General features: G+C 66.6%; 57 protein-coding genes and 1 riboswitch. Of the genes, 30 read left to right on the top strand and 27 right to left on the bottom strand.

The window, feature by feature from the left end; genetic code table 11:
- Positions 1-22: 22 nt before the first annotated feature.
- Entirely contained in the window at positions 23-535 is a 513-nt protein-coding gene (locus tag ACWEO2_RS32220) for a hypothetical protein (protein ID WP_452408785.1), read from the top strand.
- 1 nt (position 536) lies between these two features.
- Positions 537-1,691, top strand: coding sequence for an MAB_1171c family putative transporter (locus ACWEO2_RS32215; RefSeq protein WP_452408784.1), 1,155 nt, complete (start codon positions 537-539; stop codon positions 1,689-1,691).
- 220 nt (positions 1,692-1,911) lie between these two features.
- Here ACWEO2_RS32215 and ACWEO2_RS32210 read toward each other — a convergent pair whose 3' ends face one another.
- Both ACWEO2_RS32210 and ACWEO2_RS32205 read right to left on the bottom strand, forming a co-directional pair.
- Positions 1,912-3,129 (bottom strand): FAD-dependent monooxygenase, encoded by a 1,218-nt coding sequence (locus tag ACWEO2_RS32210; protein ID WP_452408783.1) that lies wholly within the window; start codon positions 3,127-3,129, stop codon positions 1,912-1,914.
- A gap of 329 nt (positions 3,130-3,458) precedes the next feature.
- Positions 3,459-4,388: an alpha/beta fold hydrolase gene (locus ACWEO2_RS32205; protein WP_452408782.1), complete on the bottom strand. Its 930-nt coding sequence runs from the start codon at positions 4,386-4,388 to the stop codon at positions 3,459-3,461.
- Between the two features lie 128 nt (positions 4,389-4,516).
- Here ACWEO2_RS32205 and ACWEO2_RS32200 point away from each other — a divergent pair, with 128 nt between their 5' ends.
- Positions 4,517-5,329 carry a helix-turn-helix domain-containing protein gene (locus ACWEO2_RS32200; protein ID WP_452408781.1) on the top strand — a complete coding sequence of 271 codons (813 nt, stop codon included), beginning with the start codon at positions 4,517-4,519 and terminating at the stop codon, positions 5,327-5,329.
- A 25-nt stretch (positions 5,330-5,354) separates the two neighbouring features.
- On the opposite strand, the gene ychF is transcribed toward ACWEO2_RS32200, so the two are convergent.
- From ychF to ACWEO2_RS32185, 3 genes are all read right to left on the bottom strand, one after another.
- Positions 5,355-6,434 carry a redox-regulated ATPase YchF gene (ychF, locus tag ACWEO2_RS32195; RefSeq protein ID WP_452408780.1) on the bottom strand — a complete coding sequence of 360 codons (1,080 nt, stop codon included), beginning with the start codon at positions 6,432-6,434 and terminating at the stop codon, positions 5,355-5,357.
- A gap of 134 nt (positions 6,435-6,568) precedes the next feature.
- Positions 6,569-7,492 carry a quinone oxidoreductase family protein gene (locus ACWEO2_RS32190; protein ID WP_452408779.1) on the bottom strand — a complete coding sequence of 308 codons (924 nt, stop codon included), beginning with the start codon at positions 7,490-7,492 and terminating at the stop codon, positions 6,569-6,571.
- Between the two features lie 147 nt (positions 7,493-7,639).
- Positions 7,640-8,251, bottom strand: coding sequence for a TetR/AcrR family transcriptional regulator (locus tag ACWEO2_RS32185; protein WP_452408778.1), 612 nt, complete (start codon positions 8,249-8,251; stop codon positions 7,640-7,642).
- 79 nt (positions 8,252-8,330) lie between these two features.
- Here ACWEO2_RS32185 and ACWEO2_RS32180 point away from each other — a divergent pair, with 79 nt between their 5' ends.
- Genes ACWEO2_RS32180 through ACWEO2_RS32170 form a run of 3 tightly spaced genes read left to right on the top strand, consistent with a single transcriptional unit; the run spans position 8,331 to position 10,271 of the window.
- Entirely contained in the window at positions 8,331-8,963 is a 633-nt protein-coding gene (locus tag ACWEO2_RS32180; protein ID WP_452408777.1) for an NAD(P)-dependent oxidoreductase, read from the top strand.
- A gap of 41 nt (positions 8,964-9,004) precedes the next feature.
- Positions 9,005-9,841 carry a helix-turn-helix domain-containing protein gene (locus ACWEO2_RS32175; protein WP_452408776.1) on the top strand — a complete coding sequence of 279 codons (837 nt, stop codon included), beginning with the start codon at positions 9,005-9,007 and terminating at the stop codon, positions 9,839-9,841.
- A gap of 10 nt (positions 9,842-9,851) precedes the next feature.
- Positions 9,852-10,271, top strand: a complete 420-nt coding sequence (locus tag ACWEO2_RS32170; RefSeq protein WP_452408775.1) for a VOC family protein — start codon at positions 9,852-9,854, stop codon at positions 10,269-10,271.
- A 54-nt stretch (positions 10,272-10,325) separates the two neighbouring features.
- On the opposite strand, the gene ACWEO2_RS32165 is transcribed toward ACWEO2_RS32170, so the two are convergent.
- The 3 genes from ACWEO2_RS32165 to ACWEO2_RS32155 all read right to left on the bottom strand — a co-directional run bounded on the left by ACWEO2_RS32165 (position 10,326) and on the right by ACWEO2_RS32155 (position 13,512).
- On the bottom strand, positions 10,326-11,255 hold the full coding sequence (locus tag ACWEO2_RS32165) for a carbohydrate ABC transporter permease (protein ID WP_452408774.1): 930 nt from the start codon (positions 11,253-11,255) through the stop codon (positions 10,326-10,328).
- Positions 11,252-12,130 carry a carbohydrate ABC transporter permease gene (locus ACWEO2_RS32160; RefSeq protein WP_452408841.1) on the bottom strand — a complete coding sequence of 293 codons (879 nt, stop codon included), beginning with the start codon at positions 12,128-12,130 and terminating at the stop codon, positions 11,252-11,254. The genes ACWEO2_RS32165 and ACWEO2_RS32160 overlap by 4 nt, the downstream gene beginning before the upstream one ends.
- Before the next feature lie 89 nt (positions 12,131-12,219).
- Positions 12,220-13,512, bottom strand: coding sequence for an ABC transporter substrate-binding protein (locus ACWEO2_RS32155; RefSeq protein ID WP_452408773.1), 1,293 nt, complete (start codon positions 13,510-13,512; stop codon positions 12,220-12,222).
- Positions 13,513-13,715: 203 nt separating this feature from the next.
- Between ACWEO2_RS32155 and ACWEO2_RS32150 the strand changes: the two genes are divergently transcribed.
- Together ACWEO2_RS32150 and ACWEO2_RS32145 are read left to right on the top strand one after the other, a co-directional pair.
- Complete coding sequence (locus ACWEO2_RS32150; RefSeq protein WP_452408772.1) at positions 13,716-16,037, top strand: carbon starvation CstA family protein; 2,322 nt, start codon at positions 13,716-13,718, stop codon at positions 16,035-16,037.
- A complete protein-coding gene (locus ACWEO2_RS32145; protein WP_452408771.1) occupies positions 15,941-16,297 on the top strand; it encodes a YbdD/YjiX family protein in 357 nt (118 codons plus the stop codon). Before ACWEO2_RS32150 ends, ACWEO2_RS32145 begins: the two co-directional genes overlap by 97 nt.
- A 23-nt stretch (positions 16,298-16,320) precedes the next feature.
- On the opposite strand, the gene ACWEO2_RS32140 is transcribed toward ACWEO2_RS32145, so the two are convergent.
- The 4 genes from ACWEO2_RS32140 to ACWEO2_RS32125 form a co-directional block, all read right to left on the bottom strand.
- Positions 16,321-16,818: a methylated-DNA--[protein]-cysteine S-methyltransferase gene (locus tag ACWEO2_RS32140; RefSeq protein ID WP_452408840.1), complete on the bottom strand. Its 498-nt coding sequence runs from the start codon at positions 16,816-16,818 to the stop codon at positions 16,321-16,323.
- A gap of 23 nt (positions 16,819-16,841) precedes the next feature.
- Entirely contained in the window at positions 16,842-18,470 is a 1,629-nt protein-coding gene (locus tag ACWEO2_RS32135; RefSeq protein WP_452408839.1) for a DNA-3-methyladenine glycosylase 2 family protein, read from the bottom strand.
- 93 nt (positions 18,471-18,563) lie between these two features.
- Positions 18,564-21,653 (bottom strand): AAA family ATPase, encoded by a 3,090-nt coding sequence (locus ACWEO2_RS32130; protein ID WP_452408770.1) that lies wholly within the window; start codon positions 21,651-21,653, stop codon positions 18,564-18,566.
- Positions 21,654-21,681: 28 nt separating this feature from the next.
- The gene (locus ACWEO2_RS32125; RefSeq protein WP_452408769.1) at positions 21,682-22,863 is read right to left on the bottom strand and encodes an exonuclease SbcCD subunit D; all 1,182 of its coding nucleotides are present in this window, start codon (positions 22,861-22,863) and stop codon (positions 21,682-21,684) included.
- 498 nt (positions 22,864-23,361) lie between these two features.
- Between ACWEO2_RS32125 and ACWEO2_RS32120 the strand changes: the two genes are divergently transcribed.
- Both ACWEO2_RS32120 and ACWEO2_RS32115 read left to right on the top strand, forming a co-directional pair.
- Positions 23,362-24,528: a DNA recombination protein RmuC gene (locus ACWEO2_RS32120; RefSeq protein WP_452408768.1), complete on the top strand. Its 1,167-nt coding sequence runs from the start codon at positions 23,362-23,364 to the stop codon at positions 24,526-24,528.
- A gap of 49 nt (positions 24,529-24,577) precedes the next feature.
- On the top strand, positions 24,578-25,522 hold the full coding sequence (locus tag ACWEO2_RS32115) for a DUF6542 domain-containing protein (protein WP_452408767.1): 945 nt from the start codon (positions 24,578-24,580) through the stop codon (positions 25,520-25,522).
- Positions 25,523-25,543: 21 nt separating this feature from the next.
- Here ACWEO2_RS32115 and ACWEO2_RS32110 read toward each other — a convergent pair whose 3' ends face one another.
- Positions 25,544-26,554, bottom strand: coding sequence for a 4-hydroxy-3-methylbut-2-enyl diphosphate reductase (locus ACWEO2_RS32110; protein ID WP_452408766.1), 1,011 nt, complete (start codon positions 26,552-26,554; stop codon positions 25,544-25,546).
- A gap of 142 nt (positions 26,555-26,696) precedes the next feature.
- Between ACWEO2_RS32110 and ACWEO2_RS32105 the strand changes: the two genes are divergently transcribed.
- From ACWEO2_RS32105 to ACWEO2_RS32090, 4 genes are all read left to right on the top strand, one after another.
- A complete protein-coding gene (locus tag ACWEO2_RS32105; protein WP_452408765.1) occupies positions 26,697-27,356 on the top strand; it encodes a lipid droplet-associated protein in 660 nt (219 codons plus the stop codon).
- 106 nt (positions 27,357-27,462) lie between these two features.
- Positions 27,463-28,764 (top strand): exodeoxyribonuclease VII large subunit, encoded by a 1,302-nt coding sequence (gene xseA, locus ACWEO2_RS32100; RefSeq protein WP_452408764.1) that lies wholly within the window; start codon positions 27,463-27,465, stop codon positions 28,762-28,764.
- Positions 28,765-28,766: 2 nt separating this feature from the next.
- Positions 28,767-29,009 (top strand): exodeoxyribonuclease VII small subunit, encoded by a 243-nt coding sequence (locus ACWEO2_RS32095; RefSeq protein ID WP_354961314.1) that lies wholly within the window; start codon positions 28,767-28,769, stop codon positions 29,007-29,009.
- On the top strand, positions 29,006-29,350 hold the full coding sequence (locus ACWEO2_RS32090) for a VOC family protein (RefSeq protein ID WP_354961315.1): 345 nt from the start codon (positions 29,006-29,008) through the stop codon (positions 29,348-29,350). The genes ACWEO2_RS32095 and ACWEO2_RS32090 overlap by 4 nt, the downstream gene beginning before the upstream one ends.
- Before the next feature lie 8 nt (positions 29,351-29,358).
- Here ACWEO2_RS32090 and ACWEO2_RS32085 read toward each other — a convergent pair whose 3' ends face one another.
- A complete protein-coding gene (locus ACWEO2_RS32085; RefSeq protein WP_355176785.1) occupies positions 29,359-29,925 on the bottom strand; it encodes a DUF4245 domain-containing protein in 567 nt (188 codons plus the stop codon).
- A 202-nt stretch (positions 29,926-30,127) separates the two neighbouring features.
- On the opposite strand from ACWEO2_RS32085, the gene glpX reads away from it, so the two are divergent.
- Together glpX and ACWEO2_RS32075 are read left to right on the top strand one after the other, a co-directional pair.
- Positions 30,128-31,171, top strand: coding sequence for a class II fructose-bisphosphatase (glpX, locus tag ACWEO2_RS32080; RefSeq protein WP_354961317.1), 1,044 nt, complete (start codon positions 30,128-30,130; stop codon positions 31,169-31,171).
- 228 nt (positions 31,172-31,399) lie between these two features.
- The gene (locus tag ACWEO2_RS32075) at positions 31,400-31,534 is read left to right on the top strand and encodes a PNPOx family protein (RefSeq protein WP_354961318.1); all 135 of its coding nucleotides are present in this window, start codon (positions 31,400-31,402) and stop codon (positions 31,532-31,534) included.
- On the opposite strand, the gene ACWEO2_RS32070 is transcribed toward ACWEO2_RS32075, so the two are convergent.
- Positions 31,535-32,491 (bottom strand): alpha/beta fold hydrolase, encoded by a 957-nt coding sequence (locus ACWEO2_RS32070; RefSeq protein ID WP_452408763.1) that lies wholly within the window; start codon positions 32,489-32,491, stop codon positions 31,535-31,537.
- Between the two features lie 129 nt (positions 32,492-32,620).
- Between ACWEO2_RS32070 and ACWEO2_RS32065 the strand changes: the two genes are divergently transcribed.
- Together ACWEO2_RS32065 and ACWEO2_RS32060 are read left to right on the top strand one after the other, a co-directional pair.
- Positions 32,621-32,986: a hypothetical protein gene (locus tag ACWEO2_RS32065; RefSeq protein WP_452408762.1), complete on the top strand. Its 366-nt coding sequence runs from the start codon at positions 32,621-32,623 to the stop codon at positions 32,984-32,986.
- 10 nt (positions 32,987-32,996) lie between these two features.
- On the top strand, positions 32,997-34,403 hold the full coding sequence (locus ACWEO2_RS32060) for a class II fumarate hydratase (protein WP_452408761.1): 1,407 nt from the start codon (positions 32,997-32,999) through the stop codon (positions 34,401-34,403).
- Positions 34,404-34,472: 69 nt separating this feature from the next.
- On the opposite strand, the gene ACWEO2_RS32055 is transcribed toward ACWEO2_RS32060, so the two are convergent.
- The 3 genes from ACWEO2_RS32055 to ACWEO2_RS32045 form a co-directional block, all read right to left on the bottom strand.
- Positions 34,473-35,330: an acyl-ACP desaturase gene (locus tag ACWEO2_RS32055; protein ID WP_452408760.1), complete on the bottom strand. Its 858-nt coding sequence runs from the start codon at positions 35,328-35,330 to the stop codon at positions 34,473-34,475.
- Between the two features lie 146 nt (positions 35,331-35,476).
- The gene (locus ACWEO2_RS32050) at positions 35,477-36,022 is read right to left on the bottom strand and encodes an LGFP repeat-containing protein (RefSeq protein WP_452408759.1); all 546 of its coding nucleotides are present in this window, start codon (positions 36,020-36,022) and stop codon (positions 35,477-35,479) included.
- Positions 36,023-36,224: 202 nt separating this feature from the next.
- A complete protein-coding gene (locus ACWEO2_RS32045; RefSeq protein ID WP_452408838.1) occupies positions 36,225-37,514 on the bottom strand; it encodes a PhoH family protein in 1,290 nt (429 codons plus the stop codon).
- A gap of 401 nt (positions 37,515-37,915) precedes the next feature.
- On the opposite strand from ACWEO2_RS32045, the gene ACWEO2_RS32040 reads away from it, so the two are divergent.
- Positions 37,916-38,188 carry a hypothetical protein gene (locus tag ACWEO2_RS32040; RefSeq protein ID WP_354951591.1) on the top strand — a complete coding sequence of 91 codons (273 nt, stop codon included), beginning with the start codon at positions 37,916-37,918 and terminating at the stop codon, positions 38,186-38,188.
- Between the two features lie 60 nt (positions 38,189-38,248).
- On the opposite strand, the gene ACWEO2_RS32035 is transcribed toward ACWEO2_RS32040, so the two are convergent.
- A complete protein-coding gene (locus tag ACWEO2_RS32035; protein ID WP_354951589.1) occupies positions 38,249-38,668 on the bottom strand; it encodes a limonene-1,2-epoxide hydrolase family protein in 420 nt (139 codons plus the stop codon).
- Positions 38,669-38,717: 49 nt separating this feature from the next.
- Positions 38,718-39,467 (bottom strand): TetR/AcrR family transcriptional regulator, encoded by a 750-nt coding sequence (locus ACWEO2_RS32030; RefSeq protein WP_452408758.1) that lies wholly within the window; start codon positions 39,465-39,467, stop codon positions 38,718-38,720.
- A 112-nt stretch (positions 39,468-39,579) separates the two neighbouring features.
- On the opposite strand from ACWEO2_RS32030, the gene ACWEO2_RS32025 reads away from it, so the two are divergent.
- From ACWEO2_RS32025 to ACWEO2_RS32010, 4 genes are all read left to right on the top strand, one after another.
- On the top strand, positions 39,580-40,773 hold the full coding sequence (locus tag ACWEO2_RS32025) for an FAD-dependent monooxygenase (protein ID WP_452408757.1): 1,194 nt from the start codon (positions 39,580-39,582) through the stop codon (positions 40,771-40,773).
- A 134-nt stretch (positions 40,774-40,907) separates the two neighbouring features.
- Positions 40,908-42,119 carry a hypothetical protein gene (locus tag ACWEO2_RS32020; RefSeq protein ID WP_452408756.1) on the top strand — a complete coding sequence of 404 codons (1,212 nt, stop codon included), beginning with the start codon at positions 40,908-40,910 and terminating at the stop codon, positions 42,117-42,119.
- Positions 42,119-42,856, top strand: coding sequence for an ESX secretion-associated protein EspG (locus ACWEO2_RS32015; RefSeq protein WP_452408755.1), 738 nt, complete (start codon positions 42,119-42,121; stop codon positions 42,854-42,856). Before ACWEO2_RS32020 ends, ACWEO2_RS32015 begins: the two co-directional genes overlap by 1 nt.
- A gap of 82 nt (positions 42,857-42,938) precedes the next feature.
- Positions 42,939-43,376 (top strand): hypothetical protein, encoded by a 438-nt coding sequence (locus ACWEO2_RS32010; protein ID WP_452408754.1) that lies wholly within the window; start codon positions 42,939-42,941, stop codon positions 43,374-43,376.
- Between the two features lie 183 nt (positions 43,377-43,559).
- Here the strand turns inward: ACWEO2_RS32010 and ACWEO2_RS32005 are convergent, their stop codons facing one another.
- The 3 genes from ACWEO2_RS32005 to ACWEO2_RS31995 form a co-directional block, all read right to left on the bottom strand.
- Positions 43,560-43,865, bottom strand: a complete 306-nt coding sequence (locus ACWEO2_RS32005; protein ID WP_452408753.1) for a hypothetical protein — start codon at positions 43,863-43,865, stop codon at positions 43,560-43,562.
- A gap of 192 nt (positions 43,866-44,057) precedes the next feature.
- Complete coding sequence (gene glyA / locus ACWEO2_RS32000; protein ID WP_452408837.1) at positions 44,058-45,353, bottom strand: serine hydroxymethyltransferase; 1,296 nt, start codon at positions 45,351-45,353, stop codon at positions 44,058-44,060.
- 114 nt (positions 45,354-45,467) lie between these two features.
- Positions 45,468-45,552, bottom strand: a riboswitch (ZMP/ZTP riboswitch).
- 49 nt (positions 45,553-45,601) lie between these two features.
- The gene (locus ACWEO2_RS31995) at positions 45,602-46,171 is read right to left on the bottom strand and encodes a TetR/AcrR family transcriptional regulator (protein ID WP_452408752.1); all 570 of its coding nucleotides are present in this window, start codon (positions 46,169-46,171) and stop codon (positions 45,602-45,604) included.
- Positions 46,172-46,341: 170 nt separating this feature from the next.
- On the opposite strand from ACWEO2_RS31995, the gene ACWEO2_RS31990 reads away from it, so the two are divergent.
- Both ACWEO2_RS31990 and ACWEO2_RS31985 read left to right on the top strand, forming a co-directional pair.
- Complete coding sequence (locus ACWEO2_RS31990) at positions 46,342-46,818, top strand: PaaI family thioesterase (RefSeq protein WP_452408751.1); 477 nt, start codon at positions 46,342-46,344, stop codon at positions 46,816-46,818.
- A 33-nt stretch (positions 46,819-46,851) separates the two neighbouring features.
- Positions 46,852-47,301, top strand: a complete 450-nt coding sequence (locus ACWEO2_RS31985; RefSeq protein ID WP_452408750.1) for a nitroreductase family deazaflavin-dependent oxidoreductase — start codon at positions 46,852-46,854, stop codon at positions 47,299-47,301.
- A gap of 27 nt (positions 47,302-47,328) precedes the next feature.
- Here the strand turns inward: ACWEO2_RS31985 and ACWEO2_RS31980 are convergent, their stop codons facing one another.
- Positions 47,329-48,525, bottom strand: coding sequence for a DUF885 domain-containing protein (locus ACWEO2_RS31980; protein ID WP_452408749.1), 1,197 nt, complete (start codon positions 48,523-48,525; stop codon positions 47,329-47,331).
- A gap of 176 nt (positions 48,526-48,701) precedes the next feature.
- Here ACWEO2_RS31980 and coaA point away from each other — a divergent pair, with 176 nt between their 5' ends.
- A complete protein-coding gene (coaA, locus tag ACWEO2_RS31975; protein ID WP_354951569.1) occupies positions 48,702-49,634 on the top strand; it encodes a type I pantothenate kinase in 933 nt (310 codons plus the stop codon).
- 33 nt (positions 49,635-49,667) lie between these two features.
- On the opposite strand, the gene ACWEO2_RS31970 is transcribed toward coaA, so the two are convergent.
- Together ACWEO2_RS31970 and ACWEO2_RS31965 are read right to left on the bottom strand one after the other, a co-directional pair.
- Positions 49,668-50,246, bottom strand: coding sequence for a hypothetical protein (locus ACWEO2_RS31970; RefSeq protein ID WP_452408748.1), 579 nt, complete (start codon positions 50,244-50,246; stop codon positions 49,668-49,670).
- A gap of 85 nt (positions 50,247-50,331) precedes the next feature.
- Positions 50,332-51,120: an isoprenyl transferase gene (locus ACWEO2_RS31965; RefSeq protein WP_354951616.1), complete on the bottom strand. Its 789-nt coding sequence runs from the start codon at positions 51,118-51,120 to the stop codon at positions 50,332-50,334.
- A gap of 286 nt (positions 51,121-51,406) precedes the next feature.
- Here ACWEO2_RS31965 and trhA point away from each other — a divergent pair, with 286 nt between their 5' ends.
- The 3 genes from trhA to ACWEO2_RS31950 all read left to right on the top strand — a co-directional run bounded on the left by trhA (position 51,407) and on the right by ACWEO2_RS31950 (position 54,201).
- Positions 51,407-52,096: a PAQR family membrane homeostasis protein TrhA gene (trhA, locus tag ACWEO2_RS31960; protein WP_452408836.1), complete on the top strand. Its 690-nt coding sequence runs from the start codon at positions 51,407-51,409 to the stop codon at positions 52,094-52,096.
- A gap of 87 nt (positions 52,097-52,183) precedes the next feature.
- Complete coding sequence (locus ACWEO2_RS31955) at positions 52,184-52,615, top strand: MMPL family transporter (protein ID WP_452408747.1); 432 nt, start codon at positions 52,184-52,186, stop codon at positions 52,613-52,615.
- A complete protein-coding gene (locus tag ACWEO2_RS31950; RefSeq protein ID WP_452408746.1) occupies positions 52,612-54,201 on the top strand; it encodes an adenylate/guanylate cyclase domain-containing protein in 1,590 nt (529 codons plus the stop codon). Before ACWEO2_RS31955 ends, ACWEO2_RS31950 begins: the two co-directional genes overlap by 4 nt.
- A 123-nt stretch (positions 54,202-54,324) precedes the next feature.
- Here ACWEO2_RS31950 and ACWEO2_RS31945 read toward each other — a convergent pair whose 3' ends face one another.
- Entirely contained in the window at positions 54,325-54,849 is a 525-nt protein-coding gene (locus tag ACWEO2_RS31945) for an ATPase (protein WP_452408745.1), read from the bottom strand.
- 206 nt (positions 54,850-55,055) lie between these two features.
- Here ACWEO2_RS31945 and ACWEO2_RS31940 point away from each other — a divergent pair, with 206 nt between their 5' ends.
- Positions 55,056-55,400 carry a YrdB family protein gene (locus ACWEO2_RS31940; RefSeq protein ID WP_452408744.1) on the top strand — a complete coding sequence of 115 codons (345 nt, stop codon included), beginning with the start codon at positions 55,056-55,058 and terminating at the stop codon, positions 55,398-55,400.
- The last annotated feature ends 132 nt before the right edge of the window (positions 55,401-55,532 follow it).

The following is a 55,532-nucleotide window of genomic DNA, read 5'->3' as shown; positions in this document are numbered from 1 at the left end:
CGTGATCAACGAGGAAGGTGTAATGGAGGATCTCACCGCGCGATTCCAGGAGCTGGGTCGCCTGGTACCGATCCCCCACCCATGGGACATAACGGAATACATCGCGCGGGTGGCAGAGTTCCGGGGACGGCCGATCATGTTGTGCCCGATCGACGTCGGCGCACTCTTGGCGAACGGATGCGGCACCGGAAGTGGCCTGTGGATTGCCCGGGAAGGCGATGACGTGATCATGTACGGGGCCGACACCGAATGGCATGCCGACCACATCATCGCCCACGAGATCGGTCACATGCTGCTCGGCCACGGCGGGACCGCGAGCGGTCCCGGTGGTGCCGCGGCTGAGCTGTCGTTGCGCGAATTGATGCCCTCGCTGTCGCTGGAAACCATCCGCAGCGTACTGCGCCGCGAAGACTACGGCAGTGAGCGCGAGCAGGCCGCGGAAACCTTCGCCGACCTGCTGCTGGTCGAAGCGATGCTGCCGAAGCGATCGGCGAGTCGGTTCCGCTCGACGTTCTTCCGAAACCGGTATCGATGAGATGACCTCGCCGATCCCGGGTCTGATCAGCTGGCCCGTCCTGACAGGTATGACGTTGGTGCTCGCCGGTCGGTGGTGGCTGTTGCGGGACAGCATCATCGACCGGCTCATCAATATCGGGCTCGCCGCCGGTCTCTTCGAACACCTATTGCGGGAGGCATGGTTCGAACAGTCACTGGCTCGGCTGCTGCCCGGCGCCGACAGCGACGTGGTGAACATCGCCCGACAGCTCTCGCTGGGAGCGACCGTATTGACCATCTCGAATATCTACGGCATTGCCAAGTTGTGGGCAGGCGCCGATCCCGCCCACACGTGGCGCAGGCAGTGGCGCTATTACCTTGTCGCGATCACCGCCATCGCCGTCATCCTGATCGCGGGGACGCCCGCCCGCCACGCCGACCAGTTGATCGACCAAACCCTCGGCTGGCCGGCTGTCGTGGTCTGGGTCGCATTTTCCCTGCCGCTCGGCGCTACTGCCCTGCTCGTCGGCCGGGTAAGTGCACGCGAGATGCGCGCCGACACCACCTGGCAGGAACGTGCACTGTACACAGCAGTCTTGGGCACCGCGGTGGGCCTGGGGATCGTAGCGGTCGTATACCCGCTCGAGACCACCATCAATGTCGTGACGGGCCAGCCGTCATTCGATCCCGAGATGCACTGGAAAGCATGGAGCGGCTTCCTGCTCTCGGCCGTCGGCGCTCCTGCCGTGATCACGGTGCCGCTGATCAGCACCCTGCTCACCCACATCGGATGGGACCGCACCGGCCGATACTGCCGCCGCCTCCGGCCAATGTGGGCCGATCTCACCGCAGCCGTACCCGAAATCGCCCTGGAGATGCGGCGCGTCCACAACGACCGAACAGACCCGGCCATCCGTCTGCATCGCATGACGGTCGAGATCCGCGACAGCCTGCTACATCTCAAGCGCTACAGCGACAGCCCGGACGATCTGGCCGCCGGTGACCCACATATCTATACCCGCCGCATCGCCGAGGCCATAGCAATCAAAGCTGCCGGGCACCCTCCGAGCGCGAGCCGGTTCACGCCCCGGCACCAAGTCCAACCGGGGACACGGGACCTCACCTCGGAGTTGCGCCAGCTACTCGCACTTGCCAAGGCATGGCCACACGTCCGCGGCCTGACAAAGTCGCCATAACGTCGCGCCGTCGACCTCGAACCACCTGAGGTAATGCGGTGGCCGGGTCCAGCGCCTCGACACCCATCGCGAATCGCTACGTGCGCGCCTGGTTGGAATGTCGAGGCGCGCAACCGCTACGTCGAAGCGGAACTCGACCGAATTCCGCAGCGGAACAACCTCTGCGGACCAACCGCCTCAGCCGCCTCTGCCTCCTTGTCGGTCGTGGATCAGTGTCCGGCTAGATCGACAGTCCCGGCGGGGGTGGGTAGTCGTCGACGGTCATGGAGTTGTAGACACTGGCGGTTTTGCTGGTGAGGCGGAGGAAGGTGCGGGCGGCTCCCGCGGGGAGGACGGAGAGCAGGCGGGTGGCGTGAACCAGGCCGCGCACCCCGAGGCGGGAGGTGGGGATAAGGGTTTTCGCCGCGCTCGTCGCCACCTGGCGACTGCCTCGCACATGCGGTGCCATCGCGCGCTCGTAGGCGGGGAAGGCGCGCTCGGGGTCGCCGCCCGCCCGGGCCAGCTCGCCGGCCAGGACATAGGCGCCCACGACGGCGAGCGTGGTGCTACCGCCGACGGCGGGGCCGGGACAGTAGCCCGCGTCGCCGACGAGCGTGACCCTGCCCCGTGACCAGGTGTCCATGTGCAGCTGGGTGATGGAATCGAAGTAGAAGGCCGGGGTGTGGTCGAGCGCGTCCAGCCAGCCCGCCACCTCGGCGTCCACACCGTGGAAAGCGTTGCGCAGCAGATCTTTCTGCCGCGATACATCGTGGTGGTGGAAGTCGAGTTCGCGCTCGGTCCGGAACAGGAACAATGCCCGCGCATCGTCGAGATGGCGTGCGCGGTACATCCCAGCGGTGCGCCCTACGCCCACATGGATGCGGAGTTCACCGTCGACGCCCGCGGTGCCGGGCAGCGACACCACCGCGAGATAGGCCCCGGTGGAAGCACCGAATCGAGCCTCGTCCCCGAAGACGAGGCGGCGCACGTTGGAGTGCAGCCCGTCCGCACCGACGATCAGGTCGAAGCGGCGCGGCGCGGCATTCTCGAACAGCACCTCACCGTCGGGAGAGATCGCGGTGATCGAGTCGCCGAACAGGTACTCGACGTCGTCGCACGCGGCCTCGTAGTAGATCTCGCTCAGATCGTCCCGCATGATCTCGGCGTGCCGATCGGAGGTGGCACCGAAGAGCTTGGCCAGGTCTACCCTGGCAGGCCGCCGCTCCCCTTCCGGGCAGAGCGTCAACCGGCTCGTACCGGTGACCCGCGCCTCGATGCGATCGAGCACGCCCATCTTCTCCGAGATGTCCATCGCGGGCCGGAACAGGTCGACCGCGTGGCCGCCGGTCTTGCGCGGAGCCGGCGCGCGCTCGACAACCGTGACCGAAAAGCCGTGTCTGATAAGCCAGTACGCCAGCACCGGACCGGCGACGCTGGCGCCGGAGATGAGAATCCGCATGAGTTGGCCTTATGTTTGTCGGTGGCCGGGGTTCGATGTCCTGAATTCCCCGGGCGGTGGATTGATTATCGTGTGGTTGCCTTCGTCGAGTGTCGAAAAGGTGCCCGGCGAACAAGTCCGGGTCGGCCCGATCGACCGGTACCGCACCGGCCCGATGCCGGATCGGGTGGCCGGGATCGAAAGTGTCACAACGCATCCGGCCGATGACGGAGTCTGGACACCCTCGATTCCAGCACCTCGGTAGCCGTGGGTCGAAACCGCCGGACGGCAGACGCCGGGCATGACCGGCCCATTGACCCTGGTGCGAGGACAGTCACACGCGGGGTTGTTCAGTAATGCTCGACGAAGTCGCCGATGAGGGTGCCGGTGGCGCCGGGATCCTCGATCATGGGGGTGTGGCCGCAATCGAGGGCCTCGATTCGGACGTTCGGGACTCGGCGGTAGTGCTCGAAGGACGCCGCCGGCCAGCGCTTATCCCGGGAGCCATAGATCACCATGGTCGGCAGGCCGAGGTCCACGAGCTGGTCCGGTTCGGGCAGGTCCCGCAGGTACGCATCCGACGCATTCGAGGTCGCGGTGAGGCTACGGTATGTCATACCTCGGACGTCGGCGACGATCCGCTCGGGAACTGGTACGTCGCGGGTGAAAGCACTGCTCAGGAAGTACCGAATGGCGGCGTCCGGAAGCAGCGGCCACAGCGGCTGCCCTATCGCCGGGTTGAACAGCAGATCGCCGGCCGGGCCGTTATCGGTGAACGCGTCCAGCCGTGAACCGGTATCGATCAGCGCGAGCGCCGTCACCAGATCATGGCGCTGTTCCGCCAACGAGGTCGCCACATAGCCGCCGGTGGAATGTCCGACGACGATCGCGTGGCGCACGCCGAGTCGGTCGAGCACCTCGCCGACCCGGCTCGCCTGCTCGGCCATTCCGTAACCAGTATCCGGTTTGGCCGATTCGCCATGTCCGAGCAGATCGATCCGCACCACGAATCGGTTCTGCAGAGCGGGCATCACCGGATCCCACCATGCGGTCGATCCGGCCAGCCCGTGCAACAGCACCACCGCATCCGCGCTGGGCACCCCGCTCGAGATGACATGGATATCTCCAGCGGGAAGGTGCACCATCTGCTCCTGGGAAACGCCCGGCGCGGCGCTCACGACACCTGCCGCGTTGCCCGCGAACAGGGCGGCCGACACCGCAGCGATCATCAGCCCGCGTCGTCGCCGACCCGGCGTTACGGCGGCGGTGGTGTCATTCATGGGGTCCTCCTTCGGTCGATCCGTGACACCACCACCCTGCTGGGCGACAACGACATACGTCTTGAAGAAATGTCAGCGACAGAGATCGGCATCGACTGCCGATGCCGGACGGCTCATATACTCGCGGTGTGGTTTGGGAGATCACACGACCATCGCGGACACCCGTGCTGCACGGCGTGGACATGGCCGGATTCCGTATTGACGGTGACGGCCCAGTTCAACTGCGCGCCATTCCCCATCCGGCCGTCACGGTAGCTGTCAACATCGGTGACCATGGCTTCGACGTCCGCGACTCGACAGGCCGGACCCACTCGGGCAGCCTGGCCCTCGGTCTGACCAGCAGCGCAGCCCCGGTGCGCGTCCAAACCGTCGAGTGCGTACAGGTCCGCCTGTCACCGGTGGTCGCATCAGCCATCCTCGGATTCCCGCTCGCCGAATTGACCGGGAACATCGTCGCACTCGACGAGCTGTGGGGTCGCGACGCGACGCGCCTGAGTGAGCGCCTGCACGAAACGTGCAGCTGGCGTGAACGATTCGCACTGATCGAGACGACGCTGTCGGCACGGTTGCGCGACGACCGCCGGGCCGACCCGGAGGTCGCGTGGGCATGGCGCCAACTCATCGTCAGCCGAGGCCGATTCCGCGTCGACCGCTTGGCCGCGGAGGTCGGATGGAGCCGCCAACGGCTGTGGTCACGCTTCGGCAAACAGATCGGCCTCACACCCAAGCGCGCCGCCATGCTGGTGCGATTCGACCATGCCGTGCACCGATTGGTCCGGGGACACTCACCCGCGCGGGTGGCGGCCGACAGCGGTTACGCCGACCAGCCCCATCTCCACCGCGACGTACGCGGATTCACCGGTGCCCCCGTCACCTCCGCAGCCAGCGAACCATGGCTCGCAGTCGACGACAAGGCCTGGCCATCGAGCACTGCGGGCTGAACGGCGTTCGACGAACGAATATCGCCTATACGTTGAAGCGGAATTCGACTACGTCGCCATCGGCCATGACGTAGTCCTTGCCTTCCATGCGGACCTTGCCTGCGGCCTTGGCGGCGGACATGGAGCCGGCGGCCATCAGGTCGTCGTACGCCACTACTTCGGCCTTGATGAAGCCGCGTTCGAAGTCGGTGTGGATTACCCCTGCGGCTTTGGGGGCGGTGTCGCCCTGGTGGATTGTCCAGGCGCGGGCCTCTTTTGGACCGGCGGTGAGGTAGGTCTGCAGGCCGAGGGTGTGGAAGCCGGTGCGGGCCAGGGCGTGCAGGCCGGGTTCGGATTGGCCGATGGATTCGAGGAGTTCGAGGGCGGATTCGTCGTCGAGTTCCAGGAGTTCGGCTTCGACCTTGGCGTCGAGGAAGACCGCATCCGCCGGTGCAACTGCGGCTTTCAGTTCGGCGACCTTCGCTTCGTCGGTGAGCACCGATTCGTCGGCATTGAAGACGTAGAGGAACGGCTTGGTGGTGAGCAGCGAAAGTTCCTTCAGCAGTTCGCCGTCCAGCTGGGCGCGCGCGGAGAAGAGGGTCTTGCCGCTGTCGAGGACTTCCTGGGCGGCCTTGGCCGCATCGAGCAGCGGCTTGCGGTCCTTTTTGACCTTGGCTTCCTTTTCCAGGCGCGGGATGGCCTTCTCCAGGGTCTGCATATCGGCGATGATCAGCTCGGTCTCGATCACCTCGATATCGGCGAGCGGGTCGACCCGGCCGTCGACGTGCACCACGTCATCGTCGGCGAAGACCCGAACCACCTGGCAGATGGCGTCGGCTTCGCGGATATTGGCGAGGAATTTATTGCCGAGTCCGGCACCCTCGGAGGCGCCCTTGACGATGCCCGCAATATCGACGAACGACACCACCGCGGGCAGGATGCGCTGGGAGCCGAAGATCTCGGCCAGCTTGTCCAGGCGCGGGTCGGGCAGCGGCACCACCCCGACGTTCGGCTCGATGGTTGCGAACGGGTAGTTCGCCGCCAGCACGTCGTTCTTGGTCAGCGCATTGAACAGCGTCGACTTTCCGACGTTGGGCAGGCCGACGATTCCGAGGGTGAGACTCACGAGGAACAGAGTCTACGCGGCGCACCAGCTCGTCCTGTCCGCAGGCCATCGGCTGCCAGACCGCCGCGTCGGCACGGATAACCCGCTGGCCGTGCGCGCGGCCTCAGCCCCGGCGAGCGCGCGCGGCATCGGCGTCAGGAAATCAGGATGACCTTGCCGAGGTTCGAACGGGACTCGATGACGGCGTGTGCCTCGGCGGCTTCTTCCAACGGGAACTCCGCGTGGACGGCGGGGCGGAGTTGGCCGGAGGCGAAGTATTGCCAGAGTTCTTGGCGCCAGTGTTCGTATAGGTCCGGGGAGTTGCGGGCGATGCGGGCCATTTGGAAGCCGATGACCGATTTGGCGCCGACGAGCAGGTCGTAGGCCTGGATGGTGCCGCCGCCGGAGCTGTAGGCGACGAGGCGGCCGCCGGGGGCCAGGGCCGCGATGGCCGGGGTCAGGAGGTCGCCGCCGACCGCGTCGAGGCCGTAATCGACTGGATCGCCCCAGGATTCGTGATCGTAGGCGACCACTTCGTCGGCGCCCAGGTCGCGCAGGAAGTCGGCCTTGGCGATATCGGAGACCGCGGCGACCACCCGAGCGGCGCCGCGCACGCGCGCCAACTGCAGGGCCAGGTGGCCGACACCGCTGGCGGCGGCGGTGATCAGGGCCGATTCACCGGGCTTCGGGTTCGCGGCATCGAGTGCGCCGAGCGCGACCAAGCCGCTGCGGACCAGTGCGACGGCATCGACGGCCGAAGCGCCGTCCGGGATCGGCGAGGCCATCGCGGCGGAAAGCAGTGCGTAGTCGGCGTAGCCGTGGCCGAAGACCATCCCGGTCACCCGGTAGCCGGGCATGCAGCTGGTCACGCCATCCCCGACCGCGACAACCTCACCGGCGATCTCGCCGCCGAGCGCGATCGGCTCGCGCGGTTCGCGCACCTTGCGGACCACCGGCAGGGTCACACCAACCGCATCGACCCGGACCAGCAGTTCACCCGGGCCGGGCGTCGGCACCTCGGCCGATACGACCTCGAGTACTTCCGGACCCCCGCTGCGCTGGTATTGCACCCGCCGCATCACACCTCCAAAAATCCTTAGGAGCGGTAAAGGTAGCCCGACGCCATGACAACTCCCAGCCGTTACCCATCCGAGTGCGATATCTCACCGCAAGCTCCACTCGCATGAGAGGCGCTGGCGACTGCCCGCTACGACGCGCCAGAGCCGCTACTTTTCCGCGTGGCCTCCGCCGTCGACAGCCGACGACCCGAGCCCGCGAACAAGCGTTAGCGCCAGGCTGTGGGCGACTTCGGATGAGGCAGCCGACGCGTCCGGCCCCTCCTCGTAGAACCGCAGGAATGCCTGATGGAAGCAGGTGCCGTCGAGGAGCGCGGCGGCTGTGTCGACGTCGGCGGCGGCGTCGATGCGTCCGAGTTCCTGTTCGGCCCGCAGGTAGGCCGCGATGCCCGCGATGGCGTGACCCGGCCCCGCGCCGTGCCGCCGCATCGAATCACGGTGCGCCGCCATACGTTTGGGCTGCGCCAGCAAGCCGCCGAGGAGGGGTAGGGACTGCTGGTAGAAGGTGAGCGCGGCGCGGGCGAAGGCGGCGAGATTGGCTTCGACCGTGCCGGTGCCCGGCTCGGGTCGAATGGCCGCGGGACCGGGCATGCGGTACTGAAGGACGTTCAGGATGAGGTCCTCCTTATCGCTGAAGTGCTTGTAGAGCGCGGCTTCGGAGTAGCCAGCGGCCTTGGCGATCTCCTTGGTCGTCGCCTCGACGACGCCGCGATTGCGCATGATCTCCGCGGCGGCGTCGAGGATCTGGTCGCGCGTGCCCACGCAGCCTCCCGGGTTGACAGGTTAGTAAATACTCACCCATCATAGGTTAGTAAATACTCACCAACCAGAAGGACTGGAAATGCAACTCACGATCTTCGGAGCGACCGGCCGCACCGGTGGACATCTTGTTCGCAAGGCGCTCGCGGCAGGACATGAGGTCACCGCGGTTGTTCGAGGTCAGCACGCGCTCGCGGATCATCCACGACTGCGGGTGATCACGGCCGATGTCATGAATCCCAATGACATCGCCACGACGATCCGAGATGCCGACACGGTGCTCGACACCATCGGATCGCGGGAAAAGGGACCGACATCCGTGGCCACCGACTCCGCACTCGCCATTACCGAGGCCATGGCATCGGTGGGTGTGCGGCGGCTGATCCTGATCAGCAATAGCGCGAGAATCGCTGGAACGGGCGATGATTGGTTCACCCGCTTCGTGGTCAAACCGCTCATTCTGCGTCCGCTGCTGCGGCACAGCCTCGACGATATGGCCGGAGCCGAACAGGCGACGCGCGACAGCGCGGTGGATTGGACCATTGTCCGAGCACCGCAGCTCACCGACCGTCCGGCGCAGGGTTCCTACCGAACGGCGATCGAGCGCAATGTGACCTTCGGCATCCGGATCAGCCGCGAAGACCTCGCCGCCTGCCTGCTCGACCTGGCGGCCGATCCGGGATCGATCCACCAGCACATCAACGTCGCCAACTGACTCGCCTTGCGATAGCGGCCGGGCGGCGTAGCGTTCCGGATGTGGAGCCGACCACCGAAGTGGTGACGGCACGTCCGGCACCGGCGCTCGCGGCGTTCATCGATGGGTACGTCGGGTATCGACTGTGCGGGTTCGCGCCCGGACTGCATCGGGGGCTGCCGTCGCGGCATATGACATTCATCGTGTCCATCGGGCCGAGCATCGACGTTGTCGCACAGACCGATTCGCGGCAATCGCCAGCGGACTACCGGTGTGTGCTGAGCGGGTTGCAGGCCAGTTCGGCGGTCATCGCGCACAACGGGTACCAGGAGGGGATCGGGATCGAGCTGACGCCGCTCGGGAGCCGGGCTCTGTTCGGGATGCCCGCAAGTGCGCTGTGGAACACCTCGGTGGAGTGTGCCGAGGTGACGGGGCCGGTCGGGCGTCAGCTGTGGGAGCAACTGCAGGAGCTGAGCACCTGGCCGGATCGCTTCGCCGCCTGCGACCGGATCCTGACCGCACTGGCCTGCCACGACCGCTTGGTGACCCCCGAATTGACCTGGGCCTGGCAGACTTTGGTCGACACCGATGGTGCGGCGCAGATCGGTGCGCTCGCCGCGGAAATCGGCTGGAGCCGCCAGCATCTGACCCGCCGCTTCGGCGCGGAATTCGGCCTCAGCCCGAAGCTCGCCGCCCGGATCGCCCGATTCGAACGAGCCCGGCGAATGATCGGACACACGCCGTCCTACGTCACGATCGCCCAGGTTGCCGCGACCTGCGGATACTACGACCAGGCCCACCTGAATCGCGATTTCGCCGAACTGGCCGGCTGTAGCCCTACCATATGGCTGGCGGAGGAGATTCCATCCGTCCAAGACCCGGCGGGGTCCGGCGGGTGAGGCTGGATCCATGACGACACCAACGCATTCCGCCGCGACCCGCACCGCCGTCTGGCCGTGCCTCAATTTCACCGACGCACGCGCGGCAGTTGCCTTTCTGACCAGCACATTCGGCTTCGAAGAGACTGCGCTCTACGCCAGGGAGGACGATCCGTCGTTCATCGAGCACGGTCAGCTGCGCTGGCCGCTCGGCGGCGGCATCATGTTCAGTTCCATCGGCAAGGGCGATAACCCGTTCTGTGCGCGGGGGCCGGGAACCGACTCGATCTATCTCGTCTGCGAGGACCCTGACGCCCTGCACGACCACGCCGTCGCCGCGGGTGCAGAGGTAGTGCGCGGACTGCGCGATGAGGACTACGGTTCGCGCGGCTTCACCGTTCGCGATCCAGAGGGCAATCTCTGGAGCTTCGGCACCTACTGGGGCGAGTAGGCGCGCCTCGGCGTTCGGTCGCGGAGGGGCGATGGGCCGCGGCCGACGTGACCGTCAACGACCGCCGAGACCGGACGCCGCGATACCGCGCACGAACGCACGTTGCGCGATCGCATAGACCACCACCAACGGCAGCAGAATCACCACGGCCGCAGCCATGAGAATCGGCCATTGCGTGTGGTACTGACCCTGTAGCCGAACCAAACCCAAAGTGGCGGTGGCAATGTCGTTGCGCTGGATCATGACCAGCGGCCACAGGAAGTCGTTCCAGACGGTGATCCAGGTGAGCACACCGAGCACCATGAGCGCGGGACGGGTGTGCGGCAATAACACCCGCCAGAACACCTGCCAGGTGGTGCAGCCGTCGACGATCGCCGCCTCCTCGAGCTCGGCGGGCAGCGTCCGGAAGAACTGGCGCATCAGATAGGTGCCGAATGCGCTACCGAACAGCCCGGGCACGATCATCGCCCAGGGCGTGTCCACCCAGCCGAATGCGCGCATGAGCAGGAATTGCGGGATCACGGTCACGGTCAGCGGCACCATCAGCGTGCCGAGATAGGCCAGGAACAGCACGTCTCGTCCGCGAAATCGCAAGCGCGCGAATGCATATCCGGCCAGCGAACAGAAGAACACCTGCCCCGCCGTGACGCACAGTGCGTAGCAAGCGGTATTGGCCAGCATCCGCCCCAGCGGCAGTAGTTCGAAAACCTTCCCGTAGTTGGACCACTGCGGACGCGCGGGAATCAGTGTCGGCTCGGTGATCTCGCCATCACGCTTCAACGAACCCGACAGCGCCCACAGGATCGGCCCCAGCGCGCACCAGGCAATGCCGATCAGGGCCACGTAGATGAGAACCCCACGCACCGTTCGGCGCGCAATGGCCCGCTGCACCCGTCCATGAGCTGGCCGCGCACTGCCCGCAGCGGGCGTATTGCCGATGCGCCGCACCGGAAGCGATCGCCGCACCATCTCCGACGTACTCATAACTCCACCTCCGCCCGCCGCGCGAACCGCAACTGCAACAGCGTCAGCACCAGCAGAATCGCGAAGATCACCCACGCCAGCGCCGCCGCATACCCGACCTCGTAGAACCCGAAGGCGTTCTGGAACAGCATGATTCCGAGCAAATATGTCCCCGTCTCCGGCCCGCCGTTGCCCCCGGTCAGCGCATAGGCCTGATCAAAGGCCTGCACCGAATTGATAATTGTGATGACGAAGACGAACGACAGCGGCCCGCGAATCAGGGGCAGCGTGACCGACCAGAACCGCCGCACCGCCCCCGCCCCATCGATGCGCGCCGCCTCGTACAGTGTCTCGGGTACCCCCTGCATCGCCGCCAGCAGGATGACCGTCGCGAAAGGCACGCTCTTCCATACGGTCACGATGCTCAGCGATACCAGCGCCCAATCCGGATCGGTCAGCCATGGCAGCGGATCGATGCCGACCCAGCCGAGCATGATGTTGAGCAGCCCGTCATCGGTGGTGAAGATGAAGCGCCACACCACCGCCATCGCGACGGTCGAGGCGACCAATGGCAGGAACACAATGGTCCGAAATATCCCGATACCGGCCAACTTCCGATTGAGTACCGCCGCGACCCCCAGCCCGATCACCACCGTCGGCACCAATGTCAGCACGGTGAACACCGCGGTATTGCGCAATGCGATGAGGAACAACGGATCCGATGCGAACAACCGCCGATAGTTCGCCACCCCAACGAACCGCGGCGCACTGAACAGATCCCACGACTGCATACTCAGATACAGCGAAACCGCGAGCGGAAACAGCAAGAACACCACCACCGCGGCCACATTCGGCGCCACGAACGCCCATCCCGCCCGCTCCCGCCGCCGCGCCAGCCGCCCCCGCTCCCGCCGCACGCCGCGGCGCGGCCTTCGTGCGGTCTGTCGCAGCCATATACCGATCGATTCGCGCAGTTGTGTTGGGGTCACGGGGATTCCAGGAGGGTGTCGATATCGGCGGTCAGGGCGGCGCTGATGGAGTCGGCGGTGGCGGCGCCGCGTAGCACGCGGTTGCCGCCGCGCTCCAGCAATGCGGAAACCTTGCCCCAGACGGGAGTAACCGGTAGCGCACGCGAATTCTCCGGCCCCTCCGTGAAAACCTGGAGGTTGCGTATCTCGCGATGAGCGGCTGCGAATCCGGGTGAACCCATCGCCGATTTCAGCACGGGCACGAATAGTCCGGAGGACGCGATAATGGCCTGCCCCACCGGGCCGGTCGCGAATTTGACGAATTCCCAGGCCTGTTCGATGCGCGGACTGTCCGCGGCGATGGACAGCCCGGTGCTGCCGACATCGGTAATCGAACCCGGGCCCCCGTGCGGACCGACCGGCAGCACCGTGACATCGATGGGCAGATCATCGTGTCCGGCGAATTCGGAATACAGCCAGTGTCCGCCCATCGCCATGGCCGCCCGGCCGCGCCGGAACAGATCCGGCGCCGAAACCGACTGCTGGTCAGCGACTTTCGGCGCCACCCGATGGCGCACCGCCAGATCGGCATAGAACTGGAACCCCTCGGCAAACCGGGGATCACCGAGATCGGTCCTGGTCGGGTTCACTGACGGCGTGAACCACTCGGCCCCGTTGTTCATCCCGAAGCAGGCGGCCGAGAAGTACGGCACCCACGCATCGGCAAAGCCCCACTGCCGGGTCCGGCCGGACGGCTCGCGGTGCGTGAGCGCCTGTGTGGCATCCAGGAATTCATCGAACGACCAGGCCTCGCGCCACCGAGTCGGTGCACTGAGCCCGGCCCGGGCGAACAGCTCCCGGTTGTAGTAGAGGAATACCCCGGACCACTGCTCCGGCAGTGCGTATTGCCCACCGGCGTAGGTGAACGTGTCGTACAGCGTCGGGTAGCTGTCGGCGCGCAGTGCCGCGGCATATTCGGGCTCCCGATCGAGCAGGGTGCGCAGATCCAGCAGCACCCCGCGCTCGGCGAGTCCGGCGTAGAGCAGCTCCCACGCCATCATGACGTCCGGACATTTGCCGCCCGCGCAGTAGGTGAGCATCTGCTGCAGTGGGTCGGGCCCGGACATGATGGTGCGAATCCGGATGTCCGGGTGCCGCTTCTGGAATTCGTCGATGATCCGCAGCCGGACCCGCGCCTCCTCCGGCCTGGCCTGGAAGAAGAAGGTCAGCGCGTTGTCATCGGATGCACAGCCGGTGGCGGCGAGCAGCGGCGCGGCCAGCACCGAGCCGAGCAGCGTGCGCCTGCGCAAAACGGCCCTCCTCCAGGCGGATGTGGAGCTTGGCGGAATCGCATGGCAGCATACGTTCGGCAACACCGAGGTGACGGCCGACACACGAACAAAACTTAACGTTGTCCAAAGCCGAAGGAAAACGGCCGCGTTCGACGTCACCAATCGGATACGTTGTCACGAGTTCGAGCAGCATCCTGCGCGTTTTACAGGAGAGAAGACGGATGGCGACAATCGAATATTTGCGGACGGATCCCGATCTGCCGCCCGTCGGGGTGGTCGATCGATCGCCGATCACGCCAAGGAAGAAGGCGATCTTCGGGGCCATCGCGGTCGTCGGCGCGATCGCCTGGGCCGTCCTCGCCATCTCGCGCGGTGAGAACGTCAACGCGGTATGGATCGTGGTCGCGGCGGTCTGCACGTATGTGACCGCCTACCAGTTCTACGCCAGGCTGATCGAATACAAGATCGTCAAGCCGCGCGACGATGTGGCCACTCCCGCCGAGGCCATGGAGAACGGCACGGACTACATGCCGATGGACCGGCGGGTGCTCTTCGGGCATCACTTCGCCGCCATCGCCGGTGCCGGTCCGCTGGTCGGACCGGTTCTGGCCGCCCAGATGGGTTATCTGCCAGGCACGATCTGGATCATCGTCGGCGTGGTCCTGGCCGGTGCGGTGCAGGACTATCTCGTGCTCTGGGCCTCGTCCAAACGTCGCGGTCGCAGCCTCGGGCAGATGGCCCGCGATGAACTCGGCCCGATCGGCGGCGTCGCCGCGATCATTGCCGTACTGGTGATCATGATGATCCTGCTCGCGGTGCTCGGCATCGTTGTCGTGCAGGCGCTGGCCGCGGTAAAGGGGCCCGACGGTGCGCTGCACGGCGGCAGCCCATGGGGTGTGTTCTCCATCGGCATGACCATTCCGATCGCGCTGTTCATGGGCCTGTATCTGCGGTTCCTGCGGCCGGGCCGGGTCGGCGAGGTTTCGCTGGTCGGCTTCGTGCTGCTGCTGTTCGTGATCATCTCCGGACGCTGGGTATCCGAATCCGGTTGGGGTCGTGATCTGTTCACCCTGTCCGGCACCACCATCGCCTGGCTGCTGATCATCTACGGTTTCATCGCCTCGGTGCTGCCGGTCTGGATGCTGCTGGCACCGCGCGACTACCTGTCGACCTTCATGAAGATCGGCACCATCGGGCTGCTCGCCCTCGGCATCATATTCACCATGCCGGTGCTGAAGGCGCCAGCGGTGTCGCAGTTCGCGCACAATAGCAACGGTCCGTCCTTCGCGGGCAGTCTGTTCCCGTTCCTGTTCATCACCATCGCGTGCGGCGCGCTGTCGGGATTCCACTCCCTCGTCTCCTCCGGCACCACACCCAAACTGCTGGAGAAGCAGTCGCATGCGCGGATGATCGGCTACGGCGGCATGCTGATGGAGTCGTTCGTCGCGATCATGGCGATCATTACCGCGAGCATTATCGACCAGCACCTGTACTTCGCCATGAACGCGGGCGCCGGGCTCACCGGCGGCACCGCCGAGAAGGCCGCCGCCTACACCAATTCCCTTGGTCTGAGCGGTGATCCGATAACGGCGGGTGAACTCACCCAGACCGCCAAGGATGTCGGCGAGACCAGCATCATCTCGCGCACCGGCGGCGCGCCGACGCTGGCGATCGGCATGTCCCAGGTGATGTCGCAATTCCTCGGTGGCTCCGGGTTGAAGGCGTTCTGGTACCACTTCGCGATCATGTTCGAGGCGCTGTTCATCCTCACCACCATCGATGCGGGTACCCGCGTCGCGCGCTTCATGCTCTCGGATTCGCTCGGCAACCTCGGCGGTCCGGCGAAGAAGTTCAAGGATCCGTCGTGGCGGCCCGGCGCCTGGCTGTGCTCGGCCATTGTGGTCGCGGCCTGGGGTTCGGTCCTGCTGATGGGTGTGACCGATCCGCTGGGCGGCATCTACACGCTGTACCCGCTGTTCGGCATCTCCAACCAGCTGCTCGCCGCCATCGCGCTCACCGTTGTGCTGACCATTCTGATCAAGAAGGGCCTGGTGAAGTGGGCGTGGATTCCGGCGCTGCCGCTGATCTGGGATCTGACGGTGACGATGACCGCATCCTGGCAGAAGATCTTCTCCGCCGATCCGAAGCTCGGATACTGGAAGCAGCACAGTAACTACAGTGCCGCCCGCGATGCCGGAAAGCTGTTGGCGCCCGCCAAGAATGTCGACGATATGGACAAGATCGTGCGCAACACGTTCATCCAGGGCAGCTTGTCGGTCATCTTCGCGGTGCTGGTGTTGATCGTCGCGGTGGTCGGTGCCGTGGTGTGCTTGCGCGCCTGGCGCGCGGGCGGCGGACCGAGCACCGAATCACCGGACGAACCGTCGAAGATCTTCGCACCGCGCGGCTTCATCGCCACTGCGGAAGAGAAGGCGGTGCAGAAGGAATGGGATGCCCTGATCGAATCGGGGCAGGTCCGCGCGCCGGGCGCCGCACACGCCAAGAGCGCCGCGGCGGAACCGGCGGGGCCAGCGGCACATTGACCGCAGCAGCGCAGCCCAGTGACGGCCGGTCGCCTCGAGCGGCCGTCATTCGGCGTCTGCGGAGCGCCGGAAGTGCCGGTGCGATAAGGATTCGCGCGGTCGGATCGTGGTTCAACGCGGTCCTCGGCGGACAGGATTACCAGCGCTATGTGAGCCATCTGCAGCGCAACCATCCCGGATGTGAGATCCCGTCCGAACGCGACTACTGGCGTCGACGCCATGCCGACACCGATAACAATCCGCAGAATCGCTGCTGCTGACCCGAACCCGTGCCGGCGCGGGACTATTCGATGGTCAACCGAGTCTTGCCACCTTCGTGATCCAATAGCCAGCGTTTGACCGGTAGCCCCCAGCGGAAACCGCCGAGCGCGCCGCCGATGCGCAGGACCCGATGGCACGGCACGAACAGCGCCGCGGCATTGCGGGCGCAGGCATTCGCGGCGGCACGGGTGGCATCGGGACGGCCGGAGATCGCGGCGTATTCGGTGTAGGTGACCGGATCGCCCGCGGGGATCTTGCGCAGCACTTCCCATGCGTGCATGAGGAATTCGCCGGATCGCTGGCGCACCGCGATCGCATCGATCGCGGTCAGCTCGCCGCGGTGGTATGCGGCGATCGCCCGAGTTACCGCGCCGAGTTCGTCGCGTCGGCGCAGCTGGTCCGGACGCAGGCTCGGATGGACCAGCTGCCGCAGGTTCTCGGCATCGGCGGTCCAGCCGGAGGCCAGTACGGCGCCCTCGGCGTCGACCAATGCGGTGAACGGGCCGATCGGCGTGTCCATGGTCGCGAAATCGGTTGGCGCATTCACAATTCGGCCCTCGATTTCGCTGCGGCGACCGACTTCGTCGCGGATGACTTCGGCGGACTGGTTTTGCGACCGGCGAGCGCGGCCTTCCACAGCTGCATGGACAGATACGAGCGCCACGGCGCCCAGCGCGCGGTATCGGACAGGTCGACACCGAGCAGGGTGGCACCCTGGCGGACAACGAGATCGGTGTCGAGCAGGACATCCGGATCGGCCAGCAGCCGCATGGTCACGTAGTCGGCGGTCCACGGTCCGACGCCGTCCAGGGCCAGCAGTTCGCGGCGCAAGTCGGTGGCGGTGCGGCCCTGGTGCAGCACCAGGTCACCGGAGGCGAGGGTCGAGGCGACGCCGACAATCGAGCGGATCCGGCGCGCCGGACCGGTCAGCACATCGGCCCCGCGTTCGGCGATCGCGGCCGGAGTGGGGAACAGCCGTGCTACCGGTCCGTCGATCGGCTCGCCGAGCGCCTCGACCAGCCGGGCGGTATGGGTCGCGGCCGCGGCTACCGAGATCTGCTGTCCGATCATGGTGCGCAATAACAACTCCGGGCCATCGAGGCAGCCGGGCACCCGGATACCCGGAGTGAACTGCGGACGAGCGGTGGCGCGGCGGGCGGTGGTCGCGCCGACATTGAAGGGATGGTCGGCCGGTGCCGCACCGGCATCCGGGAGATCCCGCGCCGATGTCACGACGACATCGGTATCGGCTGGCACCACACCGAGCGCCTCATCGATGCCGACCGGGTCGGCGTCCAGATCCAGCAGGTGCCGCAGTCGCGCGACGGTCGGCGCGAGATCGCGCATATCGTGCAGGGACAGTTCGGCGCGGACATGATCGCGCTGGAAACTCAGTCGCGCTATCGCATGCCCGTGCGGGGTGCGCAGGCTGCGGGTGTAGGCGCGGTCCTCCCACAGCTCCATGCCCGGTGACACGTGTGCGGAGAGAAACCACTCCAGCCAGCCCCGGTCCAGTGGTTCCCGAAATGGCAGGCGCAGCGCCAGCGAACCGTTGGCGGCGGCCACGGCGGGATTTCCCGAGCGGGTCAACCGCTGTGCCTCGGTGCGCATGGTGGTGGGGCTGACCGCGAATACCTCGCGGACGGTGTCGTTGAACTGGCGAATGCTGGCGAATCCCGCCGCGAAGGCGATATCGGACATCGGCATATTCGTGGTCTGGATGAGCAGCCGCGCGGTGTGCGCGCGATGCGCCCTGGCCAACGCCAGCGGACCGGCGCCGAGTTCGGTGGTGAGCACCCTGGTCAACTGGCGCTGTGAATAGCCGAGGGTGGCGGCCAAGGCGGGCACGCCGCCGCGCTCGATGACGCCGTCGCCGATGAGCCGCATAGCCCGCGCGGCCAGATCGGCGCGGGTGTTCCACAGCGGCGATCCGGGTGCGGCATCGGGCAGACAGCGGCGGCAGGCCCGGTATCCGGCCTGCTGCGCGGCCGCGGCCGTCGGCAGGAACGTCACATTCGTCGGCTTCGGCGTGATCGCCGGACATGAAGGGCGGCAATAGATTCCGGTAGTCCGCACGGCGGTGAAGAACTGGCCGTCGAATCGGGAATCCCGGGTCGACACCGCCCGATAGCAGCGCTCGAAATCCAAAGCCGTGATCGTCACCCAATCCACAATGTCAGTAACCCGCACCGAGCGCTAGCGGAAATCTGCCATAAACCCCCATGGTATGCGCGTTCGGCGCCGCCGGGTAGCGACGCGGTCGGCTCAGGCGACGGTGGTGCGCAGTTGCGAGCCTGCCCGGCCACGGATGACATGCAGGCGGCTCGGGATGCGCTGGCGCATTTCATCGACATGGCTGACCAGGCCGACCACCCGCCCGCCCGCGCGGAGTTCGTCGAGGACGCCCATGACCGCGTCGAGGGTATCGGCGTCCAGACCACCGAAGCCCTCGTCGATGAAGATGGTGTCGAGGACCACGCCGCCGGATTCGGCCGCGACGGTATCGGCGAGGCCGAGGGCCAATGACAGTGCAGCCATGAAGGTTTCGCCGCCGGAGAGGGTTTTGGCGGGGCGGATGGCGCCGGTGTAGTCGTCGCGGATATCGAGGCCGAGGCCGCCGCGTCGGCCGCGTGGACCCGCCTTGTCGGAGTGTACGAATTCATAGCGCCCGCCCGACATTCGGCGCAGCCGAACCGAGCCCGCCAGCGCCACCTCCTCCAGCCGGGCGGCGAGCACATAGGAGCGCAGTGACATTCGGCGGTTGTTCTCGCCGCGCCCCGCCACCACCTCCGCGAGCCCGGCCAGTTCCTCGTGGGCGCGCTGAACCGGGGCGATACGGTCCACCGCGGCCCACAGCTGTCCGCCCAAGTCCGCCAGGAGGTTCACCCGGCGAGTTGCCTCGGCATCGGCGGCGACGGCGGTATTCAGCCGGGCCTGTGCGGCAGTCACCGCGGCTGCCAGCTCGTCGAGATCGCCGGGTTCGGTCGAGGCCGCGGCCTGGATCTCCGGTTCGGCCAGGACGGCCTCGGCATGTGCGCGGGCGCGGTCGGCGGCGACCAGTTCCGCCTCGATATCGTGCTGCCGCTGCGGGGTTCGCGATGCGGCGGTGACCACTCGGGCATAGGCGGTCAACCGGGCGACATCGTCCCGCGCTGGTGCGTCCACTTCGCCATTGACCTGCTCGACGATGAAACCCGCGCCCAGCGCGAGACTTTCGACGCGGTCGGCAATGACGGTGACTTGTTCCGCGGCGGCCGAGGCATCATTGCGGGCGTCGCGCAAGGCGGTCGCATCGCCGATCAGCGTATCGAGTCGGCCGCGGCGGCGGTCGATGATTTCATCGGCGCCCGCGGCAGCGCGCAGGCGGTCGGTGAGTTCGCTGAGACGGGCGGTCGCCGCGGCGATGCGAGTCGTGACGGTGCTGCGGCGGGTATCGGATTCGCGCAGTTCATCGTGCAGGCGGGTTTCGTCGGTGCGCAGGCGGGTCAGTTCGGCGGTGAGACTGTCCGAAAGGGCGGCGAGTTCGGCGGCGTCCTGGTAGCGGTCGGTGGCGGCGCGCAGGGCGGCGGCCAGTTCGACGCGGTCGGCATCGCCGCCGCGGGCGATGAGCGCCTCGATTTCGCGTTCCAGACCGGTAATGCGCGCCAGTACCCGGTCGCGGGCGTCCTCGGCCGCGCGTTCGCTGGCGGCGGCCGCGTCCTCGGTCTCCTTCGATACCGCCCGCTGCGTCGGGCGGGCCGGTGCGGGGTGATCGGCGGATCCGCAGACCGTGCAGGGCAGTCCGTCGGTCAATTGACCGGCGAGTTCGGCGGCCATACCGGCCAGCCTGCGCTCGCGCAGTTCGAGCACCCGTTCCTTGGCGTCGAGGTGTGCGGCGCGGGCGGATTCGAATTCGATGCGGGCGTGGTCGAGAGTTGTGTTGCGACTGGCAAGTTCGACGGCCGCCGCCGCTGCCGCTTGCAGCCGTTCGCATTCGGCGGTCAGCGCGGGCAGTGCGGCTGCGGCCTCGGTGGTTTCACGCAGCCTGGCCTCGATGGTGGCGATCGATCGGGGCAGTTGCTGACGCAGCCGGTTCAGTTTGTCCACTCGACCGGTCAGTGCGACGTCCTCGTCGCGCAGCGTTGCTAGTTCCGAGGTGAGCCGGGTCGCGGTCGTCGCGTCGGCGCTCACCTCGTCGAGCGCGCCGATCTGTGCGCTCCACCGTCTAATGGCCGCATCGACATCGGCGGCCACGGCGACGGTCGGCGCACCGTCCGGACCCGGCTCGACCGCGATCAGCTCGATGCCCGCGATATCGGCACCAGCGGGTTCGGCGAGCAGTGCGGCCAATCGTGCCGCAATGCGTTGCGCTTCGTCCGCCTTGCGCCTGGCCTGCATGACCGCGGCTCGCGCCGCATCGATCGCCTCGGCGACCGGTGCGGCGCGACGCGCAAGTTCGAGTTCGGCCTGCAGGTCGGCGCGGTGGTCGGCCGCGTCCGCGTATTCGTCGAGCCGTTCGCGGGCGACGGTCATCCGGCGGCGCAGCTCGTGCAGGCGGCGCTGTTCCTCGGCAAGGGATCTGGTGCGCGCCGATTCCTGTTGGCAGCGTTCGGCTTCCGCGGCCGTCGTGGCGAGGGCGGCACGTGCGGTCGCGAGCAGGTCCTGGGACCAGCCGACCGCCTCCAGCGGTCCGACCGATTCCGCCGCCGTCTCCCCCGCGGCCACCGCGACCTGTGCGATCAACCGATCGATGCCCTGCTTGCGCGATTCGACATCGGCGGCCGAGGCCCGCCGCTTATCGGCCAGCCACTGCTCGGCACTGCCGAATCGCTCGGTGTCGAAGAGCTTTTCGAGCAGCTTCTCCCGATCCTCGTTCTCCGCGCGCAGGAACCGCGCGAAATCCCCCTGCGGCAGCAGCACGACTTGGAAGAACTGGTCCGCGCTCATGCCGAGCAGCCGGATGATCTCGTCCCCGATATCGGACAGACGAGCCAGGTTCGCGCCGCGCCCGTCCAACCATTCCAACGTCGCGGCGGCATTCTCCTTCACCCAGCCGCTCTTGGCCCGCCTACTCGGCCGCTGGAATTCCGGCGAGCGAGTCAGCCGCACGCGGCGGCCACCCAGTGTCGCTTCCAGCACCACGCGCGGCGGCGTGTGCTCATCGGCATGATCGGAATGCAGCCGCTTACTCTCGCCGCGCGCGCCCGGCACACTGCCGTACAGCGCGAACGCGATCGCATCGAGCACCGTCGTCTTGCCCGCACCCGTCTGACCGTGCAGCAGAAACAGCCCATCCGCGCCGAGCGCGTCGAAGTCGACAACCGTGGTGTCGGCAAATGGCCCGAACGCGGTCATCTCCAGCCGGTGCAGCCTCATGCAGCGCCCAGCCTCGACCGACGGCCGCTCATGCGGACAGTTCCCCGGCCAGGGTTTCCACCGCGGCAACGACCCGTTCCGGTTCGGCGACAGCCGCGGCGAGCGCTCGTTCCAGCCAGGCCATTTCGCCTGCGGAGGGTTCGCCGCGGACATCGGCGAGGAAGCTCTGCGCTACTTCGGTATCGCGGCGGCCGTGCACGCGCTCACGGTAGCGCAATTCCGGATTGCCTTCCGGGCGTGACCATTCCACGTGCACAGCATGCGGAAACCGTTCGCGTAGTTTGCGCATGGCATCGACGGGACGGGCATAGTCGGTCAGCGTCGCCGAGACGTAGTGTTGCTCCGCCTCGGAATAGGCGGCGGCAGTGAGCAATTCGTCGAGGGTGCCGGTGAGGCGGCTCAGGCCACGCACGAGCGGAAGATCGCGGCGCTGCACCGAGCCCAGGCCGGTGGCATCCAGATCGACCAGCCATACCGCCTTGCGATGTGCGGTCTCGGCGAACGAATACGGCAGCGGGGAGCCGGAATAGCGCACCGACCCCGACAGCGTCTGCGGCGAATGCAGATGCCCGAGCGCCACATAGTCGATACCGTCGAACGCCGACAGCGGCACCGTCTCCACGCCACCTACCGAGATCGAACGCTCGGAACCGGTCGCCTCGCCACCGACCACAAAAGCATGCGCGAGCACCACCGTGCGAGTGTCCGGCCGTTCGGCGATATCGGCCCGGATCCGGCCCATCGCCGCATCCAGGATCTGCGCATGCGAACGTGCTTGTGGCACACCGAGTTCGGCGCGAGTAATCTCCGGCTCCAGATACGGGATGCCGTAAAAGGCGATCGCACCGTGCGCATCGGATAGCAGCACCGGCCGATCGGCATCGGTGACAGTGGTGCGCAGATGCAGCCCACCCGCCGCCGCGAAACTCGCCCCCGCACCGAGCCGCGTCGGTGAATCGTGATTGCCGGAAGTCGCGATGATCTGTGCCCCGGCCGCGCGAATGGCCTCGAAACCCTGGATACACACCGCGATCGCGTCGGCACTGGGAATGGACCGATCGTATACGTCCCCCGGCAGCACGACCACGTCAACGGATTCCGCGGCCACCAATTCGGCAATGGCGGCGAGCACGGCGGCCTGATCCGCGAGCAGATCGACTCCATGGAATGTGCGCCCGATGTGCCAGTCCGAGGTGTGCAGCATCCGCATGCCGCGAAACCGTAGGCGATGGCACCGACAGACTTCAATTGCCGCACCCGCCGTGTCGTATTCCGGCACTTCCATACGGCGTGTTCGCTGTGTCTGATTTGCCGCGCCTGCGGCGCGGCGTGTTCGCGGCCCCGAATATTCAGCATCGCGTAGCGATTCGATGAGGGGTGGTGGTCGGGCGACGGGTGGGCCTCGCGTCCGAGCCGTCTAGACTCGTGACTTCGTCGCATGCGCTTCGACGACTGGGCTGAGTGCGATGGCCGAGCCTTCGGCTCGGACGCGAGACGGGCCGCGAACGGTCGCTCGTAAGACTCGCTCGGTCGTGGTCAACTGAACAGGAACCCGACCTTGCAACAGAGCGGGCAATCAGTGTTGCTGCGCCAGTCCAACGACCGACCACGCGGTACGAAACCGCGGCTCGCGGCCGTTCTCCGACGCGCTGCTGCCCGATAGCTCGCGGTTTCGAACTTGTCGGTGCCATGCGGCACTATCTGCGCTATGACCGCACCGATGCTCGTCGCACTGATGCTGGTGTTCGCCGCGGGGGCAGGGCTGGGCTGGCTCGGACATGCCGCGCGCGCCGGGCAGCGGGCAACCGCCGCGGAGGCGAGACTCGCCGCGGCCACCGATCACGAGCGGTTGCTACGACAGTCGCTCACCGTGGCGAATGAGGATGCGGCACGCCGACATTCGCACGCCATCGGCGCCATGATCGACCCGCTGCGCGAGGCCGTCGGCGCGCTGAACCAGCACATCCAGCAGGTCGAGCACCATCGCATCAACGCCTATTCGAGTCTGCGCGAACAGGTCGCGGGCATGCAGCGCACCTCACATCAGCTCACCAGTCAGACCGGTCAGCTGGTCGCCGCGCTGCGCGCGCCGCAGGTGCGCGGGCGCTGGGGCGAGATCCAGTTGGAGCGCGTGGTGGAACTGGCGGGGATGACCAGGCACTGCGATTTCGACACCCAGGTGACCAGGGCCGCGCGCAGCGACGGCGGCACCGAGCGACCCGGCATGGTGCGGCCGGACCTTGTGGTCAGGCTGGCGGGCGGCAGGCAGATCGTGGTGGACGCCAAGGTGCCGTTCACCGCCTATCTCGACGCCACCATGGCCGATGATCCGGACGAGCGCGCCGAACTGCTCGGCCGCCATGCCAAACATCTGCGTGCCCATATCGATCAGCTGGCCGATAAGGCATATTGGCTGGCCTTCGATCCAGCACCGGAGTTCGTGGTGCTGTTCGTGCCGGGCGATCCATTCCTCGACGCCGCATTGACGACCGACTCCGCACTACTCGAGCACGCCTTCGGCCGCAATGTGATCCTCGCTACTCCGACGACTCTGATCGCATTGCTGCGCACGGTTGCCTTCGGCTGGCGACAGGAGGCACTGTCCCGCGATATGGCAACCGTTCAGCAATTGGGCCGCGAACTCTACAACCGGCTCGGCATGACCGGTCGACATCTGGACCGGCTCGGTGCGCAACTCGGCAAGGCCGTAGACGCTTTCAACTACACCGTCGCGTCGGTGGAATCGCGGGTAATGGTCACCGCGCGCAAACTCCACGACCTGGAAATAGCCGAACAGGAAGTGCCAGCAATCCAGCGCGTCGATTCGTGGCCGAGGGCGGTCGGCTTCGCCGACGCCGACGATCAGCCCGGGTGACCGCCGTGCCGTAACACCCCCCGACGCGGCGGCAGTTAGTGTTCATAGTGTGGCTGCTTCCCAACGTGTGCGAACCCGGGTGCCCGCGCCGCATCGTTCGATCCTGCCCTCGGTGCCGGGAATCCCGGCCGGGGCAGCGGTCGGGATCGCGGTGGCGTGCACGTTTCTGGGGTTCCTGATCGATGCCCGCGGCGAGAATAACGAGCTGACCGCGACGTTCAACACGTTGTACGTCCTGGGCTGCGTCGCGGCGGTGCTCGCCGTCCGCTACCGCGGCGTCTTCACGACGATGGTGCTGCCGCCGCTACTGCTGTTCATCGCGGTGCCGCTGGCCTATCAGCAGCTGACCGGCCACGCCTCTACCGGACTCAAGGACATCCTGCTGAATCTGGCGATCCCATTGGTGAACCGGTTCCCGGTAATGGCGCTGGCCACTGTGCTGGTGCTGGCGATCGGTGCGGGCCGGATCCTGCTACACCGGCGCGGCGAGGCCACCGAGCGCGCCGACGAGCCCCGCAGGGGCACCAGTTGGGGCCGCAGCAATGCGCCGAAGCGTGCGCGGTCCGAACGCACCGAGGGCGGCTCACTGGCCGATGCCGCGCGCCGCCGGACCCGCCGCCCGCAGGTCGATCCGGCCGATCTCGATACCGATCTGCATCTGCCGCGGCCGAATCGGCGCGCGAATTCGGAGGTGGCGGATACGCCGCCGCGCGTCGGCGGCACCCCGAAGAGCGGCCGGGGTGAGGAACGCCCGGCCCGCGAGCGCCGACCGGATACCACCCGCGCCGCCCGACCGGCAGCGCCCCGGGGCGAAGGCGATTCGAACCGAGCCGCCCGACCGGCAGCGGCATCCACTCGGGCAGAGGGAGATTCGAACCGGGCCGGCACGGCACGACGGCGCGGCGAGGCACCGCCGCCGCATCCGCAGCCCAATGTCCGCTACCGCGAACGCGATTCGAGCCGGACCGAGCGACGGCGGCCGGAAAACCTCTAGCCGGATTGCCGCTGGCTCAGCTCAGCGACGCGAGGTGCGCAATTCCCTTGGCAGCGCGAAAACAAGCGTCTCGTTGGCCGTTGTGACCGGCTGCACATCCCCGAATCCGTGCTCGGCCAGCAGATCCAGCACACCGCGCACCAGGATGTCGGGCACCGACGCACCGGAGGTGATGCCGATCGTGCGCACCCCGTCCAGCCACGCCAGATCCACCTCGCGGGCGAAGTCGACCAGGTGGGCGGCCTTGGCGCCCGCACCGAGCGCGACCTCGACCAGCCGCACCGAATTGGACGAGTTGCGCGAGCCGACCACGATCACCAGATCGCATTCCGGTGCCATCGCCTTCACCGCGACCTGACGGTTCGAGGTGGCGTAGCAGATGTCATCGCTCGGCGGATCCTGCAGCGCCGGAAACCGCTCGCGCAGCCGCTGCACCGTCTCCATGGTCTCGTCCACGCTGAGCGTGGTCTGTGAGAGCCAGATCACCTTGGACTCGTCGCGCACGGTGACGCGGGCGACCGAATCGGGACCGTCGACGAGTTGCACATGGTCGGGCGCCTCCCCCGCGGTGCCCTCGACCTCCTCGTGCCCCTCGTGGCCGATCAGCAGAATGTCGTAGTCGTCGCGGGCGAAGCGCTTGGCCTCCTGATGCACCTTGGTCACCAGCGGGCAGGTCGCGTCGATGGTGCGCAGATTGCGCGCGGCTGCAGACTCGTGCACCGCAGGTGAGACACCATGCGCGGAGAAGACGACCAGCGCGCCCTCGGGCACCTCATCGGTTTCATCGACGAAGATCACGCCGCGCTCGCGCAGCGTCTCCACCACGTGGCGGTTGTGCACGATCTCCTTGCGCACGTAGATCGGCGCACCGTGCTTCTCCAGCGCCTTCTCCACCGTCTCCACCGCGCGATCCACACCGGCGCAGTACCCGCGCGGCTCGGCTAGCAGCACACGCTTGCCACCGTCGGCATCGGCGGATCCGGAACCGGCCGAGCGGGCGATTCCGACGTTCAATGGGATGGCCGAAGACATGTCCCTCAGCTTACGTGCGGCCGGCGAATGCCGGACGGCCGGTCACCGCCTCGTTCAGGTCATTCTCGACACACTCCGGATAGATTGTGTGTCTGTGACACCAGTGCTTTGCATAACATCCCGTATCGGGCAGGCTAGGAGCATGTTTCGACCACCGTTCCTGGCCCGGGTCGCTGCCGGAGCCGCCGTATACGCCATCGAAGAAACGCGTCGGTTACCCACTGCCGCAATGAATTTCCCGATCACCGCGATCAGCCAGATGCTGCAGACCACCATGCACGTCCAGCAGTTCGTGACCAGCCTCGCCCTCAAGGGCGACGGCGTCTTCGACCGTCTCACCAACTCCTCGGTCGAGCAGCCCGAGTGGGCCACCTTCGACGAAGACACAGAGCCCGAGTTCACCGCCGCCGCGCGCGAAAGCCGCTTCGACCTGTACGCCCCCGAAGCCGAATTCGCCCCGCACGACACCCTGACCGCCGAGGCCGCCGCCCGCGCCGGTGAGAGCAATGGTCACGTCGCCCCGATCCAGACCATCGCCGAGCCGGAGACCGAGGTCGCGGCCCCAGCGGCCGCCGAGGCAGCCGAGCCCGAGCCCGAGGTAGTCGAGCCCGAGATAGTCGAGCCCGAGGTCGCCACCCGGTACGACTACGCCAATATGACCCTGGCCCAGTTGCGCGCCCGGCTGCGCATGCTGACCGTCGAGGACCTGACCGCCCTGCTCGACTACGAGCAGCGCACCCGCGCCAGGGCGCCGTTCGTGACCATGCTGACGAATCGGATCGCCACCGTGCGGGCCCAGTGAATTCGACATCGCGCAGCGATTCGCCGGGTGGGGGCGAACCCGCCGCCGCAGAGTCGACGGTTGGCCGGGAATCCTCCGGCCAGCCGCTGCGTGTTTCCCCGGCCGCATGACACAGGACGGCTCCCCATTGACCGCATCCCCTGCCAATTCCGCCGAGCACCCGATGCCGGTGCGCTCGGTATCGATCAAGGTCGCGCAATGGATCGATCGGCTCGGCAGCATCTGGGTGGAGGGGCAGATCACCCAGATCAATCTGCGGCCGGGCACCAGCACCGCATTCCTGGTATTGCGCGATACCTCGGCCGATATGTCGCTGTCGGTGACCTGTCATCCGGACCTCATCCGCCGATCCGCGGTACCGCTGCAGGAAGGCAGCCGGGTGGTGGTCTACGGCAAACTCGCGTTCTTCACCGGTCGCGGCACGATTTCGTTGCGCGCCATGGAGATTCGCCCGGTCGGCATCGGTGAACTGCTGGCCCGCATCGAACGGTTGAAGGCACTGCTCGCCGCGGAGGGACTATTCGATCCCCGGCTGAAGCGGCCGATCCCGTTCCTGCCCAAGACAATCGGCCTGATCACCGGTCGGGCGAGCGCCGCCGAGCGCGATGTCCTGAGCGTGGCCCGAAACCGCTGGCCCGCAGTACGTTTCGAAATTCGCAATACCGCCGTACAGGGCCCGACCGCGGTGCCGCAGATGCTGGAGGCGCTGGCCGAACTCGATCGCGATCCGGCGGTCGAGGTCATCGTGCTCGCCCGCGGCGGCGGCAGTGTCGAGGATCTGCTGCCGTTCTCCGATGAGGCGCTGTGCCGCGCGATCGTCGCGGCGACCACCCCGATCGTCAGCGCGATCGGTCACGAACCCGATAACCCGCTCTGCGATCTCGTCGCCGATCTGCGTGCCGCCACCCCCACCGATGCCGCCAAGCGCATCGTGCCCGACGCGGCCGCCGAACTGGCCGGGGTCCGCGATATGCGCGCCCGTGCCGCCGCGGCGCTGCGCGGCTGGGTCGACCGCGAGACCAGGGCATTGGCGCAGCTGCGTTCCCGGCCGGTGCTCGCCGACCCGCTGCGCGAACTGGACCGCCGCTATGACGAGATCGAGCGCCTGCGCTCGGCCGCCCGCCGCACCGCCGAGCAGCTGATCCGCACCGAAACCACCGCCACCCGCCATCTGCGCGAAAAACTCACCGCGGTGGGACCGGCCGCCACGCTGGCCCGTGGCTACGCTGTCGTGCAGCACGTCACCGGTAAGGAACGGCATGTGGTCCGGTCCATCGAGGACGCGCCCGCGGGCAGTCAGCTGCGCATCCGGGTCGCCGACGGCGCGATCACCGCCGCCGCGCTCGGCACTCGAGCGTTGGGCAACCCCGCACTCGCACCGAACAACACCGACACAGGGAGGAACTGACCTTGGCCGACTCCGGCAAGGACGACGAGCTGGCCGAGATCTCCACCTTCGGCTACGAACGCGCCCGCGACGAACTGGTCAACGTCGTGAAAATGCTCGAACAGGGCGGCCTCGACCTGGACGACTCGCTGGCACTGTGGGAGCGCGGCGAAGCACTGGCGACCCGCTGTGAGGAACATCTCGCGGGTGCGCGCCAGCGCGTCGAGAATGCGCTGTCCCGCACCGATCTCGAAGCCGACGAATGACCATCCGCCGCGCCACCCCCGATATCCGCACCGCCGATATGGCGGCCAGCCGCGAGTTCTACCAGCGGCTCGGCTTCGAAGAGGTGATGGATCTCGGCTGGGTGGTGACGATGGCGTCCCCGGCCAACCCGACCGCCCAGGTGCTGCTCGTCGGCTCCGAAGCCGAACAGCCGCAACCGGATATGAGCGTCGAGGTCGAAGATGTGGACGCCGTACACGCGGCCATGGTCACGGCGGGCGCGGAAATCGTCTATCCGCTCCGCGATGAGCAGTGGGGTGTGCGCCGGTTCTTCGTGCGCGATCCCAGCGGGACGATTGTCAACGTGGTCAGCCACCGCTGAGTGGCGCGCTACTTCTGTAGCGGCTGGGCGGCGGTGACGGCGGCGGCCAGGGTGGTGAAGGCGGCATGATTGCCCGCGCCGGTGATGAGCACCCTGGACCGGCCGAAATCACCGATCCAAGCCGTCTCGGAGCCTTGTTCGGCGTACACCACCCACTTCTGGTCACCGACCTGTTCGGTGCCGGTGCCGTAGCGGGAACCGAGGACGAAGCGGGACAGCGCTTCCTCAGTCGCGCTGCTCTGGCTCATCCGCATGTAGGTGCCCTGCGGTGTGATATAGCCAACTGTGCTGACCGGACCACCGCCACTGGTGGTGATGGTGTCGCGACTGCCGGAGTTGGGCGTCCAGCCCTCGGGCAGGCTCGGATTGCGGATCGGGAACGGCATCGACTTCGCGTCCACCGACAGCGCCGCGTTCACATCGAAGTGCGGTATCTGACCCTGGGTCGGCCCCTTCGCGGCGAAGCTGCACTGACTGGCGAGCCCGGCGAAGACCACGGCGATCAGCACCAACGGGATCAGTGACCAGAACAGATCCCGGTAGTCGTTGAGGATGCGCGGCTTTTGGTACGACACGCTCCCAGTATCCACGCTCGACCTGGCACCCGAACGAGAGGTGCTCCGTGATCTGGAGCTGACCATTTCGAGCGACCGGCAAGCAATCGCTACGGACCTTTTCGAGCGACCTGCAAGCAATCGCTACGGGCAGTACCTGATCGCGAACGGTCGCGCTTCTGAGACAATCAGCAGTAGCAACGACCGTAGGAGGCACACCGTAATGACGGCATCTTCGCCCGCACCCAGCCGCCGCGAGGCGCCGGACCGCAACCTCGCGCTCGAACTGGTCCGGGTCACCGAGGCCGGTGCGATGGCCGCGGGCCGCTGGGTCGGCCGCGGCGATAAGGAGGGCGGCGACGGTGCGGCCGTCGACGCCATGCGGCAGCTGGTCAGCTCGGTTTCCATGCGCGGCATCGTGGTCATCGGTGAGGGCGAGAAGGACGAAGCGCCCATGCTCTACAACGGTGAACTGGTCGGCGACGGCACCGGTCCCGAGGTCGACTTCGCGGTCGACCCGATCGACGGCACCACGCTGATGTCGAAGGGTTCGCCGGGCGCCATCGCGGTGCTCGCGGTCGCCGAGCGCGGTGCGATGTTCGATCCGTCCGCGGTGTTCTACATGCACAAGATCGCGGTCGGCCCCGATGCCGCGGGTGTGATCGATATCTCCGTGCCGATCGCCGAGAACATCGCCCGGGTCGCCAAGGCCAAGAACGTCTCGAAATCCGATCTCACCGTCTGCATCCTGGACCGGCCCCGGCATGCCGAGCTGATCCAGCAGGTGCGCGATGCGGGCGCCCGCATCCGGCTGATCTCCGACGGTGACGTCGCTGGCGCCATCGCCTGCGCCCGACCGGATTCCGGCACCGACATCCTGGTCGGCATCGGCGGCACCCCCGAGGGCATCATCGCCGCCGCTGCAATGCGCTGTATGGGCGGCGACCTGCAGGGCATGCTCGCCCCGAAGGACGATGAAGAGCGGCAGAAGGCGATCGACGCGGGCCACGACCTGAGCCGCGTACTCACCACCGAGGATCTGGTCGCGGGCGATAACGTCTTCTTCTGCGCCACCGGCGTCACCGACGGCGACCTACTACGCGGTGTGCGCTACTACGGCGGCGGCGCGTCGACGCAGTCGATCGTCATGCGCTCCAAGTCCGGCACGGTCCGCATGATCGACGCCTACCACCGCCTCACCAAGCTCCGCGAGTACTCCTCCGTCGATTTCATCGGCGACGAGCACGCGGTGCCGCCGCTCCCCTGAGCGAGATCCCCGACCGGTCGAGCCCGATCCGAACGATTCGGATCGGGCTCGACCCATCTCGCGCGCATGTTCGCTCCCGCCGACTTCCGATCCCGAATCGAGAAGCACCCGGCTTCACACATCGGGCGCTTCGGCACAGATTCCGTCAGGAGCTGCGGATACGGCTCTCGAGAAATAGCGCATCCAGACCTGACATCGATCGAATTGCCCGGCCACGACACGATGCCGGTGACGCCGCACCAGCTCGACGGCGCCGACCGCGCACAGGAATGGCAGCGCATCATCGCCGCCCAACCTCGCTACGCGAAGTACCAGCGCAAATCCGATAAGGAATACCCGCCGATCCGGCTCACGCCGCACTGACTACGCGACGAGGGTGAGGTGCTCGGCATCGACATTGTCGGGCCCGCCCGCGCGCGTCAGCAGGCGGGCAATGGCCTCGGCGACCTGGGTCGGCTGCTCGAGAATCACCGAATGACCGGCGCCGTCGACCAGCACGCAATCCGAGTACACGACGGCAGCCGCCATTGCGACGGAATGCGACGGCGGCGTCATCAGGTCGGCGCTGCCGCACAGCACCAAGGTCGGGATATTCGAGAGCACCGCGAGCGCGTCGGTTTGGTCGTAGGTCATGAAGGCGCTCAAGAAGCTCGCCATCGTCATGATCGGCGTCGAGTTGTGCATCGCGTTGGCCAGGTTCAGCACCCGGCGGCTGACCTTGCGATCGCCGAATTCGGCGGAATGGATGATCGGAGCGAAAACCTTGCAGGCCATGAGCTTCGCGTGCTGCATCAGGCCGGGAGCAGATCGGACGGCGGCCTGGAATGCCGAGACGGCCGGGGTGCGCAGCAGGCGGCCGAATCCGGCGTCGGCGAGTCCGCTGGCCGCTGTCGCGATGAGTGCGACACCGACGATGCGCGTGCCGATCTCGTGCGGGTGCTGGCTGGCATAGGTCAGTACGGTCATGCCACCCATCGAGTGACCGACGAGAACGACCGGACCGGTGGGGGCGACAGCGTCGAGGACGTCGCGCAGGTCGTAGCCGAGCTGCTCGAGGCTGTAGGTCTGTCGTGACGCCGCGGCGGAGTCGCCGTGGCCGCGGTGGTCGTAGCAAACGACCCGGGCGCCGACGTACCGGCGCAGCAGGGCGTCGCGGACGTAGGTCCATGACGCGGTGCTCAGGCAATGTCCGTGCAGCAGGACGACGGTGAGGTCGGCATTTCGCGGGCCGTATTCACGAACCGCCAGTGCCACACCGTCTTTGGTCGAGACCGTGGCACGACGTTCCGCCGGGTGGGCGATTGTGCTCGAGTGCGACATCGGAGGCTCCAGATCGGCATGCGGTGACCTGTCCAACTTTCCGCCGGATTCGCCGCCGGTATCAGGCCCCCGAGTGCTGGGGTCGGTTCCCCAAGGTGGAGCAGATCACCACCAAGGTGACAGCCCGCTATGACGTCTCTGTGGCGGTCGCCCATGAGCCGCCGCTGGGCGGTCAGCGGCTATCGCCCCGATGTCGCCGCACTCGCCGCTGCGCCCACCCGCATCGTCATCGCCGTCGGCGAGGAGTCCGCGGGCACCTTCACCGCACGCACCTCCGAGGCGGCCGCCGCACTGCGCGGCCAGCAGGCAACGGTATTCCCAGCCACCACGGCGGCTTCCTCGGCGGCGAGTACGGCTACCCCGGCCAGCCCGAGGCCTTCGCCCGCAAACTCCGCGAGGTCCTCGAAGGCTGACGAGTATTCCCGGCGCGGCCCGGCGCGCGGTGTGCGAATCGCCTCAAGTGTGGCAACCCCGCGCGGGTCGTCTCGGGCATAGGGTCGAAATCATGACGACCGAGGAGACGCAGTACCGCATCGAACACGACACCATGGGCGAAGTTCGGGTACCCCTGCACGCGTTGTGGCGGGCGCAGACCCAGCGCGCGGTGGAGAACTTTCCGATCAGCGGGCGCGGCCTGGAGCGGGCCCAGATCCGGGCGCTGGGTCTGCTCAAGGCCGCGTGTGCACAGGTGAACAGGGACCTCGGACTGCTCGATCCGGCGAAGGCGGATGCCATCATCGCCGCCGCGAACGAGATCGCCGATGGCCTGCACGATGACCAGTTCCCGATCGATGTCTTCCAGACCGGCTCCGGCACCAGCTCGAATATGAACGCCAATGAGGTGATCGCCTCGATTGCGAAGGCGAACGGCGTGACCGTGCACCCGAACGACGACGTGAACATGTCGCAGTCGTCCAATGACACCTTCCCCACCGCAACACATCTGGCCGCCACCGAGGCCGCGATCAAGGATCTGATCCCCGCGCTGGATCACCTGCGGCTGGCACTGCTGGACAAGTCGACCGAATGGCGCACCGTGGTGAAGTCCGGCCGCACCCACCTGATGGACGCGGTGCCGGTGACCCTCGGCCAGGAGTTCGGCGGCTACACCCGCCAGGTCGCGGCGGGCATCGAGCGCATCATGGCGACGCTGCCCCGACTCGGCGAACTGCCGATCGGCGGCACTGCGGTCGGTACGGGTCTGAACGCGCCGGCTGGCTTCGGCTCGAAGGTCGTTGCCGAACTGGTGCGGTCGACCGAAATCGACGCCCTATCGGAGGCGACCGATCACTTCGAGGCGCAGGCCGCCCGTGACGGTCTGGTCGAGGCGTCCGGTGCGCTGCGCACCATTGCGGTGAGCCTCACCAAGATCGCCAATGACATTCGCTGGATGGGATCGGGCCCGCTGACCGGTCTCGGCGAACTGCGGCTGCCCGATCTGCAGCCGGGCAGTTCGATCATGCCCGGCAAGGTGAATCCGGTACTGCCGGAAGCGGTTACGCAGGTGGCCGCGCAGGTGATCGGCAATGACGCGGCCATCGCGTTCTCGGGTGCGAGCGGCGCGTTCGAGTTGAACGTCTATATCCCGGTCATGGCACGCAATCTGCTGGAGTCGATTCGGCTGCTCGCCAATGTTTCGCGATTGTTCGCCGATAAGTGCGTTCGTGGCCTGATCGCCAATGAGGATCATCTGCGCACCCTCGCGGAATCGTCACCGTCCATCGTGACGCCACTGAATTCCGCGATCGGTTACGAAGAAGCCGCCGCGGTCGCCAAGGAGGCTTTGAAGGACAAGAAGACCATTCGCCAGACCGTGATCGATCGTGGTCTGCTGGACGAGAAGCTGACGGTTGAAGAACTCGACCGCCGACTGGATGTGCTGTCGATGGCGAAGGTCGACAACGGGGAGTAAGCAAATGTGCGGGTATGGCCGCTGTGGCCATACCCGCACAAGTGGTCGATCCGCGAACCAGGTCAGCGATCAGAACCGCAGATGTTCGAGTTCCGCGCGCGCCTTCTCACCCACTTCACCGAGGTCGGCCCGGGTGAAGAACTCCCAGCGCTGCAGCAGCGGCGCGAAAACCAACTCGCTCTCCTTGGCGGGGTCATAGATGCCCGCCTCGGCGAGTACGTCGTCGCTGCTGCGCCCGTCGGCCAGCGTCACCGATGGCACGTGGAAGTTCGCCACACTGTCGGCAATGGCCCGCATCGTCTGATCCGGCGCGATGCCGAACGCCGCCGTGATCAATTCGGCGAAGAACACCGACTGCAGCTCATCGTCGCGCGCGATGCGCTCGGCCATGGCGGTGACCATCTTGTTCTCCCCGAGCGCCGCGGTGTTGCGATGCCGGATGGCGGCGGCGGCTTCCTCGAACGCGCAGGTAGCGAGCACATCGAGCAGGTGCAGCGGGGGACGCCGGAACCCCTTGGTCATATGTTCCATCCGCAACCGCTCCAACTCCACCGGGTCGACCGACCGGGTGACCATGAGGTAGTTGCGGATCATGATCTCGTGCCGGTTCTCCTCGGCCGTCCACCGGCCGACCCAGCGCCACCACGATCCGATGCGCAGATATTTGCCGATCTCGCGATGGTACGAGGGCAGGTTGTCGGCGATGAGCACACTGACCGTCAGCGCCAGCTTGGCGGTCTCGCTCAGTGTGGATTGCTCCGGCTCCCAATCGATTCCGCCGAGAAAGCCGAAATTGCGGCCGTCGTCCCACGGGACGTAGTCGTGCGGCTGCCAGCCGTCGGCGGCGGCGATATGGCGGCGCAGATTCAGCTCCACCTCATCGGCGAGGGACGCGAGTAGTTCGCGATCGGTCAAGAGAGTTTGCACTAACACAACCTAGCGGCTGGGCCCGGCGATGCGGGGATCTACGAGTAGGAATCGGTATCGGCGTCCGAGCGTACAAGCGCTGGCCCTTTCGGGCGAGCCCCCGCATTTCCAGTGGTGAAACGCCAGTGCCCGGACGCCGTGCCGGATCAGGACTTCGGTGTGACGGTGGTATTGCCGTCCACCCAGGTGATGGTGCCGCTGACAAAATCGCTCTGCTTGCCGCCGGGGATATCCTTCTCATCGCTGGTCGGGTAGCCGAGCGTGCCGTCGGGGCCGCCGTTGTCCTCCCACGCCTTGCGGATTTCGCCCCAGACGATGTGCGCGCCGGTGTCCTTGCCCCAGACGATCGCGCCGCCGGTGAAGTCCTGCCACCTGCCGTCGTTCGGGCCGTCCTCCTGCGCCTTCAGCGGAGCGCCGAGCGGACCGGTCGGGCCGCCGGACTGTACGTACTTGTCGAAGATCATGCCGGTGACCGCGATGTCGCCGCCCTGGGTCGCGATCTTCGTTTCGCCCGCGGCGCCGGACATATGCTCCTCGCCGTGGCCGACGGCCGCCGAGGTGGTCGTCATGGACGCGGCGGCGTTCTTGTCCTTGTCGTCGTCCTTGCTGCAGCCAGCGGCCAGCAGCAGTGCCGCCGCCGCGGTGACCGCGGTGAATCCAGCCGTTCGTCGAGCGAAGTGGTGCATTTCCATCCTCTCGAAAGTGGCGCGCGATGCCACCGCGGACGCGGTGACACCGCGCGTAGCCTAGGCCGATGTCCGGCAACGGCCCGGCGAATCCGTATGAGACTCGCCGGGCCGGTGCCGAACAGGTTATCGCGCGAATATTACCCGCACGATTGTGAGGTGAAACACACGCTGCGCATTTGCCCTGCGCCGCTTTGAGTTCGGGCCGCTATTGGTTCGGGCCGTAGGAGCTCGGGCCGTACTCCTCCAACATCTCGGTCACCAGTGCCGCGATCGGCGACCGTTCGCTACGGGTCAGCGTGATGTGCGCGAAAAGCGGGTGCCCCTTGAGCTTTTCGATCACCGCGGCGACACCGTCGTGCCGACCGACCCGCAGGTTGTCGCGCTGGGCCACATCGTGGGTGAGCACGACCCGCGATCCGGTGCCGAGTCGGCTCAGCACCGTCAGCAGCACATTGCGTTCCAGCGACTGCGCCTCGTCCACGATCACGAATGAATCGTGCAGCGAGCGACCGCGAATGTGGGTGAGCGGCAAGACTTCCAACATATCGCGGCTGAGCACCTCCTCCATCACCTCGCGACTGGCCAACCCGTCGAGCGTGTCGAAGACGGCCTGTGCCCATGGGCCCATCTTCTCGCTCTCCGATCCCGGCAGATAGCCGAGATCCTGCCCACCGACCGCATACAGCGGACGGAACACCACCACCTTGCGCTGCGTGCGGCGCTCGAGCACCGCCTCCAATCCCGCGGTCAACGCCAGCGCCGACTTGCCGGTACCGGCCCGGCCGCCGAGCGAGACGATGCCGACGCTCTCGTCCAATAGCAGATCCAGGGCGATGCGCTGTTCGGCCGAGCGGCCGTGCAGTCCGAACGCCTCGCGCTCGCGCACCAGCTGCACCCGCTTGTCCGGCGTGATCCGGCCGAGCGCGCTGGAACTGGAGCCGAGCAACCGGATCCCGGTGTGGCACGGCAGTTCCCGCGCCTCGTCCAGATCGATCATGCTTTCGGCGTAGAGCTGATCGATCTGGGATTTGGAGATATCGATCTCCACCATTCCGGCCCAGCCGGAGGTCACCACGTCCTGGGCGTGGTACTCGTCGGCGTGCAAACCCACCGCACTCGCCTTGACGCGCAAGGGAATGTCCTTGGACACGAGCACTACCTCGCGGCCCTCGGCCGCCAGATTGAGCGCACAGGCCAGGATGCGGGAGTCATTGGTGTCGGTGCGGAATCCGACCGGAAGTACCGCGGGATCGGTGTGATTGAGTTCCACCTGCAGCGTTCCGCCCTCGGTGCCGATCGGCACCTGCTGATCCAGCCTGCCGTGCTGCAGACGAAGATCATCGAGGTTGCGCAGGGCCTCCCGCGCGAACCAACCCAGTTCGTGATGGTGGCGCTTGCCTTCGAGTTCGCTGATCACGACCAGCGGTAATACGACGTCGTGTTCGCCGAACCTGGTAAAAGCCCAGGGATCGGACAGCAGAACCGAGGTGTCGATGACGAAGGACTTGGCACCGGTTTTCTGGGAATGCGAGGGGCGGGCCCCCTTCGCGGCGGCTTCGCCATTCGCGGAGCTGGAGTGCGCCGAGGGAGCGGGAACGGAGCGTGCAGCAGTCACGGTGGGCTCCTTTGTGTTCGCGCGGCACCCGCACGAACGATCTCGCTGGACCGGTCCGTCCCGATGGGATCCGACTTGCGTCAGATGCCCAGAGGGCCGGGTGCCGGCCCTCTCGTACTGAATAGCTCAGTCACGGTTCAGGACCTCCCGTGCGAGCCACACCGACGCGGCCCGCACCACCGACGCTACCGCCGACTGCCCGGTCTCCGCTCGGGCACAGGTAGGCGTGTCCGTGAATTTGTCGTTAACCCCTTATTGGTGCAGCGGATAGAGTCGCAGGTATGGCCGGTAATGAGGAGTTGGAGAAGCTGTCGTCCAAGGAGCTGCACGACCGGGCGGTCCGGCTCGCGGTGCGGCGCGCGGACATCAAATACCTGTGGCGGCTGCTGAAATCGATCCCGGCCGCCGAGGCCGCCGCGGGCGATCTCGGCGAGAGCGAGGCCGATATCAAGTACGTCGTCCCGATGATCGATGACTACATCCACGCGGGCGACGGCAGGATCGCCGAGGTGCTGCGGCCGTACTACCTCGACTACCTGGCCGAGCACTCCTGACCGGGGCGAGTCGACTGCGCGCTTCGGGCAGCCGCCATTCGACTCGCCGCAACACTGGCGTCAGCGGTTGGGCAGCGCGGCGCGGACCAGTCCGACGACGGTTCCGCGCAGGAAGTTCTCCCAGCTGAAGTGGTCGTGCCACAGGAGGATTCGGCCATCGTGCAGTTCGAAGGTGCCGCAGACCCAGAACGCGATCCGCAGCGGCCCGACGCGCAGGATATCGGTGCGGTCGGTCAGCACGATGTCACCGTCGGTGGCGATGTGATGTATCTCGGCCGCGAAGCCGATGGTGTCGCGGTTCAGGCCGCGCAGAATTCGGCGCGTGAGGCCGCCGCCGACGGTCGGCAGCGAGGTGTTCTTCCAGATGACGTGGGGGTGCAGCAGGTCGAGCGCCTCCTCGACAGCGCCGAGTTCCAGCGCGGCGAAGAACTCCCGCACGGTGGTGATCGCGTCCTGTTCCAGCTCGAGTTCTTCGGTCATATTCCGAGCGTAGGCCGCCGCCGCATCGCTCGACAGTGCTCACCGCAGCTCACCGCGATTCGCGGCGGCGCTGCTCGATGAGCACGGCCAGGCCGTCGAGCACACGGGCGATACCGAAATTCAAGGCGTCGTTGGGGCCCCCGGCGTAGGGCGCCGCGGATGTCGCGGACGCCTCCTCGGCGAAGGCCGCGACGACCTCGGGATAGCGGTCGCCCGCCGCGGTCATCATCTCGGCGAACTGCGCGTTGAACTGCACCGTGGCATCGCCGCCGGTTGAGTTGACCTGCTGGGCCAGGCTGCGGACGTGCCCATTGAGCAGCACGATGGTGTCCAGTCGCTCGGATCCGTTCAGCCCGCTGTCCTTGAGCGCCACCAGCGCGGCCTCGGTCCAGCCCATCTCATTGGGCCCGATGGGACGCAGTCCGGTGGTGAGTTCGATCGCCCAGGGATGGGCGGTGTAGCGCTCGAAAATCGTCCGGGCCCAGCGGCGCAGTGCACCACGCCACGGTTCTTCGGTCGAATCCGCCTGCGCCGCGGCCATATCCGGCGGGGCCCCCATGGCGGTGTCGAACATCAGCGCGGTGAGCTGCTCCTTGCCGGGGACATAGCGGTACAGCGACATCTTGGTGAAGCCGAGGCGTTCGGCCAGGCGCTGCATAGACAGATTCGCCAGACCTTCGGCATCGGCGAGCGAGATGGCCTCGGCGACGATCCCCTCCAGTGAGAGCGCGGGCTTGGGCCCGCGCTTGGGTCGCTGCTGGGTGCCCCAGAGCAGTTCGACGGTGGTCGGTGACGGCATCTGCACATCCTTCCGGAAAGCGTGTTGACAAGTAACTGTGTCTACCATACTCTAATTCGTGTCCGACGGATACAGATTCCATCGGACACAGATACTGACATCAGGAGTCATCATGCGTAACAAGTCCGTTCTCATCTCCGGCGCGAGCATCGCGGGCCCGGCCCTCGCCTACTGGCTCAACCGCTACGGGTTCGAGGTCACCGTGGTCGAGCGCGCGCCGCAGTTGCGGCCCGGCGGTCAGGCCGTCGACTTCACCGGCGAAACGCACCACAAGGTGCTCGAGCGGATGGGCATTCTGGACGAGATCTACGCGCACCGAACCGGCACCACCGATATCGCGATCGTCGACGGCGATGGCAAGCAGCAGGCCCTCATCTCCGGCGATTTCACCGGCGGCGATGTGGAGATCCTGCGCGGCGATCTGGCGCGGATCATGTACGAAAAGACCTACCGGGACTGCGAATACATCTTCGGCGACTCGATCAGCGCACTGACCGAAACCGACGACGGTGTGTGGGTCGAATTCGAGAAGAGCGCGCCGCGCGCCTTCGATCTGGTCTTCGGCGCCGATGGAATCCATTCGCGGGTACGGCGTCTGGCGTTCGGACCGGAGCAGGAATTCGTCAAGCACCTCGGCCACTACTACTGCGTCGCGGGCGCGAGCCCATGGGCGACCAGGTCCGAGGGCACCCCCGAGCGGGTGACCGCCTACGGCTACAACGAGCCGGGCAAATGCGTCATCACCGGCGGCTCGAAGGCACAGCAGCTCTACATTTTCGCCTCGCCCGAACTCGATTACGCCCGTGACGACACCGCGGCGCACCGCCGCATCATCAGGGAGACCTTCGCCGACGTCGGCTGGGAGGCGCCGCGCATGCTCGCCGAAATGGCCGAGTTCGACGACTTCTTCTTGGACTCGATCAGCATGGTGCGCAAGATGAAGAGCTACAGCCGGGGACGGGTCGCGCTGGTCGGCGATTCGGGCTACGGAAACACCCTGGGCGGCTTCGGAACCGGACTCGCGGTGCAGGGCGCCTACATCATCGCCGGTGAACTCGCGCTCGCCGACGGCGACTACCCGACGGCCTTCGCGCGCTACGACGAGCTCATGCGCTCGCTCACCAAACTTGCGGACTACAGCAATGCGGGGCGTTTCTTCGCGCCGAAGACCGCGCACGGCATCAAGTTCCGCAACTGGTTCCTGCACTCGTGGATGTTCGACAAGATGTTGAAAATGACCGAGAACGTCAAGACCATCGAGCTGCCGGACTACCCGGCGCTGGTCGCGGCCGCGAATGCGAACTGACACCGGTACCACCCCGACCTTCGGCGGACCGCACGGTCTGGCACGGCGAGATCGGCTGTGTTTCGATGGAACCGGGGTGGGGTCGGGTGCGTCTATATGGTCAGACGGCACTGACGGAAGGGGCTGAGTCGGCCATGACAGCACAGACGGACGGCCGCGCGATCACCAATCCCGAGAACGCGCAGAACTTTTCGCACGCGGAAATCAAACAGGCTGCCGACCAGATGAATCCGGACGGACTCGACGGCGCATTCGACGCCTGGTCGGCCATCTCGGCGGCGGTGACCAAAGCGGGCCAGCAGTTCGAAACCGCGATTCAGCAAGCAGTGGAACAGCATTGGGAGGGCGCGGCCGCAGACCGGGCGGTGCGCGCCATCCGGGATTACGCCACGCGGGTCGGCGAGCTCGGTGCGTCACTGGATCAGCAATCTGCACCGCTATCCTCGGCCGCGAGTGCGGCGGCGCGGTTCAAGGTTGCGGTGCCACCGGTGGCGCAGACCTCGAACAGTACGGGCGGACCCGAACTGCGGAATACGCAGGAGGAACAGGCTCGCGACGATATGAGCACCCTGTACATCCAGCCGTATGGGAATACCGCTCCGACGATTCCGACGCTGCCGCCGCCGGTCGAGCCGATCTCGGTGCCGGGGGTGGTGCCCGGAGTCGTTCCGGGGACATCGCCAACCGATACCGGGTCGGGTCAGCCCGGTAGGACGGAAGACTCCGGTAAGGCGACCGAGCCCGGGAAGACCGAGGATGCGAGCAAAGCGGGGAATCCGAACAAACCCGAGGACACAGGTAAGACGCAGGAGCCGGCCAAGGCCGAGGACTCCGGTAAGACGGCCGGCTTGGAAAAGGCCGAAGCTGTTGCTCCACAATCGGTTTCACCGACTCAGCCGAGCGGTTCGCAGACCACCCCCACCTCCAGCACACATACCGCCACGACCACGGCCACACCATCGACGACCGGTGCGCAGCCGACCTGGCCGATCACCGTCACCTCGGCCGGAGTCACGCCGGGCACCTCGAGTCCGAGCCGCACCGCTACCTCTCCGAGTCCCGGTGGCCCACCCGGTGCCGGCGCGACGACGCCGAGTCCTGGCAAGTCGGTACCGGGAACCACAACTCCGGGAGCGGCAACGACACAACCCGCCACCGGTACGCCGAGCCGGATGGGCGCTGCGGGGGGCGCCGGGTACTCCGGGATGTTTCCGCCAGGGGCCCGTGCCCGACGCGGGGAGGACGGCGAGCACAAGGCGGCGCGGTACCTGCGCACCGAGGAGCATGGCGAGGAGCTCATCGGCGAAGTGGAAAAGACCGTGCCGCCAGTGCTCGGGGCGCAATGATGACGCAATGGACCTTGTCCGCCGAGCAGTTCGCGGCGGCCTGGTTCGGTACCGGCCTGGATCGCATGCCCTTTCCGTTTCGCTTCACCAGCCGCTTCCCCGGACTCCACGAATATCACTCCTACCAGCGGAAATTCCGGGCTGAACTGGCCCATGCCGACCATGCGCCGCTACAGCGCGCCGTGCAGGTGCTCGCCCGACCCGAGTGGCGCATCGAACTGTTCGGCATCGATAACACGCGCGGCGGGGTCGAAATGCGCGCCATCGGCTGCGCCACCCGCAGCGGACCCGGCGTCATCGCCCTGCAGGCCCCCGCACCGGACGGCGGCAGGGTGCGACTGCGCCGCGTCCGCGTCGACCAGCTGGCCACCGAACTGATCCGCCTGCTCCCTGATCCCGCGCCCGGCACCGCGGCCGAAAAGAGCTACCTCCTGGACGATCTCAGCGACGACCGCCCCGATCTCTTCGGCAACGCTCCCGCCCGCACCGTCCAAGACCGCTACCGCCGCTTCTGGCGCCAACCCTGCGATACCAGCGGCACCGCAACCGTCCTGGTCGGCCCACGCAATGCCGAACCATTGCGCACCGGCAAACTCCGTTGGATCGACACCAAGGGCGGCCGCTACTGCGAGGTCCCCGCCAACCGCGCCCTGATGATCCGCCCCGCCAACAGCGCCGACATCACGCGGTATCTCGATGAGTCCATCGTCCGCGCGAAAGCGCGCATGGACCAATAGGATCCGCGTGCCCGCTGACCCTGACCGCGATGGGAATACCCAGGTGGTTCATGGGAAGTTGGGCGCTCGATAGGTTTGTCGGATGACAACCGCCGAGGAAATCGAATCCTATCTAGTCGAGTATCAGGAAGCGTTGAGCGCGTTCGACGCGCAGCGTTCGGTCGCGCAGTGGGGTGCGCCGGGAACCATGGTCACCGACGCTTTCGTGGGATCCATCGCCACCACCGCCGAGATGGCGAAGGGCCTCGAGCAGTCCTATCCGCTGTATCAGGCGCTCGGCCTGGCCAGCGTCGACCACACGGTGCTCGAGCATGTGGATCTCACCGATCGCATCACCCGCCTGCACGTCCGCTGGCACTTCTGCGACGTCGAAGGCAATCTGCTGACCGACTGCGATTACGAATACCTGCTGCGCCGCGATGACGATGGCCAACTGCGCGCCTACGTCGCGGTCGCCATCGACGAGATGGAGCAGATCGCGAAGTTGGCTGCCGCCAAGGGTATTCAACTCCCATCCTGAATTCGGTTGCCGTCGAGTCGAATCCGGACCGATGCCAGCGTGCCCGCCAAGTAATCGCGGGGTACGCATTGCCAGAGCTGTTGCGGCCCGGCTGATTCGACGGCCACTTTCGGAGTGTCGGCTGCGTCAACGGAATTCACGAAAGAACGCGGCCGTGCAAACCAGCGCCCCCGAAGGCCTGGTCTACCCGGGGAAGTTGGAGACGAACGCGCCGTTGGCCGAAAAGCCTTCCACCGCGTCGCCACCGAGGCAGGTGATCCGCTCAGTGGAATGCGGCTGGAGCGACTGGGTCAGTGCGTTCAACTCACCGTCGCAATATCCGTAGCCCGTCACGCGGTACACCTCATCGGTGTCGTTGTCGCACAGGTCGGCACTGCAACTGACGCCCGGCGCCACCTCCTTGGCACTGGCCACCGGGGCACCGACACCGAGCATCGCCGCCGCGAAGACCGCGATACCCACACCGAATACGTACTGACGCTTCACCATTCAACCCCATTGCCGGAAATTCACCGACAAAGGTAAGCGCAATTCGCCCTTGACACAACTGCTGCGACATTCGCCCCCGCGACCCGGTACGCACCGAACGAATTCGCCTGGAAACCCGGCCAGCGCGCACACAACCGCAGGGTTGCTGTCGACGCGAAGCCGAGTTCCCAGGCGAATCGAATCGAACCGGGATCAGCCGAGCAGACGCCAGTCCTCGAGACCGTTGTAGAGCGGCAGTTCCCGAGCCAGCTTGCTGACCCGCGCGCGCAGCGCGTCGACATCGGAACCACCCGCGAGCGCGGTGGCGATGATGTCGGCGACCTCGGTGAACTCGGCATCGCCGAAGCCACGGGTGGCCAGCGCGGCGGTGCCGATGCGCAGGCCGGAGGTGACCATCGGGGGGCGCGGGTCGAACGGAACGGCATTGCGGTTCACGGTGATTCCGATTTCGTGCAGCAGATCCTCACCCTGCTGACCATCGATTTCGGAGTTGCGCAGGTCGACGAGCACCAGATGCACATCGGTACCGCCGGTGAGGACGCTGATGCCCTTGTCCTTGACATCGGCGCCGCCGAGCCGCTCGGCCAGGATCTTCGCACCGGACAGGGTGCGCTCCTGACGCTCCTTGAATTCGGCGCTCGCCGCGATCTTGAACGCCACGGCCTTGGCGGCGATCACATGCATGAGCGGGCCGCCCTGCTGCCCCGGGAATACCGAGCTGTTGAGCTTCTTGGCGTACTCCTGCTTGGCCAGGATCAGCCCGGAGCGCGGACCGCCGAGGGTCTTGTGCACGGTGGAGGACACCACATCGGCGTAGGGCACCGGCGAGGGATGCAGCCCGGCGGCGACCAGACCGGCGAAGTGGGCCATATCGACCCACAGCTTGGCACCGACCTCATCGGCGATCTCCCGGAACGCGGCGAAGTCCTGGTGCCGCGGGTAGGCCGACCAGCCCGCGACGATCACCTTCGGACGGGCGGCGAGCGCAGTCTTGCGCAGCTCCTCCATATCTATACGGTGGTCTTCCTTGCTGACCCCATAGGAATGCACTTCGTAGAGCTTGCCGGAGAAGTTCAGCCGCATGCCGTGGGTGAGGTGACCACCGTGCGCGAGGTCCAGGCCGAGCAGCCGGTCGCCCGGCTCCATCAGCGCCATCAGCACCGCGGCATTGGCCTGTGCGCCGGAATGTGGCTGCACATTCGCGAATTCGGCGTCGAAGAGCTCCTTGGCGCGGTTGCGGGCGAGGGTCTCCACGACGTCGACGTGCTCGCAGCCACCGTAGTAGCGACGGCCCGGGTAGCCCTCGGCGTACTTATTGGTGAGCACGCTGCCCTGCGCCTGCAGCACCGCGCGCGGCACGAAGTTCTCCGAGGCGATCATCTCGAGGGTGTCGCGTTCGCGGGCGAGTTCGCCTGCCATCGCGGCAGCGAGCTCGGGATCGAGCTCACCGAGAGATTGGGTATTGACAGAGGCGGTCGTCTGCGTCACCTGATCGAGTCTATTGGCCGTCCGCGCCGCGTCGATCAGGGGGTTCTGCGTCTCGGTGTGCATAGCAACCTCCGTGGTCCGGATGCCCCGGGGTGCGCACCCCGAAGCCCATGAGCCCGGCACCCAGGCGCGCGGTGCGGGGCGAGGGTGCTTCCCGGTGGTTGCTTCCACCTCGAGTGCGCCAGTCGCGTCCGACCATCTTATCCGCGGGTGCGCGACGGGCCGATACGCCTCTGCCGGCCCGCGCGTCAAGCCTCGGGTACGGCGGACCGCAGCAGAGCGGTGAGGTGAATCTCCGCGTCGTCGAGGGGCCGAGTGGATTTCAGCGCCCGGGATTGGATGATGGCGCCCTCCAGCGCACTGATCACGAATCCGGCCAGTGAGCGCGCCTGCTCGCCCGATAGACCGTTGTCGCACAATGCGTTGGCGAGTCGGTCGGTCCACTCGGTGAAGGCGGCGCCCGCCGCCGCCTGCACATCCGGTTCGGATTCGGCGAGTGCGGCACCGACGATCGGGCAGCCCGTGGTGAACGAGCTGCGCGTGAGGGCGCGCTGCCACCAGCCGGTGAGCGCACTCGCCCATTGCGCTGGCGCGCCGGTCGCGGTGATCTTGTCCATTACGGCGGCCAGGCGCTCACCCGCCGTCTTGGTCGCGACCTCGACCAGCTCGCTCTTACCGGATGGAAAGTGCTGGTAGAGCGAATTCCGAGAGGCATGGCTGCGCTCGAGCAGGGCGGCGAGCCCGGCCGCGTGCACACCCTGCTCACGAACCAGCTCGATGGCGCTTTCGATCAGTCGGTCGCGCGGACCCACGGTCATCGCTGTCCTCCCTGGGCTGTGTCCATTGTTCGCGCACTCATGGTTGCGTGAACCGATCGGTCCATGCTCCAATCATGACAGATGTGGACCGATCGGTTCACCGAAAGACGGGATTGATTCATATGAGCGAGCGCAGCGAGCGAACATCCGACACAGCCACACTGGTGGTCATGACGGAGCCGAGCGCTAGCGAGGCGCAGTCAGGGGCACCGACCGACCTGGCCGAGATGTCCGGACTCGAACTGGTGCGCACCGCGATGACGACGCCGGGGCGGCCGCCGTTCATCGGCGATCTGCTCGGCATGGAGGCCGAGCAGATCGAGCACGGCGAAGTGGTCTTCGGGCTGCGGACCCGCCCGGATTTCGCCAATCCGCTCGGCACCACGCACGGCGGCATCTGCGCGACCCTGCTCGATTCGGTCATGGGCTGCGCCGTGCACACCACCCTCGACGCCGGTGTCGGCTATACGACGCTGGAACTGAAGATCAACTACATCCGCGCGGTGCCGACCCACGGCAGTCGCCTGATCGCGACCGGCACCACCATCCACATCGGCCGCACCACGGCCACCGCCGAAGGCCGCATCGTCGACGACCAGGGCCGTCTGGTCGCACACGGCACCACCACCTGCGTCATCTTCCGCTGAGCCGGAACCCGCAGGCTGACGAAGGAGAACACCATGAGTCAGCGCACCACCGCAGCAACCGTGCGCAAGTTCCGGCGCGAACGCTTCATCGGCCGCTATATCGTCAATCCCGCTGTCGGACTGCTGGATCGGATCGGCATCCGCTCCGCGTTGCTCGCCGAACTGGAGACCACCGGCGCGAAATCCGGTCAGCCGCGTCGCGTTCCGGTCACCGTTTCGATCGACGACGAGGGCGCCTGGCTCATCTCCCAGCACGGCCACCGCGCCGGCTGGGCCCGCAATATCACCGCGAACCCGCAGGTCCGACTGCGTCACGGCAAGCGCTGGTACACCGGCACCGCCGCCTTCGCCCCCGATGACGACGTCGTCGCCCGTGCGCGCAGCTTCGCCAAGGGCCGCATTCCCGCCCAAGCCACCGCATGGACGATAAAGGCACTGGAATCGGACCCGGTTTCGGTGCGTATCACATTCACCGCGGACTAGGTCGCCACAGTTGAGCGCGCGTCGAGTTCACCCGGCGCGCAGACCGCCAGGGGTGAGGGGTTCGTCGAGCAGGCGGCGGAAGCGGTCGGCGCGATCGTCGGCATCGGCCGCGCGGTCCAGCCAGCCGCCGAGCAGGCGGTAGCCCTCGACGTAGGTGCTGATGTAGGCGCGCCACAGCGGTGAGGACAGGAAGCGCAGGGACTGGCGGGCGCGTTCGGGGGTGGTCAGGCTCCAGCGCTGCAGGAATCCGGCGACCTCGTCGGCATCCCGATGCTGATCGTGCAACAGCAGGGCGGCGTCCTGCCTGACCCCGACCAATTTGGCCGATGCGTTCGAAAGCTGTTCGGCGCGTTCGCCTTCGAAGCGCAGCCCCAGATCGGCGTAGATCTCCTGCGCCCATTTGCCCCAGCCCGGTCCGACGATCGAGCGCAGCGCCAGATCCGCCAGCCCCTCCGCCATCAGGCACTGCGGGGTGTTCACCAGGAACAACGTCTGCTCGGCCTGCCCATTCGCGACCAGCCCGGCCTCCTTGCGGCAGTGCTCGGTGTGATGTCCGGGATAGGACTCGTGCGCGATGAGGGTGGGCAGCTGCGCCAGATGCTGCTTCAGGTCGGAGTTGATCGCCACCCGGGAGTGGTAGTTGCCCAGGTAGTAGTTGAAGCCGGACCAGGGCTTGTCGCCGACCACCTCGTAGGTGACGTGCTCGTGGTCGGGCAGCGGATAGCGCTCGCGCACCAGTTCCCGCAGCGCACCCGAGAATGCCTCGACGCAGACCTGCAACCGCTCCGGCGGAATCTCATCGGCCTTGCGGAACGCCGTCACCCGCTCGGCGAGCGGACCGTCGCCGGTCAGTACCTCGTCCATCTGCCGGTGCGCATCGCGATAGTCCTCGACATCCCCCGGTGCGATCTCGACATCGAAGTACGCCCGCACCTCATCGACGAAGCCGATATCGTCCCCGGCGAACTTGCGTCCCGAACATTCCAGCGCCCGCAGGTGCACGTCGAGAAACTCCGTCCGCTGCGGCGCCAACCCGGCGGCGGGCAGTTCCGCACGCAATGCCGCGGCCCGCCTGGCCAGCTCGCGCGGCTGCGGTGCTGGCGCGTTGTCCACCTCGCGACGCAGCGCCGGATCGCCGGTATACGCGTCGACGAACCCTTCCTCCAGCCGGTCGAATGCCAAGCCGAGTCGCAGGTACTCGGTCACGAGGGGATGCGCTTCCATGTCCGCCGACATTAGCCGCAATGGGCCTGTGTATCGACCGGTTACACCCGGTAGTGGCACCCCGCGTTTCACACGATGTTGACGCAGAGCAGAATTCGGCTATGCGAGAGCTGGACCGAATCTCACACTGTCCGCGCATCACGTATGCGTGTTTGCCTGAACGGAGTGTCGGGTAAGTGGCACGAATGAGCGAGCCGAGTCCCTATGTGGAATTCGACCGGAAACAGTGGCGCACCCTGCGTAAGTCGACTCCTCTGGTACTCACCGAGGAAGAACTGATCGGACTTCGCGGCCTCGGCGAACAGATCGATCTGGAAGAGGTCGCCGAGGTCTACCTTCCACTCGCTCGCCTCATCCACCTGCAGGTCGCCGCACGTCAACGGCTGTTCGCCGCGACCGCGACCTTTCTCGGTGAGAAGCATCCCGATCAGCAGGTGCCATTCGTGATCGGTGTCGCGGGCAGTGTCGCGGTCGGAAAGTCCACCACGGCCCGCGTACTACAGGCCCTGCTCGCGCGATGGGACCACCATCCGCGTGTGGATTTGGTCACAACCGATGGATTCCTTTATCCGACCGCGGAACTGACCCGGCGCGGCATCATGCATCGCAAGGGATTTCCGGAAAGTTACGACCGCCGAAAACTGCTGCGCTTCGTCACCGAGGTGAAATCCGGTGCGGCCGAAGTATGTGCACCGGTGTATTCGCATATCTCCTATGACATCGTGCCGGGCAAGTTCCACTGCGTCACTCAACCCGACATTCTCATCGTGGAAGGTCTCAATGTGCTGCAGACCGGTCCGCGGTTGATGGTCTCGGATCTATTCGACTTCTCGATCTATGTCGACGCGCGCATCGAGGACATCGAAAAGTGGTATGTGCAAAGGTTTCTCACCCTGCGCCAGACCGCCTTCGCCGACCCGAACGCACATTTCCACCACTACTCCGGTTTCACCGATGACCAGGCGACGGCCGCCGCGCAGGAGATCTGGAACAACACCAACCGGCCCAACCTGGTGGACAACATCCTGCCCACCCGTCCACGCGCCACGCTGGTGTTGCGCAAGGACGCCGACCACAGCATCAACCGGCTGCGATTGCGCAAGCTCTAGCCGCGGCGACTGTTTGCGGGCGGCTCGACGGGATTACAGCTTCCAGGCCGCGTCCAGCCGAGCCGCGACATCGATATCCCGGACCGCGGCGATATGCGGTTTGCGGATTTCGGTGGCGATATAGCGCGCCACGAAACGCCGGATCTCATGGTCGACGCTGGCCAGGATGCGCAGCAGCTGCCCGCGCTTGGTGGCGGTGGCCACATTGATGCGGACATCGCTCGGGCGGGGCTCGGCGATATCGATGACGACCCGCAGCGGTTCGGCGGTCCGCACGGCCAAGTGCAGGTGGACATTGCCGTGGACCTGGAAGCGATGCCGGTCCACGGCGAGATCGAGCAGTAGATCGACATCGAGCGGGATGACCAGCTCGAAGGAGATGATGTCGTCGACATACCGATGCAGCTTCGGCTCACCGAGTTGCACCTGCGCGGCGACCTTGGCCAACTTGCCCGGCCCGACGCCGATCGGCCCGAAATCGAAGGCGGCCCCGGTCAACTGGGCGAATGCGCCGGAAATGCGTTGCTCGGAGGCCGCGTACTCCAGGAACCGCCGACCGAACTGCTCATAGTCGATGTAGGGCGTCGGCCCATCCCCCCACGGCGGATTCACTTTTCGTCCTCAGCTGGCGTCGCCGACCCGACCACAGCGGAGCGATTCTTACGAGCGACGCTCGTGGCGCCGCGGGCTCCGCAAATCAAATGCCGTAACGGCGATGTCGCGCGGCGTAGTCGCGCAATGCGCGCAGGAAGTCCACCCGCCGGAATTCCGGCCAGTACGCCTCGGTGAACCATATTTCCGAGTATGCGCTCTGCCACAGCAGGAATCCGGAAAGCCGCTGCTCACCGGAGGTTCGAATGACCAGATCGGGATCGGGCTGGCCGGAGGTGTAGAGGTGCTGGCCGATGGAGTTCACGGTGATCGACTGGACCAGATCCTCACCGGTCTCCCCCGCGGCCATCTCCTGACGGACCAGTTTGCGGACCGCGTCCGCGATCTCCTGCCGACCGCCGTAGCCGACCGCAACATTCACGTGTACGCCGTCGCGTCCGCTGGTGCGTTCGGCCGCGGTGCGCAGTCGCTTGGCGACCAGTTCCGGAAAGCCGTCCAGCGTGCCGACGATGCGCACGCTCCAGTTCTGCTCCGGTGCGGATAGCTCCTCGACGACATCGGTGATCACCTCGAACAGCGTCTCCAGTTCGTCCGGATCGCGCTGTAGGTTCTCGGTGGAGAGCAGATAGACGGTCACCATCTCGATGCCCTCGTCCGCACACCAGCCGACGAGTTCGGCGATCTTCAGCGCGCCGACCCGGTGCCCGTGGCTCACATCGGTGAAGCCGTTCTCTCTCGCCCAACGCCGATTACCATCGCACATCACCGCGACGTGCCGGGGATGTTGTTTGCCCGCCAGCTGCTTGGACAGCCGGGCCTCGTAGATGCGGTAGGGCAAACCACGCACCTGACTCGGAAGCTCCACGGCGACCAACCCTACGCCCCACCGGCACGATCCCGGCACCGGCTGTGTCGGATTCGCGGCGTTCGCGGTGCGCTCCATCGTTACGCCGCGCTACCACCTCCTTGCCCGTCGTTCCCGCCGGCGTGTTGGATTCGCGGCGTTCCCCGTACCCTCGTGGATCGCCTTGACGGCCCGCACCCGGTGCCTTCTGGCCCTCGCCCCCATTGCGGTCGACCCGGTACAGTGGCCGATGACCCACAACTTACGGCACCGTAGGTTACTGGCGGGTATTTCTAGGAGGTAGCTCGTGTCCGAAATGATCGGCACAGCCGATGCGATACCAGACGTGATCACGGACACGGCGACACCGACAAAACCGCGCATGCGCGGCTGGATCCACACCTGGGCGGTCGGCATCGCGGCAATCGCAGGGATCGTCCTGGTGGCCACGGCCGCGACGATTTCGGCGACGGCGGGCTGGTCCACCCTGGTCTACGGGCTCACGGTCTGCGGGTTGTTCGGCATCAGCGCCGTCTACCACCGGGTGACCTGGGCAACCGCGAATGCGCGCATCCAGATGAAGCGCGCCGACCATTCGATGATCTTCCTGTTCATCGCGGGCAGCTATACCCCGTTCGCACTGCTCGGGCTGCCGGGGCGGACCGGGCAGACGCTGCTGCTGGTGGTGTGGCTCGGCGCGCTGGCCGGTGTGGCGCTGAAACTGCTGTGGCCCACCGCACCTCGCTGGGTCGGGGTACCGCTGTATCTGCTGCTCGGCTGGGCGATCGTGCCGGTGGCCGGACAGCTGAACACGAATATCGGCATCGCCCCTCTGATCCTGTTGCTCATCGGCGGGCTGGTCTACAGCGGCGGCGCGATCCTCTACGCGACCAAATGGCCGAACCCCTGGCCCACGGTCTTCGGCCATCACGAGTTCTTCCATGCCGCGACGGTCCTCGCGGCACTGTGCCACTACGCCGCGATCTGGCTGGTCGTACTGCGCTGAGCCGCCCCGAGAAACATCGTGGGTGTGCCGAATTGCCCATTGCGGCAATAGAGTTGGGGACGAGGGACGGGTAGACGGCGGGGCGAAATGGCACAGCGGACGATCGAGACCGGCAGACGGCACGCCGATCGACTGGTCCGGGAGATCCGTGACCGGGCCGCCGTACTGCCCGGAGCGGCCGTATTGGTCGGTGGCGTGACGGCCGAGTTCGCCGATATGTCCGATGAGATCACCGGGAAACTGCCACTGATGATCGCACTGGTTCTATGCTGCTCGTTCGTGTTCCTCATCGCCGTCTGCCGCAGCATCGCACTGCCGATCAAGGCAATCGTGATGAATCCGCTGGCCACTGGCGCGGCCCCGAGCAGCTCCGTCGCGGTATTCCAGTGGGGCATCCGGTTGGTGCCGGTGCCCGCGCTGATGAAACTGTTCGGGACCTGGAATCGGTGGCTGCCGGGTTCGACGCGATCGGGTGTGCCGGTGCGGGTTACGGTACGTGCGAACGTAGCGGCGCCGTGATCACCAAGGTCGTCATCTGGGCGCTGAAGGCGCGGTGGGGTTTGGCAGCGGTGGTGATCACCGCGAATCTCAGCGGCCTCGCGGTGATCGTGACCGAGCTGTGGCTCAGTGGATTTCTCGGCCGGATCGGAGCCGACTGGCACCGCATCATCGGACTGGTGTCGATCTATCCGGTGGTGGGTTTTCTGGCCGGGGTCGGGCTCGCCGTGCGCGATCGCACCGTCTACTTCGCCTGGCTCGACGACGGGCGCAAGCCCACGGTCGAGGAGGCGCGGCGACTGCTGCGCCTGCCGATCGCTATAACCATCCGGGCGCTGGCCATCTGGCTGCCCGGTGTGATCGTGGCGGCCTCGACGTTCTCCCATCTCACCGCGCACAACAGCGCGGCGGTGACGGCGGCGCTGTTCACCCTCGGCGCCCTCGAATCCGCCGGATTCACCTTTCTGATCGTCGACCGGCTGATCCGCCCGACCATCCCCGTGGTGGCAGGAGTGCTCGGCGGCACCATGCACTGGAGTTCCTCGGTGCTCGTCCGGGTCGTCATGACCTGGGCGGTGGCGGGGGCCATGCCGCTGCTCATGCTGATCGTGGTGCTCGCCGATCCGGCCGCCGGTGCGCCGGACCGCATCCGCACCGCCATCTACCTCTCCGGTGTCGGATTTGGTGTCGGCGCACTTGCCACCGCCTTCCTGGCCCGTTCGGTGGCCACCCCGATGCGCACGCTGCGCCGGGCGCTGGACCTGATCACCAAGGGCGAGTTGGACGTTCGGGTGCCGGTCGGCAGTACCAGCGAGATCGGGCGGCTGGAGCATTCGGTCAACGAATTAGCCGCCAACCTGCGCGAACGTGAGCGGATGCGGGATGTATTCGGCCGCCATGTCGGTGCCGAAGTGGCCGAACGGGCGCTCGCCGGCGGATTCGATCTGACCGGCGATGTGCGCGAGGTGTCGGCGCTGTTCGTCGATGTCACCGGATCGGTCGAACTGTCCAGCGGTCTGCCGCCGCAGGAGTTCGTCGCCAAGCTCAATCGATTGCTCGCGATCGTCGTCGCGGCGACCGAGGAGAACAACGGCCTGGTCAACAAGTTCGAAGGCGATGCGGCGCTGTGCATCTTCGGCGCACCGATTGCCTTGCAGGACAATGCGACACCGGCGTTGCGGGCGGCCAGGCGCATCCGAGACGAGGTCATCGCCACCGGCGAACTCGATATCGGTATCGGTGTGGCGCGCGGTCCGGTGTTCGCCGGTGACGTCGGCTCCGATAGCCGTTTGGAGTACACGGTGATCGGTGATGCGGTCAATGAGGCGGCCCGTTTGACCACGGCGGCGAAAGAGGTGCCGCGTCGCATCCTGGTGAGCGGCGCGCTCATCGAGGCCGCGGCCGCGCACGAGCGCGCCAAATGGACTCTCTACGACCATATTCTGCTGCGTGGCATGCCCGACCCCACCGCCTGCTGGACCGATGTCGAGGCCGCCGAGACATCCAGTGACACGGCGCCCGATACCGCCCCAGCCGATGACCGGACCGCTGTCAGCGCGATCACCGAAGTGCGTACCGCGGCGACCGAATCGCCGTCCCAGAATTGAGTTGGTGTTCCTGGTACCGGGCGCGTATGCGATACGAGGCCGACCATGCCCTTCCTCGTCGGTGAGCTCACCAAGAAACAGAGTGCGCCAACCACTTTCGACGAGTCACCCCTACCGCTGCGATCAAGGCAACCAGCGAGTCAGGCCGACGACCTCCGCCGCGATATCCGACACTCCACGGCCATCGGTGCCGACCCGATGCACCCAGTCCGGGACCTCGGCATCCAGCTTCGCGGCCATCACCTTGCCGCGCTCGATGTGCTCGTCCAGTGCGCTGCCGATCTCCCGACCCGCGAGCCGCTCGGCCGCCGCCGCATCCGCACAGGTCAATAGGACCGCGGTGATCTCGGGCAGCTCCCCCAATGCCGCGACAAGTGCGTCGATCACATTCATGAACACACTGGCGGTGTTCGTATACACGATCCGCCGATATCCGAGCGCGCGATAATTCGCCCACATCGCAGCCAGATTCCGCTCCGCGAGTCCGTGCTCCCACGGCGCCGGATAGGCCTGATCCAGATTGTCGCCCTCGATCAAACAGTGCCGCACCCGCGCCGCCGAAAGCCGCGCATGCACCTCGAAGGCCACGGTCGTCTTCCCGACCCCGGCCCTACCGCCGATGAAAAGTGCCTGACTGCGCACGGTCACCCAACCACTGTGCCGCATCCGCGGCCACGGTGACGGGCCGGACCGCTCCGACCCCGACCCGCCGGGAACCGTCAGCAGGATCACGGCACCTTCTCCGGCTGGACGCCCACGGCCGGCGCCGGACAGCGACTTGACGAGATCAAATCTTCCGTGCACACTGCTCTCACTAGAGAGCGATGCTCTCGGCGATTCGAGGGAGAACGGACATGTTGGAAGTCTGGAAATGGGCCAACCTCACGCTGGCATTCGTGATGGAGCTGGTCACGTTCGCGGCGCTGGCACTGTGGGGCTGGAAGACCGCCAATGCGACTCCGCTCAAACTCGTCTTGGCCGTGGGCATGCCACTCCTCGCGGTGTTGGCCTGGGGCCTGTTCGCGGCACCGAATGCGTCATTCGACTACCCACTGCTCGCGGTCGCCACCAAGGTCGTGGTTTTCGGCAGCGCCGCGGTCGGACTGTGGGCCATGGGCTACCGATCGGCCGCGGTCGTCTTCGTCGTCGTCCTGGTCGCGAACCTGCTGATGATCAGGCTGGGGCACCTGAGCTTGTGAGCGGGTCGACGACGCCCGAATTCGTACGGGAGATCCGAACATCCACGCCGCCGACCTGCCGCCCGGACTTCGGGCGGCCCCGGAACCCGTCGCCCGCATCCTCACCCGCCTCGCCTCCACATTGTGACGGCG

The sequence above is a fragment of the Nocardia sp. NPDC004278 genome (assembly GCF_053602975.1).
Note: the sequence above shows the minus strand (reverse complement) of the source record. Positions and strands in the feature narration are given on the sequence as shown.

What these genes read in the sequence shown, in the direction of transcription:
- ACWEO2_RS32215 (WP_452408784.1), top strand. Translation starts at nt 537, where the DNA reads ATGACCTCGCCGATCCCGGGTCTGATCAGCTGGCCCGTCCTGACAGGT.
- ACWEO2_RS32180 (WP_452408777.1), top strand. Translation starts at nt 8,331, where the DNA reads ATGCAACTCACGATCTTCGGAGCGACCGGCCGCACCGGTGGACATCTT.
- ACWEO2_RS32170 (WP_452408775.1), top strand. Translation starts at nt 9,852, where the DNA reads ATGACGACACCAACGCATTCCGCCGCGACCCGCACCGCCGTCTGGCCG.
- ACWEO2_RS31980 (WP_452408749.1), bottom strand. Translation starts at nt 48,525, where the DNA reads ATGGAAGCGCATCCCCTCGTGACCGAGTACCTGCGACTCGGCTTGGCA.
- ACWEO2_RS32145 (WP_452408771.1), top strand. Translation starts at nt 15,941, where the DNA reads ATGGGATGCCCTGATCGAATCGGGGCAGGTCCGCGCGCCGGGCGCCGC.
- ACWEO2_RS32070 (WP_452408763.1), bottom strand. Translation starts at nt 32,491, where the DNA reads ATGTCGCACTCGAGCACAATCGCCCACCCGGCGGAACGTCGTGCCACG.
- ACWEO2_RS32030 (WP_452408758.1), bottom strand. Translation starts at nt 39,467, where the DNA reads ATGCCGTCACCGACCACCGTCGAACTGCTCTGGGGCACCCAGCAGCGA.
- ACWEO2_RS32025 (WP_452408757.1), top strand. Translation starts at nt 39,580, where the DNA reads ATGCGTAACAAGTCCGTTCTCATCTCCGGCGCGAGCATCGCGGGCCCG.
- ACWEO2_RS31985 (WP_452408750.1), top strand. Translation starts at nt 46,852, where the DNA reads ATGAGTCAGCGCACCACCGCAGCAACCGTGCGCAAGTTCCGGCGCGAA.
- ACWEO2_RS32065 (WP_452408762.1), top strand. Translation starts at nt 32,621, where the DNA reads ATGACGTCTCTGTGGCGGTCGCCCATGAGCCGCCGCTGGGCGGTCAGC.
- ACWEO2_RS32165 (WP_452408774.1), bottom strand. Translation starts at nt 11,255, where the DNA reads ATGAGTACGTCGGAGATGGTGCGGCGATCGCTTCCGGTGCGGCGCATC.
- ACWEO2_RS32190 (WP_452408779.1), bottom strand. Translation starts at nt 7,492, where the DNA reads ATGCGGCGGGTGCAATACCAGCGCAGCGGGGGTCCGGAAGTACTCGAG.
- xseA (WP_452408764.1), top strand. Translation starts at nt 27,463, where the DNA reads ATGACACAGGACGGCTCCCCATTGACCGCATCCCCTGCCAATTCCGCC.
- ACWEO2_RS32040 (WP_354951591.1), top strand. Translation starts at nt 37,916, where the DNA reads ATGGCCGGTAATGAGGAGTTGGAGAAGCTGTCGTCCAAGGAGCTGCAC.
- ACWEO2_RS32205 (WP_452408782.1), bottom strand. Translation starts at nt 4,388, where the DNA reads ATGAATGACACCACCGCCGCCGTAACGCCGGGTCGGCGACGACGCGGG.
- ACWEO2_RS32090 (WP_354961315.1), top strand. Translation starts at nt 29,006, where the DNA reads ATGACCATCCGCCGCGCCACCCCCGATATCCGCACCGCCGATATGGCG.
- ACWEO2_RS32150 (WP_452408772.1), top strand. Translation starts at nt 13,716, where the DNA reads ATGGCGACAATCGAATATTTGCGGACGGATCCCGATCTGCCGCCCGTC.
- ACWEO2_RS32010 (WP_452408754.1), top strand. Translation starts at nt 42,939, where the DNA reads ATGACAACCGCCGAGGAAATCGAATCCTATCTAGTCGAGTATCAGGAA.
- ACWEO2_RS31940 (WP_452408744.1), top strand. Translation starts at nt 55,056, where the DNA reads ATGTTGGAAGTCTGGAAATGGGCCAACCTCACGCTGGCATTCGTGATG.
- ACWEO2_RS32060 (WP_452408761.1), top strand. Translation starts at nt 32,997, where the DNA reads ATGACGACCGAGGAGACGCAGTACCGCATCGAACACGACACCATGGGC.
- ACWEO2_RS32020 (WP_452408756.1), top strand. Translation starts at nt 40,908, where the DNA reads ATGACAGCACAGACGGACGGCCGCGCGATCACCAATCCCGAGAACGCG.
- ACWEO2_RS32005 (WP_452408753.1), bottom strand. Translation starts at nt 43,865, where the DNA reads ATGGTGAAGCGTCAGTACGTATTCGGTGTGGGTATCGCGGTCTTCGCG.
- ACWEO2_RS31955 (WP_452408747.1), top strand. Translation starts at nt 52,184, where the DNA reads ATGGCACAGCGGACGATCGAGACCGGCAGACGGCACGCCGATCGACTG.
- ACWEO2_RS31990 (WP_452408751.1), top strand. Translation starts at nt 46,342, where the DNA reads ATGACGGAGCCGAGCGCTAGCGAGGCGCAGTCAGGGGCACCGACCGAC.
- ACWEO2_RS32105 (WP_452408765.1), top strand. Translation starts at nt 26,697, where the DNA reads ATGTTTCGACCACCGTTCCTGGCCCGGGTCGCTGCCGGAGCCGCCGTA.
- glpX (WP_354961317.1), top strand. Translation starts at nt 30,128, where the DNA reads ATGACGGCATCTTCGCCCGCACCCAGCCGCCGCGAGGCGCCGGACCGC.
- ACWEO2_RS32130 (WP_452408770.1), bottom strand. Translation starts at nt 21,653, where the DNA reads ATGAGGCTGCACCGGCTGGAGATGACCGCGTTCGGGCCATTTGCCGAC.
- ACWEO2_RS32035 (WP_354951589.1), bottom strand. Translation starts at nt 38,668, where the DNA reads ATGACCGAAGAACTCGAGCTGGAACAGGACGCGATCACCACCGTGCGG.
- trhA (WP_452408836.1), top strand. Translation starts at nt 51,407, where the DNA reads ATGATCGGCACAGCCGATGCGATACCAGACGTGATCACGGACACGGCG.
- ACWEO2_RS32050 (WP_452408759.1), bottom strand. Translation starts at nt 36,022, where the DNA reads ATGGAAATGCACCACTTCGCTCGACGAACGGCTGGATTCACCGCGGTC.
- ACWEO2_RS32120 (WP_452408768.1), top strand. Translation starts at nt 23,362, where the DNA reads ATGACCGCACCGATGCTCGTCGCACTGATGCTGGTGTTCGCCGCGGGG.
- ACWEO2_RS32015 (WP_452408755.1), top strand. Translation starts at nt 42,119, where the DNA reads ATGACGCAATGGACCTTGTCCGCCGAGCAGTTCGCGGCGGCCTGGTTC.
- ACWEO2_RS32220 (WP_452408785.1), top strand. Translation starts at nt 23, where the DNA reads ATGGAGGATCTCACCGCGCGATTCCAGGAGCTGGGTCGCCTGGTACCG.
- ACWEO2_RS32125 (WP_452408769.1), bottom strand. Translation starts at nt 22,863, where the DNA reads ATGCGGATGCTGCACACCTCGGACTGGCACATCGGGCGCACATTCCAT.
- ACWEO2_RS32140 (WP_452408840.1), bottom strand. Translation starts at nt 16,818, where the DNA reads ATGGACACGCCGATCGGCCCGTTCACCGCATTGGTCGACGCCGAGGGC.
- ACWEO2_RS32110 (WP_452408766.1), bottom strand. Translation starts at nt 26,554, where the DNA reads ATGTCTTCGGCCATCCCATTGAACGTCGGAATCGCCCGCTCGGCCGGT.
- ACWEO2_RS32210 (WP_452408783.1), bottom strand. Translation starts at nt 3,129, where the DNA reads ATGCGGATTCTCATCTCCGGCGCCAGCGTCGCCGGTCCGGTGCTGGCG.
- ACWEO2_RS31995 (WP_452408752.1), bottom strand. Translation starts at nt 46,171, where the DNA reads ATGACCGTGGGTCCGCGCGACCGACTGATCGAAAGCGCCATCGAGCTG.